The organism is Hymenobacter sp. DG01, assembly GCF_006352025.1.
In the GTDB taxonomy this organism is placed as follows: Bacteria; Bacteroidota; Bacteroidia; order Cytophagales; family Hymenobacteraceae; genus Hymenobacter.
Map to the genome: position 1 here is coordinate 513,911 of NZ_CP040936.1, position 56,968 is coordinate 570,878.

Consider the following 56,968-nt stretch of genomic DNA (forward strand, 5'->3'; position numbering starts at 1 on the left):
GCTACTTCGCAGCCGCCGGTGCCTTCCAGCTTCAGGCGGTCGGCGCTGCCCTGCAGAGCAGCCTGGCAGCCGCCGGCTAGCTCCAGCCGCAACGCCTGCAGGTTGCCCTGGAAGCGGAGCTGGGTACCCCCGGCCTGCTGTACGCGCAAGTCGCCGGAGTTGAAGCCGTTGATCTGGGCCCGGGTGCCGCCTACCAGCTCCAGCTCATTCAGCTCGGGAGTTTCAATGATGAGCAGCACGTCGTCGGAAGAGCCACGGCGGGAGTCGAACAGGTCACGGTTACGGGGCTGAATGGTCAGCTGCTCCCCTTCGCGCTCAATCTTGATGTCGCGCAGGGCGCGGCCGTTGCCGGCGGCCCGCACGCTGTAGCTGCCACCCTGGCGCAGTACTACCCGGTAGGGGCCTACAATGCTCACGTGATTGAAGTCGGTTTCATCGAAGCGCTGACGCTCTGAGCCGTAGCTGCTCTCGTCTGTGCTGAAGGGCTCTACCTCGCTAAAGTTCAGGCTGATGCTGTCGGTGTCATCCGAGTCGTTGCGACCCTCGTTGTAGTCGTTGCCCTCGTCGCTTTCATCGTTGGGGCCGCCGCGCAGGTCGTTTTCCTTGCAGTTCACGCACTCCACCAGGCTGCCTTTCATGCGGAACAGGAACTTCTCGGGGTGGTAGGGGGCCCGCTCATTCACGAAGTCCTCCGAGTTCAGCCAGTCGGCAAAGGCCTCGCTCATGCGGAAGGTACGGCCTTGGGGCATGAGCAGACGCAGGCGCATTTCCTGGTCGCGGTAGCGGGCTTTGGGCTGGTAAGTGAAGTGGTCGTCCACGCTCAGGGTCGAGTCGTTGAGCACCCGCAGCGTGTGCAGGGTGGACGTGGCAGCCGTGCGGCGGGCCAGCGAATCGGTAGAGCCTTTGGCCGAGATAATGCGCTCCAGGCGGGGCACCTGTCCGCTGTCGATACCTACAATATCCAGATCCACCCACTGGTCGTTGTCGAGCTGGCGGCGCTCCAGCACGAGGCTGGGCTTGGTCAGGCCCGGTAGCGGGGTAGTTTGCGTTACTTCTTCTTCGCGCTGAAACTCGCGGGCCAGGCGGGTGCCGGCCACCGAGCTGCCTACCACACCCAGCAGCCACAGCCCCAGCAGGCTCAGCGTAGCCGTACGGTTCAGGATGGTGCGGCGCAGCAGCAGGCCCAGGCCCGAAAGCAGCAGGGCAAGCGCCGGAATGGCCGTGAGCAGGTAGAAGCTCAGCACCGCCAGTGGCGAAATATCATTGAAGAGCACAAAGGGCTGCAGGGGGCCGAAGTCGAGGTTGTCGGAGGCCGAAATCACGCCCAGGCCTACCCCCAGCATAATCGTAATGGCGAGCAGCAGCGAGAAGCCCGTGAGTACCAGTACGCCCCCGGCTACTACCCGGATGGCTGAGCCCAGAAAGTTGATAAGCGGCCGGATGTTCTGAAAGAAGTTTTCCAGAAACGTGCCTACCGGGCGGTTGTTAGCCGGGGCATATTCGGAGCCGGCGGCGTAAGGGTTGTTGCGCAGATTTTCATCCAGGGCGGAAAGCGTAACGGCGTCGCCGCGCATGCGGAGCTTGTCGGAGGCGGTTTTCGCCTCCGGCAAGAGAATCCACAGAATAATATAGAGCGGGAAGGCAAAGCCCCCGGCAAACAGCCCCACGATGAACAGAATCCGGATCAGGACCACATCTACCCGGAAGTAGGCGGCCAAGCCCGAGGATACACCCCCGATTTTACCGGTGTCGGTGTCGCGGTAGAGCTTCTTGAACACCGGGTCGTCCTCGGTAGGAGTGCCGTCGTAGCGCGTAGGGAGCACGGCCCACAGGATGGCGTAGGTAAGCAGGGATACCACGGGCAGCTTTTCGCTGAAGTTGTCCAGCGGGGTGTCGTCCAGCAGGATGGGTAGTACAATCAGCAGAACCAGGAAGCCCAGCCGCACCCAGAGCGGGTTAACGGCGAAGTAGTGACCCAATCCGGCGGCTACCCCCGCAATTTTGCGGTTGGCCATGTCGCGGTAGAGGCGCTTGGAGCCATCCTCAGCGGCATTGGGGGTAGCGGCGGAAGCCGTGCTGCCGCTGCCGGCAGAGTAACCACTGCCCGTGCGCGCCCCGGTGTAGGTGCCCTGAGCCGAGCCCGTGGCCACCGCTTCGGCCAGAATCTCTTCGTCGTCCTCGGCCTCATCGGCCGTCTGGAAGTCGCGCACCCGGCCCATTTTGGCCGTCATGGCTTCCACGTCTTCCAGCGTAATGACTTGCTTGAGGCCCGAGAGACGAGCGGCGAACAGCTCGGCAATACGGCTTTCGATATCGGCGACGATTTCTTCGTGGCCGCGGTAGCCGCTGAAGTGGGCCTTCACTTCCGCCAGGTAGCGGCCGAGCACGTCGTAGCCATCTTCCTCAATGTGGAAGATCATGCCCTGAAGGTTGATGCTGATGTTCTTTTTCATCTCAGTGCTGCAACAATTCAAGAATAACTGGAAAGGTGAGGGGCGGCTCTTAGAGCAGCGGTTCCGCAGGGAGGCTGCCAGCGGCGTGAGGCTTCTGGCGGATAATGCGGATGGAATCCTGGACTTCTTCCCAGGTCAGGCGCAGCTGGTGCAGAAACTCCAGGCCGGCGGCGGTGAGGGTGTAGTACTTGCGGGGAGGGCCACTGGTCGATTCTTTCCAGGTGTAGTCCAGCAGGCCCGCGTTCTTGAGGCGCGTCAGCAGCGGGTAGAGCGTCCCTTCCACCACAATCATGCGGGCTGAGGTGAGCTCTTCGAGCATATCCGAGGCATAAACCTCTCCGCGGGCAATGATTTCCAGAATGCAGAACTCCAGGATGCCCTTCCGCATCTGCACTTGGGTGTTCTCGACTTTCATGGGCTGAGGCAGATATCGGTGAAGAATGAGTCAAAGATAACTAAAGGTACTATGTAACACAAGGTACTAGTGAAAATAATTTTTGGTTGCGTTTCCGGGCGAATATTTCAGCGTGAGCCTGCGGTACAGCGGCCCAAGCTGCCGTGGCTTGCAAGGAAGAAGAGGGGTAGGGGTGGACAGCCTGGAGCAGCTTTGGGACGGTAGGCGGGGGTAGGGCCAGCTTTTGAGAGGGAGCAGAAAAGCGCAAGCCAAGAAAGCAGCGGCGCTTTTTAGCGGCTGAAAGTCAGGGTTAACCGAGAAGTCCAAATAGGCGCGCACTATTAATGAGTATCTTGCGTTGCAGCCGCGTCAACTTTTCATCTGTTCCTATCTGGTTTACTTTTCTATGCCGCACTTTTTCCGCTGTACTACCTTATTAGCGGCCTTTGGCCTGAGCATAGGGGCCCTGGCCCCGGCGCTGGCACAGACCAAGACGCCCAAATACAGCAATGAATTTCTGAACATAGGGGTGGGCGGCCGAGCCCTGGGCATGGGCAAAGTGCAAGTGAGCCTGGCCGATGATGCCACGGCCGGCTACTGGAATCCGGCCGGTCTGGTCAGTCAGAAAACCAAGTACGATGCCGTGCTCATGCACTCCGAGCTGTTCTCAGGCATCGTTAAAAACGACTACGCCGCCTTCTCCATGCCCCTCGACGATAAGAGCGCCATTGGGGCCAGCTTTATCCGGCTGGGGGTTGATGACATTGCCGATACCCGGGCCCTGGTGAACGAGTACGGCTACATTAACTACGACAATATTCGTTACTTCTCCGTGGCCGATTACGCCGTGCTGCTGTCTTACTCCCGCAAAATTGGGTCGGTAGAGGGGCTGCAGGTGGGCGCCAATGCCAAGGTGGTGTACCGCAACATCGGCGACTTCGCCAATGCCCTCGGGTTTGGCATTGATGCCGGCGCCCAGTACCAGCGCAACAACTGGCGTCTGGCCCTGATGGCCCGCGACATTACCACCACCTACAACGCTTGGTCCATCAACTCCAAGCAGTACGAGGGCTACGCCGTAGATACGGACTCTATTCCGAAGAACAGCACCGAAATCACGCTGCCCACCTTCGTGTTCGGACTCGGGCGCACCCTGAAGCTGCCCGGCGAGTTTACTGCCACTGCCGCCGTGGATCTGGAACTGACCACCGACGGGCAGCGCAACACGCTGGTATCGTCGAAGGCCGTCAGCATTGACCCGCGCGTGGGTCTGGAAGTAGGGTACAAGCAGTTGGTGTACCTGCGCGGTGGCGTAGGCAACATTCAGCAGGTGCAGTCCTTCACAGGGCAGGAAGAGTGGAAGGTGCAGCCCAGCCTGGGCGTAGGGTTGGCCCTGAGCGGCCTGCGCCTAGACATGGCCCTCTCGCGGCTGGCCGTGGAGAAGCTGGGGCAACAGTCGCAGCCTACCTCCATCATCGTGTCGCTGGGCTACGGCTTCAAGTAGGCCGGCGTCCCGCGCCGCCGGCCTACCCTGGCGGCGTTAGTCAACTACCCGGAAATTATTAAGTAGATTTTGTATGAAACAGGCTTACCAGAAACAGGGGTGGCTGTTGTTACTGCTCCTGCTGGTGCTCCGAATTCCGGCCGTGCTGGCTCAATCCGGGCCGTACGGCAACGAATGGATTGTGCCCGGCCAGCAGTATTATAAAGTGAAAGTGGCCCGCGACGGTCTTTACCGCCTCGATTACCAGTACCTGCAGCAGGCCGGCATCAGTGGTGTGAGCCCCCAGCAGCTGCAGCTCTGGCGGCGGGGTAAGCAGGTAGCCATTCACGTAGGCGGCAACCAGTCGGCGCTTGACGCCAGCACATTTATCGAGTTTTTCGGGCAGAGGAATGACGGCACTCTGGACCGGGGCATGTTCGTGAATGCCGACGATAACCCCCAGCCTTCCTACAGCCTCTTTACCGATACCGCCGCGTATTTTCTCACCTGGTCAACGGCCACGCAGGGCCGGCGCATGACGCAGACGAACCTGGCCGCAACCGGAGCTCCGCACACCCGGCGGCTGCGTCAGCCTTTGCGCGTCTATACCGATTCCTACAACGTCATCAACGACGAAACCAACTCCTACCAGCCCTGGTCAGAGCGGGGGGAACATTTCCTGAGCGGTGATTTCGGCAGCAATACCTTTACAATAACCCTTGACTCGGTGTGGGCTTTTGCCAGCAACGGTCCGGCTCCCCGGGTAGTGGTGCAGGTAGTGGGTAAAACGGTTGGAGCCCACCGGTCGCAGATAAGTGTGGTGGGCGCGGGCGGCACGGTCCGCACATTGGGCACGCTCGAATACTCCAACTTCGACTACGCCCGCGGAACCTACACCCTGCTACCCTCCGACAGGTCGGCTGACGGACGCGTGAGTTTGCAGGTAACGCAGTTGCTGGGCACCAGCAGCAACACCCGGGTTGGTGACCGGGCCCGGGTAGCCTTCGCCCAACTTACCTACGGGCAATCAGTCCGCTGGCCCCAGCGCCAAAGTCAGCTGTTTTTCAGCAACGACTCCACCCTAAGCGGCCCCGCCTATTACCTCCTCGACTCCATTCCGGCTACGGTGCGGGGCTACGATATTACCAACCCTTATGCCGTGCAGCGCGTGGAAGGCCAGACGGCCGGTGCCAGCCAACGCGGCTTTGTGTTTGCGGATGCTACCGCTCGTACCCGGCGGCTGCTGTTGGCCGATGCCAGCCGCGCCCTGGTGCCGGTGCCTGCCAAGCGAGTGTATTTCCGGTCTATTTCGCCGGCCGCGCACAATTTCATCATCGTAACCAGTCGGGTGCTTATGCATGCGGCTGGTAGCACTGCTAATCCAGTACGGGCCTATGCCAACTACCGGGCTAGTACCGGCTGGGATACATTGGTGGTAACCTCCGAGCAGCTCTACGACCAGTTTCATTACGGGGAGCAATCGGCGTTGGCCGTGCGACAATTTGCCCAGTGGATGCTGGCAAATAGTTCCCGGCCCAAGTCGTTGCTGCTGCTGGGCAAGGGAATTGGGGTAAGCGAGTTCTGTGGCGTTTCCTTCCGCAAAGACCCTGAGAATTACCGGGACTGTTTGGGCAACACGGGCAGCTCGGCAGTAGTGCGCAATCTGGTGCCAGCCAGCACGCGCGGCATCTCCGACATCTTTTTCACCGCCGATTGGCAGAACGGCCAGTACTGGCCGCGCATGAGTACCGGGCGGGTACCAGCCCAGACGCCTCAGCAGGTGCTGAATTATTTAAACAAGCTGAAGGAGCACGAGGCGCTGGGATACGAGCCCTGGCGGCGCAACGTGCTGCACATGGTGGGCAGCCAGAGCCCGCTTGATGCTACTATATTCGGAGGATACCTCGATAAGTACACCTCCTACGTACAGCGGCCTCCATTCGCCGGTACTGTGGTAAAGACCTATCGCCGTGCCGACTACCCAAACAACATTCCGGGCACTACTCCGCTGAACCTGGCTCAGGATTTTAACGCCGGTCTGTCGTTTATTTCCTACTTCGGTCATGGCGGCCCCAACGTGTTGGCCTGGCCTATTGCGGATATCAGAAACCCTGCCTTTGGGTTTGCCAACCAAGGCAAATATCCGGTGTGGTACATAAGCGGCTGCTCGGCCGGTAATGCCTTTACTTCTTACGGCTCTTTTGGAGAAAACTATGTGCTGGCCGAAGCCAAGGGCGTAATTGGCTTCCTGAGCGAATCGGATCTTGGCTTTCCGGAACCGTTGGATGAGCTGCACACCGAGATTGTAAAGTTGCTTTTCTCTGATCCGGTGTGGTACGGCAAGCCCGTGGCAGAAGTGCAGCAGGAGGCGAACCGTCGGTTGCAGAGTAATACCGCGCCTTCCAGCATCAGCTCCCTGATGAACACCATCTGGCAGGGCGACCCGGCCCTGCGCCTGTTCTCGCCCCTTAAGCCCGACTTCCAGACGGCCAGCAGCCAGGTGCAGTTTTCGCCCGCCGTAATTCCCATCACGGCGCCCAGCTTCAACCTTAAAGTGACCGTCAACAACCCCGGCCGCAGCTTGGCCGGCAGCCCCCTGGATATTCGGGTGACGCGCAGCTACAACAACGGCCGGCCCAACGAGGTACTCCTGTTCGAGAACCTGCGGCAGGCTCGCCACGATACTACCTACACCCTGACTATCACGAACCCCGGCACGGGCAGCATTGCGGGCCTCAACACCTTCCTGGTAGAGGTGGACCCGGCTAACAAGATTGACGAGCTAGATGAAACGAACAACCAGGCTACCGTTACCTATACCTTCCTGACCGGGGGCGTCACGGCCCTGAGTCCGCCGGAGTTCGGCATTGTAGGCAGCACGGCCGTGCGCCTGGTAGGCCAGGACAATGCCCTTGCCCTCACGAGCCGGGAGTATGATATGGAGCTGGATACGGTGCAGACCTTTAACAGCGCCCAGCTTAAGAAAACCACCGTGGCCGCAGTAATGGTCCCCGAATGGAACCTGACCCTGCCAACCTTTGCCGGGCGCGACAGTGTGGTATGGTACTGGCGCCTGCGTCTGCGTGCTCCCCAAGGCGACGAAAGCCCCGAGTGGGCCGTTAGCTCGTTCCGGGTTATCAGCGGCCGGAACGGGGGCTGGTCGCAGAGCCACCCCGGCCAGTTCCGCCGCGACGAGCGCACCGGCATTGAAGTAGCCGTGCCCGGCGGGCAATGGAGCTTCGCGGCCGGTACCCAGGAAGCAACCGTTACCTCTACCCGCATTGGTCCGGCCCAGGAGTGGCAGTCTTTGCACCACACCATCCGGACCAGCCCCACCGGCAACTACACGCTGCGTCTGCTGGGTATTGACTCCCTGGGCACCGTGAAAGAGCTGATGGCTAATGTGGGCAGCCGCCTGCAGTCGTTGGCGGGCATATCGGCCAAAGAGTACCCCTATCTGCAGCTGCAGGCCGTACTGCGCGAAACTGGCTCGGGCCCAGCGCCCCAGCTGGAGCAGTGGTTGGTAACCTACCAGGGCGTACCCGAAGGGGTAGTGCGCCGCGACGTGGTGCTGGCCTCCAACCCCACATCCTACGATGCGGCTACCCTGGCCCGCCAGGCCCGCACCGGTACGCTCACCATTCCGGTTACCTTCCAGAACGTGGCCGATTTCGATTTCACCGACCCGCTGGTGGCTCACATTCTGGTGCGCGACAACGCCAACCGAGTGGTGCAGAAAAACGTGGTATTCCGGGGTAGTCCGCTGCTGGCTCATTCCCAGCGCACCTACGAGGTAAAGCTGAACATTGTGGGCCTGAACGGCACGCTCAGCGGTCAGATTACGATGAACCCGCGCCGCCAGCCGGAGCAGTTCTACTTCAATAATGAGTTGGCCCTTCCCTCCTTCGAGGTAGAAAACCGCGACACGGCTCCGGTACTCGACGTGGCCTTTGACGGTCGCCACTTGCTCAACGGCGACATCGTTTCGGCTCAGCCCATCGTCAGCATTCAGCTCCGCGACGCGGATCGGCTGCGACCCATGAAGGACCGCTCGGCCTTCATCGTGACCCTGACCCAGCCCAACGCTACGTCTTCCATCCCGGTGGACTTGAACGCCGCCGGCATCACCTTCGTGGCCGACTCAGCTCAGGGCACGGCGCGCCTGGAGTACCAGCCGGGTAAGGCCAAGCCGCTGGCTGATGGGGTGTACACCCTGGAAGTACAGGGCCGCGACGGCTCCGGTAATCTGGCTGGCTCCGAGCCCTACCGTATTACCTTCGAGGTTATCAGCAATTCCTCTATCACCAACGTTTTTCCGTACCCCAACCCGGTTATCAGCAAAACGAAGTTTGTGTTCACGCTTACAGGTAGCACGGTGCCGCGCAACATGAAAATCCAGATTGTGAGCCTGACCGGGCGGGTAGTCAAGGAAATCATGATGGCGGACCTCGGGCCCCTGCGCATTGGCAACAACATCTCGGAGTATGCCTGGGATGGCACCGATGACTACGGCGACCGGCTGGCCAACGGTACCTACCTCTACCGGGTAGTACTGGACGACCCGAGCAGCAAATTCGAGCACCGCGCCACCAGCGCCGACAAAGCCTTCAAGAAGGGCTGGGGCAAGCTGGTACTGCTGCGCTAGTGGTGAAATAGTGAGTTTTCTAGGCTAGAAAATCCAGTCGCTCGACTTCTCTTTTCGGTATTATATGCTAAAAGGCCCCGACAGAAAATCTGTCGGGGCCTTTTGTTCGATGGTGGCAGCTAGCTTCAAAAAAAGCAAACAAGTATACCGCTACACTATCTCGCCACTAGCGCCGGCGCCGGAGCGTAACGAAGCTGAAGGGGTAGGCGTGCTTTTCGTCGGGTTCGTGCCGCTCCCGGGATTCCTCGCGCCATTCGGCCGGGTTCAGCTCCGGGAAAGTTACGTCGCCCTCGAAGGCGTGGTGCACTTCCGTCAGATACACCACATCAGCGGCGGGCAGGGCCTGGCGGTAGATTTCGCCACCCCCAATCACGAATACTTCCTCCTTATAGGTACGGGCCAGTTCCAGGGCCTGGGGCACAGCATACGCCGTTTCGCAACCCTCGGCCTGCCAATCCAGCTGGCGGGTTACCACGATGTTGGTCCGGTTGGGCAAGGGCCGCCCGATGCTCTCAAACGTACGCCGTCCCATGATAATGGGGTGGCCTTGAGTGAGCTGTTTGAAGTGCTTCAAGTCGAGGGGCAGGTGCCAGAGCAGCCGGTTCTCGCCACCGATTATGCCGTTCTCGGCCACGGCTACCACAAGTGAGGTCATAGAAAAAGAGCTGGTTGTGGGTGATATTAAATAAGCCGCCGGACCGGGGCTACGTCAGATCAGCTGGCCAAAGAAGCCGCGTTGAAGCCGCGCAGGAACTCGACTACCGGCATGCGCTTTTTGCCTTCCAGCTGCACATCCTGCAGATCCAGCAGGCCGTTGGCGGTTTGTACGCGCAGGTAGGTGCGTCCATCGGTAAACCAACGGCCGGGAGTGCTGGTATCAGGGCCGCTGGCTTCCTCGTCGTCGAGGGGTAGGGCCTTGAATACTTTCAGCGTGCGCCCATCGGGGAGTTGGGTGAAGGCCGTGGGGATGGGCGAGAGGCCCCGCACCAGGTTCGCCAGGGCCGGCGCCGACTGCTGGAAATTGAGGCGGCCGGTTTCCTTTTGCAGCTTGGGGGCCGGGCGTAGCTCGGGCAGTTCTTGTTGGGGGGTGCTGGGGGCCGTGCCGGCGGCAATGGCCTGCACGGAGCGCAAAGCCAGTTGGGCGCCGGCCACTTTCAGCTTTTCGTACAGAGAGCCGAAGTCATCTTCCGGCGCAATGTCCACAGCATCCTGGTAAATCAGGTTGCCGGTGTCAATTTCATGGCGCAGGAAAAAGCTGGTGACGCCTGTGCGCGTATCACCATGAATAAGAGCCCAGTTGATGGGCGCCGCGCCCCGGTACTGAGGCAGCAAAGAAGCATGGATGTTGATGGAGCCTAGCCGCGGCATGTTCCAGACAGCCTCAGGCAGCATCCGGAAGGCCACCACCACCTGCAGATCAGCGGCATAGCTGCGCAGCTCCTCCTGAAACTCCGGGGCCTTCAGGTTGGTGGGCTGCAGCACCGGCACCTGGTGGCGCTCGGCGGCCTGCTTCACCGCGGAAGCCTGCAGCTGCCGGCCCCGGCCCGCAGGCTTGTCGGGGGCGGTTATCACGGCTACTACCTGGCAACCATCCCAGCCAAGCAGGGCTTCGAGAGTAGGCACCGCAAATTCCGGGGTGCCCATGAAAATGATACGCAGCATGGTTGGTCAATGAGTAAGGGAGGGAATGAGTAAGTGAGTGAAGCAAGGAAGCGGCCTAAAACTACTTCGCTCATTCACTCAGTTACTTATTCACTTGAAATCGGGATAGAGTAGGTACTTCTTGCGCAGGGTCTTGTACTGGCTCAGTGCCGGCTCCCAGGACTGCCGGATTTCTTGCTCCGACTTGCCGGCTATGATCTGCTGCCGGAGGGCAGCGGTGCCCGCCAGCCGCTCGAAGCCTTTGTTGAAGAAGTTGGCCTTGTCGGTGCTTTGATGGTAGAAGTCCAGCAGGTACTTCAGCGAGAAGCCCACGTCGTTGCCGGTCTGGCGCAAATCGAGGCCGTAGCAGAGCTTGCCGTTCTGGGGTGGGGAGGTGGAGCCAGGGTTGGGGGTAGGCGTGAAGCTGAACGGACGGGTTTTGGGCTGGGTGGGGGCCCCGATTACCTCGAAGGGCATGGCCGTGCCCCGGCCCACGCTCACGTCGGTGCCCTCAAACATACAGAGGCTGGCGTACAGCGCCACCGAGTGGGTAGTGGGCAAGTTGGGAGAGGGGCGCACCGGCAGCTCGTAGCGCGTGTTGTGGGTGTAGCCCTGCATCGGAATCACCGTCAGGTGGCACTGCCGCTTGCCTTCCAGCCACTTTTCGCCGTTTATCATCTGGGCCAGCTCGCCTACCGTCAGGCCGTGCACTACCGGAATGGGGTGCATGCCCACAAAAGTTTTGAACTGCGGCTCCAGCACCGGGCCATCCACGTACCAGCCGTTCGGATTGGGCCGGTCCAGAATAATCACCTCTTTGTTTTGCTCCGCGGCCGCCTCCATTACGTAGTGCATGGTGCTGATAAACGTATAGAAGCGCGTGCCCACATCCTGAATGTCGAAAACCAACACATCCACATTGCGCAGCATCTCCGGAGTAGGCTTTTTGGTCGCCCCGTACAAGCTCAGGGCCGGCAGGCCGCTGCGGGCGTCTTTGCCATCTTTGATAGTGGCCCCGTCGGCGGCCTCGCCCCGGAAGCCGTGCTCCGGCCCGAAAATCACCCGCACGTTCACGCCCCGCGCCAGCAGCGTATCTACCAGAAACGCCCGGCCTACCTTCGCCGACTGGTTTACTACCACACCTACCCGCTTTCCTTTTAGTAAGGGCACGTACCGCTCGAACTGCTCGGCGCCCACGCGCAGGGGCTCGGCGGCCGGCAATATTACCTGGGGCGGCGAGGCCACCGTTCGGCGCAGAGGTGCGGCAGCCGTATCGGGCGCCACGGCGGGGGTAGTAGCCGTAGCGGTTTGGGGTGGCCGGGTGCAGTCGGAAAGCAGCAGGGAAAGGCTAAGCAGGCCGGTGGGAAGTAGGGAAGGCATGGGCGGGGCGCAGGAATGGAAAACTGCCGGGATTCGTCTAGCTTTACGCCAGTGAACGTCTCGCAGTATATATCGAGTAAGATTGATGGGGCCGATGCAGGTTCGTTTACCTCGTCGGTGACAAAGATAGCCATCATCAGCATTGCCATGGGACTGGCCGTGATGGTGGTGTCGTTTGCTATTCTGGAGGGTTTCCGCAACGAAATCCAGAACAAGATCTTCTCGTTCGGCTCCCACCTGCAAATCAGCAAGTACGATACCAACAACTCTCTGGAGGTGGAGCCCATCAGCGGGCCGCGCTTGGTAAAGGAGCTCCAGCACAATCCGCAGGTAGCTTCCATCCAGCCTTTTGCCCGCAAAACGGCCATTATCAAAACCAAGGAAGAAGTGCTGGGCGTGGTGCTGAAAGGCATTGATGAGAAAAGCGGCCGCTCGCCGATGCGCCAGAATATGGTGGCCGGCAACTTCCTCACGTTCTCCGACACGGCCGCCAGCAACGACGTGCTGCTCTCGCGCAAAGTAGCCGACAAGCTCCGCCTCAAGCCCGGCGACAAGGCCCTGTTCTACTTTATTCAGAACCCACCCCGGGTGCGCCAATTTACGGTGCGCGGCATTTACCAGACCGGCCTCGATGAGTTCGACGAAGCCTACGTTATCGGCGACATTCAGCAGGTGCGCGACCTGACCAGCTGGCCCGATTCGCTGGTAGGTGGTCTGGAAATCACCCTGAAGGACTTCAACCGCCTCGACCCCGTAGCTGATAACCTCTACGAGAACCTGCGTTACGACCTCAAGCTGGACAAGATTACCGACCAGTATGCCCAGCTTTTTGACTGGCTAAAGCTGCTGAACCGCAACGTGGTCATCTTCCTGGTGCTCATCATCTTTGTGGCCACCTTTAACATGGTGGCGACCATTTTCATCATGATTCTGGAGCGCACCAATATGATTGGGGTGCTGAAGGCCATTGGGGCAACGGATAACCAGATCCGGAGCATGTTCTTTTTCCGGGGCCTTAGCCTGACGGTGCGGGGCATGGTGTACGGCAACCTGATCGGGCTGGGCTTCTGCGCCATTCAGTACTTCTTCCATCCTATTCCGCTGGACCCCGAGAATTACTACATGGACCGCGTGCCGATTCACTGGGACCCCTTCATGATTGTGGTGCTGAATGCGGCCACCTTCCTGACCTCCCTGCTGGCCGTCCTGATTCCGACCTACCTTATTTCACGCATCAAGCCGGTGGTGGCCATCAAGTTCGATTAAGTAAGGGTGCAGCCCGCAGAGGGCGCCGAGTTTAGCGCAGAAGGCGCAGAGTCTGTTGAACGACTCTGCGCCTTCTGCGCTAAACTCGGCGCCCTCTGCGGGCTAATTATCAAGTAACCTTACGCCAACCATCGGCTCTGCAGTATCAGATTAGGATCGGGGCACAAGGCGGCCCACTTCTCGCGCTCCTCCAGCAGCCCTACCCCCGGAAAATCGCCGGAACGGCCTTCCAGATCGGCAATAACCTGGAAGTGTAGGTGGGGCGGCCAGTCGCCGTTTTCAGGGGCGGGGCCTACCTCTGTGAAGGTTTCGCCCTTTTCGATGCGCATGCCCGGGCGCAGCAGCAGGGTTTCGCGGCGGCTGAGGTGGCCGTAGAGGGTATAGAAAACGGTATCTTCCAGTTGATGCTGCAGAATAACGGTAGGGCCGTAGTCGCCGAAGTGGTCGTTGTCCTGCACGCTGTGCACCAGCGCGTCCAGCGGGGCCAGCACGGGTGTACCGGCGCGCAGCCATACATCCACGCCCAGGTGCAGGGAGCGCGCCGGCACGGCCGGGTCGCCGAACAAGCCGGGGCTGCGCCGGTAGATAACCCGGTTTTCGAGGTAGCCGCCTACCCCGATGTGAGCGTTTTGCGCTTCCAGTAGCTGGGCCACCAATTCCTCAAAAGCGGCTGTATCGCGCAGGTCAGCATTTTCGAGCAGGGGGTTGGCGGCTGTAAAATCGAGGCGGGCCACGTCGGGGGCGTTCAGGTCAACGGGCAGCACCGGGTTGAATTCGTGCTGATGAACTTCGAGCAGGGAAGCAAGCATGGAAAAAGGATAACAAAGCGAAAGTGTAGTCGGGGCAGTTGTAAGCCGCGCCCGCGGGCCTTATAGTGCTCAAGGCCTTGGGTAATTTCTGCGCTACGGCCCAAGCCACGGCCTGGCTCCACCAGCGCAATATTTTGTACGTAAGCTCAACGCGGCGCAAGCTACGGCGTACGCCACATTATCCTGTATTTTTGCCCCTCTTTCCCTGAATCTTCAGGTTTCTACCTCCCCCGAAGTCCCTTAGTAATGAGCAGTGCCTACCTTACCCTGAACGTCGTTGAGCTAACCCAGGAAACGCCCGACGCCGTCACCATTCACTTCGAGCATCCGGAGCGCCAGGCCGTGGCCTGCCAGCCCGGCCAGTTCCTGACGTTGATTTTACCCTGCGGCCCCGGCGGCAAGAAAGAGCGCCGGGCGTACTCGCTCAGCAGCACCCCCGCCGAGGCCCCGCGTCTGGCCGTGACGGTGAAACGCGTATCGGGCGGGCTGGTCAGCAACTACCTGCTTGATACCGTGCGGGTAGGGCAGCAGGTGGAGGTGATGGCCCCGCTCGGCAACTTCACTCTCACACCCCAACCTAACTCGGCCCGCTCTATTGTACTGGTGGGCGCGGGCTCCGGCATCACGCCCCTGATGAGCATGCTCAAAGCCGTGCTGCGCGAGGAGCCCCAGAGCCGGGTACTGCTGGTGTACGGCAACCGCAACGAGCAGTCGGTGATTTTTGCCGAGCAGCTACGCCGCCTGGAGCAGCAGTACGCCGGCCGCCTGCAGGTAGAGCACGTGTACAGCCAGCCCATCAACCCCACCTCGGGGCACCAGCATACCGGCCGCCTCAACCGCACCATGCTCCTGCGTATTCTGGAGCAGCGCCACCAATTTCCGGCGGCCCAGGCCGAGTACTACCTCTGTGGCCCCGAGGGCCTGATGACGGAAGCCTATGCTGCCCTGGAGCTGCTGGGCGTGCCGGCCAGCCGCATCCGGCGCGAGAGTTTCGTGGCTGCCGCCGATGCCTCGGAAACGGCCGCCGCCCAGCCCAGCGGGCACGGCGACGTATCGACGGCCGCCGACGACACGCCGGGCGCCTACACCGTGACCATTAACTACGAAGGCTCGGAGTACCAGGTAGCCGTTGGCCCCAACCAAACCATTCTGGAAGCGGCCCTCGACCAGGACATCGACCTGCCCTATTCCTGCCAGGCGGGCCTGTGCACGGCCTGCCGGGGCAAGTGCCTCTCGGGCAAGGTGCACCTCGATGAGCGCGAAGGCCTCTCCGACTCAGAAATAAAACAAGGCTATGTGCTGACTTGCGTAGGCCATCCGCTCACGGCCGACGTAGTAATCGAAATAGACTAGTGCTGCTGTAAGGTTGGGGCGGAAAGCAGGGGTAGGCGACGAGCCGGTGCTTTCCGCCTCAGCCTATTTTGCCTGCCCGCCGCCGAACAACCGGCCCTGGAACGCGGTTATTTATGTTCAGGTTAACCCGTAGTGATAATGTTGCTACATTGTTTGAACCTGACAGGCATGTTCGAAGTACAATCCCTTTGCAGCGTGCCTCGCGGTCTGCCTTTTTTACGTAAGTTATGACATACTCTGCCCCCGCGGCCGACCTGGCTACCGAAACCCAGCGTCCGCCCCGACAATACCTTCCTGAGTCGTTTACGGTTACGGAATGGGCTGCCATTGAACCGTACTTTATTGAGTTGCGCGACCGGGCCATTCACTCGGCTGCTGAGCTGGAGCAGTGGCTGCTGAATCGTTCGGAGCTGGAATCGGTGCTGAGCGAGGACTTGGCCTGGCGCTACATCCGCATGACCTGCGACACTCAGGACCAGGCCCAGGCCGAAGCGTTTCAGTATTTCGTGAGCGAGATTGAGCCCAACGTGGCTCCCTACGACCACGCCCTGAACGAGAAGATGATGGCCTCGGAGTTTCTGGATGAGCTGGACCCGGCCCGTTACCGCATCTTCGTGCGCTCCGTGCGCCAGGCCCTGGAAATCTACCGGGCCGAGAACATTCCGCTGAAAACCGAAATCAGCACCAAGCAGCAGCAATACGCCGCCATTGCCGGGGCCATGACGGTGACCCTGGATGGCGAAGAGTTAACCCTGCCCCGCGCCGCCGACCGCCTCAAAAGCCCCGACCGCGCGGTGCGCGAGCAGGCTTGGCGGGCTATTCAGGAGCGGCGGCTGCAGGATGCCCAGCCCCTTGATGTCCTGTACACCGAGCTGATCAGCCTGCGCCACCAGGTGGCCCAGAATGCAGGCTTCGCCAACTTCCGCGACTATATGTTCGCGGCTCTGGGGCGCTTCGATTATACCCCGCAGGATACGTTCGACTTTCACCGCGCCATTCGGGAAACCGTGGTGCCCCTGATTGATAATCTGGACCTGGAGCGCCGCCAGGACTTGGCGCTGCCGGAGCTGCGCCCCTGGGACTTGGACGTGGACGTTTCGGGCAAGGCTCCGCTGCGGCCCTTTGAAACCGGCGAGGAGCTGCTGGAGAAAACCGTTACCGTCTTCGACCGCCTCGACCCCTTCCTGGGCCAGTGTCTGCGCACCATGCGCGAAATGGGCAACCTCGATTTGGAGTCGCGAAAGGGCAAAGCTCCCGGCGGCTACAACTACCCCCTCGACGAAACTGGGGTGCCGTTCATCTTTATGAACGCCACCTCTTCCTTGCGCGACGTGGTAACCATGCTGCACGAAGGCGGCCACGCCGTGCACTCCTTCCTGACCCGCCGCCTACCCCTGAGCGCCGACAAACATCCGCCATCAGAGGTAGCGGAGCTGGCTTCCATGAGCATGGAGCTCATCAGCATGGACCACTGGAACGTGTTCTTTACGGATGAGGACGAGCTGCGCCGAGCCAAGAAAACCCACTTGGAATCGGTGCTGGAAACCTTCCCCTGGGTTGCCACTATCGACAAGTTTCAGCACTGGGTGTATGAGAATCCCGAGCACACGGTAGAAGCCCGCCACCAGCGCTGGACCCAGATTTTCGACGAGTTCAACCAGCGCACCGTGAGCTGGCAGGGGCTGGAGCATGCCAAGCCCTACCTCTGGCAGAAGCAGCTGCACCTCTACGAAGTGCCGTTCTACTACATCGAGTATGCTATGGCCCAGCTCGGGGCTATTGCCGTATGGCGCAACTTCCGCCAAGATCCGCAGGCGGCCCTGCAGGGCTACCAGCGTGCCCTGGCTCTGGGATACACCGCGCCCATTGGCGAAATCTACGCCGCCGCCGGCATCCGCTTCGATTTCAGCACGGAGTACCTGCGGACCCTCGCCGATTTTGTGCGCGACGAAATGGCTAAGCTATAGGGCTCATATAAATATGAAAGTCAACAATAGAAAAGGCCAGCTTCACGCTGGCCTTTTCTATTGTTGACTGATTAAGGAATCCGAACGGTATCCCGTGGGGGTGGAACTGGCACCGGCGTACGGGTGGTATCTCGGGGTGGGGAAGTTCGGGTAGTATCACGGGGTGGCGGCCCGGGAGGTAAAGTACGAACCGTGTCGCGAGTAGGGGGTAGGGTGGCTGGCACTGGTGGCTGGCGTGTACTATCGCGCCGCGTAACAGCGGCACCAGCGTCGTCTATGGGCTCGGGAGAAGGGTCCGCAGTTGATGAACAGGCTTGTATACTCCCCCCTGCTCCGATAAGAAAGCAGCACATAAGCATAATTCGAGGAAGCGGGTGCATTGCTTTCATAAGAATCAATGATTTGGATATATGTATAACTAATTTTTGTTGAAAATGTTGCGTTAGTAGGGGCGGTAGGTAGATATGTACTGATTGACTTACTCTTGCAGGGTAAAGAGGGGTAGGGGCCGGAGCTTGCTGTACTTACCGCCCAACTGCTCCAGCTCAGCGGTGTGCACCTGCAGGTAATTGTTGAAACGGCTGGCCGCCTGATCGTAGCGGATGCGGAAATTCACCAGCTCCGCGTCAGCCGATTGAATCTGGTTGGTGAGGGTTTTGATGGGGGCCGCGGGCTCTTGATCGGGGGGCAGGGCTACGGCATACACAACCCGGAGCAGCGAGTCCTGGGCCGTGTCATAAGCATCAATTAGCGCCGACTCAGCCATGGTTTGCTGGGTGTAGCGGCGGTGGGCCAACCGGTCGTTGGCGTATTGGAGCTGCGCCAATCGGGTGCGGTCGATGCCGGGCTGGGTAGTCAGCTCCCGGAGCAGCTGCCGGGTAGCGTGCAGCTTGGCATCGTCGGAGGTCTGCATCTCCTGCCAGCGGGCATCCACCGTGTCCTGCAGAATATCCAGCTGCACCTTCACGGCCTGTACCGAGGCGGGGTCGATGCCTTTGGGAGTACGGTTGCAGCTAAAAGTAGTAAGGGTGACCAAGGTCAGAAACAGCGAGGTGAGGCGCTTCATAAAGCAAGCAATAAGAGTAGCAGTAAGCCAACGAATATCCGGTGAAAAACGCTCATTAAACAAACAGAAACAACCCGTGTTCAGCCCTGGCTTCCGCGTGCGGCCTCACCAGGGTTTGGCCGCGCGAAAGGGAGTAGGGACGGGGTCCGCCGGCCAACGGCACACGGCGGGCATCCGTACTACCATCCGGCCGCGTACCTTTGCGCCCTGATTTCCGGAACCGGTGGAGGCCAGCTCCGGAAATCAGCTTCCTCCGCGAAACTCTGTGATACTATGACGCCCCTTGACCAAGTAGGCGAATTTGGCCTGATCCGCCGGATTCAGGAAACCGTGCAGCTGCGCCAACCCAGCACCATCCTCGGCATCGGCGACGATGCGGCTATTCTGGCTCCGCCGGCCGGACACGAAGTAGTCGTCAGCACTGATCTGCTGGTGGAAGGCGTGCACTTCGACCTCACTTTCTGTCCCCTTAAGCACCTGGGCTACAAAGCTGTAGCTGTGAACGTATCGGACGTAGCCGCCATGAATGCGCTACCCACCCAACTGGTGGTAGCCCTGAGCGTGCCTGGCCGCTTCACGGTAGAAGCCATTGAGGAGCTGTACGAGGGCATGCGCCTGGCCTGCGAGGCCTACAACGTGGACCTGGTAGGCGGCGACACCACCGCCAGCCGCTCGGGCCTGACCATCGGCATTACGGCCCTGGGGCAGGTAGCAGCCGGGGAAGCCGTGCGCCGCGGCGGGGCTGGCCCCAACGACCTCATCTGCGTAACCGGCGACCTGGGCGGCGCATTTTTGGGCCTGCAGGTGCTGGAACGCGAAAAGCAAGCCTGGCAAGCCGACCCTGAAACCCAGCCCGAGCTGAGCAAATACCCCTACGTGCTCCAGCGCCAGCTGCGCCCCGAGGCCCGTATGGACGTAATCCACGAGTTGCGCGACCTGGGCGTAACGCCCACCAGCATGATTGACGTGTCGGACGGGCTGGCCTCCGAGGTGCTCCACCTGTGTCAGGCCAGCGGCACCGGAGCCCGCATCTTCTCCGAAAACCTGCCCATTGCCAACCCTACCCTGGAAGTAGCCGAGGAGTTCAACCTCGACCCCATTATGTGCATGCTTAACGGCGGCGAGGACTACGAACTGCTCTTCACCGTCCCGCTCTCCGCTCACGATAAGCTCAAAAACCACCCCGATATCACCATCATCGGCCACATGGTGGACCGCAGCGAAGGTGCTAACCTCATTACCAAAGCCGGCCAGCCCGTGCCACTGCGCGCTCAGGGCTTCCAGCATTTCGGATAACACACCCGTCATTGCGAGCAAGAGGCGAAGCAATCCGTCCTGTACAAAGTGCTACCCCTGAAAACGTGACAAGCCCTTGCATCCACCACGGACGCAAGGGCTTGTCACTTTATCATGTGTCCGGCAAAAGGTAGGAAGGATGGCTTCGGTGCCCTCGCCATGACAAACGTTTCTGCTAATCTTCGGGGTAGGGGATGTACACGAAGTTGGTAAACTCCTCGTCCAGCACGAACAGACAGCAGTACTCGTCGGCGTCTTTATAGGTTTGCTGGAAATCCTCGATTTTATCAATGCCGATAACGTGCTGCTGCACCAGCATCTCGGCGTAGCTGGCAAAAACGTGCCACTCCAGGTTCAGCTCATCGGCATTCACTAGCAGGCCGCCCAGCGGCACCTCCTGGCGGGCAAAGATGAAGATGGGATACTTAGAAATCTCACGCTTGCGAATTTGATAGGAAGCTTCCTTCAGCGTATCAGAAACGGTAGCAAAATCCTTGGTAATGGTACCGAGGTATTTGCCGTTCAGTTCGGGGTCGTTGGTGTAGTCCATAGTTAGGTTGTACAATTGTTACCTGGCAATCGTGTGCTTGTGCCAAGCATCAGGTAAAAAATAGGTGTTAATACCTGCGTACTTTGTTTTGCCTGCAGAATGCCGCTTGATCCAATTAGCAACTTGCTTATAAAATTTTTCGAACTCCTGCAAATCGTACTCCATAGAATTAGATAATAAGTTTTTCGACCAATAAATTCTACCAAATTTATTTGTTAATAAGTTGCTTTTGCTGAATTGAATTAGTGGTGCGTTAGCCATATTAGCTATATAGTATTGATTGGTTTGCTTTATTTGAGCAAACTCAGGCTGCCAATCAAAAAAACTATTCCAGATATAGAACGTGTTAATTGGTTCAGTAGGAGCGGTTTTTACAAATAAACCTTCTTGCTCCGTAGCATATTCAATTATAAACACACAGTTAGCTATGCTGTTAAGGAAACACTCGAACGCTTTGTTGTCTAGTTCAGTAGTCGCTATTTGAAGCTGAAAACTCATAGATCTCACTTCAGCTCTAGCAGTACCACATTCTCTACATGGTGGGTGTGGGGGAACATATCTACGGGCTGCACTTTCACCACTTGGTAGGCAGCGTCGAGTAGCTCTAAGTCGCGGGCTTGGGTGGCGGGGTTGCAGCTCACGTACACGATGCGCGGGGCGCGCATTTCCAGCAGGCGGGCTACTACGTCCTCGTGCATGCCGGCGCGGGGTGGGTCGGTGATAACCACGTCGGGGCGGCCGTGTTTCTCGATGAACTCGGCGTTGAGCACGTCCTTCATGTCGCCGGCGTAGAACTCGGTGTTCGTGGTGCCATTGATTTCGGAGTTGACGTGGGCATCAGCCACGGCTTGCTCCACGTACTCCACCCCGATTACGTGCTTGGCCTGACGGGCCACGAAGTTGGCGATGGTGCCGGCCCCGGTGTAGAGGTCGTACACCAGCTCGGTGCCGGTGAGCTGGGCGAAGTCGCGGGTAATTTTGTAGAGGTTATAGGCGCCCTCCGAGTTGGTCTGATAGAACGACTTCGGCCCCACCCGGAAGCGCAGACCTTCCATTTCCTCCTCGATGTACGGCTTGCCCTTGTAGCACACCACCTCCAGGTCGTGGAAGGTTTCGTTGCCCTTGTCGTTAAGCACGTAGTTGAGGGAGGTAATCTGCGGGAACCGCTCGTAGATGTAGTCGAGCAGGGGCTCAATGGCCTGGTGTTGGCGGTAGCACTGCAGAATCACCATCAGCTCGCCGGTGCTGGCCGCCGTGCGGATAATCAGGTTGCGCAGCAGGCCCGTCTGCTTAATGATATTGCCGAAGCGCAGCTGGTTTTCCCGGGCGTAGTCGCGGATGGCCAGACGAATCTGGTTGCTGGGGTCGGGCTGCAGCCAGCAGTGGTTTACGTCGATGATCTTATCGAAGCGGGCGGGCGTATGGAAGCCCAGCACGCGCCGGTCGTACTGGGTGGTTTCGTCTTTAATCTGGTCTTCCGTCAGCCAGCCCATGAAGCTGAAGGTGTACTCCAGCTTGTTGCGGTAGTAGGTCTGGGAGGGGGAGCCCTGAATGGGCAGCACCGCCGGAATCTCCACCTTGCCAATGCGCTGCAGGGTGTCTTCTACCTGTTGCTGCTTGAAGCGGAGCTGGGTATCGTAGCCGATGTGCTGCCACTTGCAGCCCCCGCACACCCCAAAATGCTCGCAGAAAGGTGTCACGCGCAGCTCTGAGTACTTATGGAAGTGCGTGGGGACGGCCTCCAGGAAGTTCTTTTTACTACGGGTCACGCGCAGGTCCACCACGTCGCCGGGGGCTACCTGGGTCACGAAAATGACGAGGTTATCGTGGCGGACAATGCACTTGCCCTCGGCCACCATGTCCTGAATCTCAATGTTGCGGAGCGCCTCCGCCGGGATTTTTTTAGCTGCTTTACTCACGTCGGCAAAGGTAATCACGGATTCAGACGGATTCAGCGGCTTGCCTGGATTTCGTGGGGTAGGGGTGGATAGTCAGGCGGGGCAGCCGCGTTTGGGCTGCCGGAAATTGCCGTAGTTTTGCCGCCTCCCAACCAGGAGCACAAGCCTTACTTTCCCCTCATGAAAAATAAAGTTGTACTGATTACGGGCGGCACTTCCGGCATTGGCCGGGCCACCGCTCTGGCGTTCGGGCGGGCCGGGGCCCGCGTAGCCATTACTGGCCGCGACGAAGCGCGCCTGCAGGATACCGCCCGCGAGTTGGCGGGCCTGGGCGTGGAGCATCTGGCTATCCGGGCCGATGTGGGGGTAGAGGCCGACTCAGAGCGGGCTGTGCAGGAAGTGGTAGCCGCTTTCGGCCGGTTGGATATCCTGATTAACAACGCCGGCATCAGCATGCGGGCCCTGTTCCGCGACGCCGACCTGGACGTAATCCGGCGGCTGATGCAAACCAACTTCTTCGGTACGGTGTACACCACCAAGTTCGCCTTACCCCACATTACGCAGGCAAAGGGTTCCATTGTAGGTATTAGCAGCATAGCCGGTTACCGGGGCCTGCCCGGCCGCACGGGCTACTCAGCTTCCAAGTTTGCCATGCACGGTTTTCTGGAGGCCCTGCGTACCGAGCTGCTCCCCCAGGGCGTACACGTACTGCTGGCCTGCCCCGGCTTCACGGCTTCTAACATCCGCAATGTGGCTCTGGCCGCTGATGGCTCGGCCCAGGGCGAATCGCCGCGCAACGAGCAACAGATGATGAGCAGCGAAGAAGTGGCCGACCACTTAGTACAAGCCGTGCAGCAGCGCCGCCGCGACCTGGTGCTGACCGGGCAGGGCAAGCTGACCGTGTTCCTAAACAAGTGGCTGCCCGGCCTGGCTGATAAGCTGGTGCTGAATCACTTCCGCAAGGAAGAGCCAGACTTCACGCTGTAGCGCAACCCATTTAAGTAAAAAGCCCGCGCCAGAATGGCGCGGGCTTTTTACTTATTCTACCAGCAGCAAATCGGGGCGCCGGATGTAGGCGTCGCGGCCCTGCCACTGCACCCGGTACCAGATATCCTGGCGGCCGCGCACTTCAAACCGGTCGCCGGCGGCGGCGGTAGTAAGCCAGGCCGCGCCCGCGCTTGGCCCGGCCATAAGCGGGGCCCGCGGCCGGGCTACCAACCCCACCCGCGCCGGGCCAAACAGATTCAGATACAAGCCCACTACTACCAGGTAAATGGCGTAGGTAGCCCACCAGGCCCGGTCGGCGGTGCGGCGGCGCACCAGTAGCAGGGTGCCGCCTGCCACGGCCAGTACCAGCAGCCCCTGAAGCAGGCGGTAGTAGTAGCGCTGCACCGTAATGGCCAGGTTCTGCCGCCAGGTGTTGGGGTAGCCCGTCAGCCGATGCTCCTGGGCCAGCTCCACCATTTTCGCCCAGGTAGCGTGGCGCGGTTGCCAGGCCTGGGCCAGACTCAGGTAGTACAGAGCAGCCGGGTAGTGGCCCAGGCCTTCCTGCACGTAAGCCATGCGCAGCAACTGCCGCGCCGATTGCAGCCCCTCCTGGTGCCGGGTCCGGCGGTATAACGGGTAAGCCTGCTCCACATTACCCGCTTCAAACAAAGAATCGGCGTGCAGAAGCTCTGAAGTAACTTTTTGGGCCTGAGCAGCTTGAAATAAAGGTGACAGGAAAAGGAAAAAAAGAAGGACTTTTTTCAGCAAAACAGTTGCACGATTAAATTTAGGCCTCTACTTTTGTGCCACAATCAGCGAAAAACGTTCGCCGTTTGCAAAGAAAACAAATGATTCTGTAGCTCAGCTGGTAGAGCAATACACTTTTAATGTATGGGTCCTGGGTTCGAATCCCAGCGGAATCACCACAAAGCCCCGTCGGCACCTAGCCGACGGGGCTTTTTTGTATGCGCTTCTGCTAAGGCAACTATTGTCGCAGGCTATCGAAGCTTGATTATGAATTCTTTATAGACAAGCTTAAAGCGCCTGCCCCATTATTGCCCTCTGATGCTAGAGTAGCAGGTGCAGATGGCCGGTCGGAAAATAATAGGCTGGTAACTCTGTTTTAAGCTGGGCTGCTGGCAGGTCGATGGGTAGTAGAAAGTACCCAGCCAGTTGAAAACACGGGTTTTTGCTCCGTATAAATCTCCCGGGTAATCTCATATGGCCTACAAAAGCCCATCTGCGCGGGCCACGCCCTGAAACTGCCGCGCCCGGAGTTGCCCTGAACATGTAGCTCGACTTTAACACAGGGCTCGGCTTGGTCGTATGGATAGGGCATCAGTCCACGGGGCTGAATTTTTGTTCCCTTATCCTACCACTATGTTCGACAAACTTGAAACCCTCGATGACTTGCTGGAAATGCAGCTCAAAGACCTATACAGCGCCGAAAGCCAGTTGGTGAAAGCCCTGCCCAAAATGGCCAGCAAAGCCAAGGACGGCCGCCTGCGCCAAGGATTCGAAACCCACTTGCGCGAAACCGAAAAGCAGGTGGACCGGCTCGAGCAAATCGGGCAGACGCTGGGCCTGGACCTGGGAGGGCATACCTGCAAAGCCATGGAAGGGCTGATTGCCGAAGGCCAGGAAACCATGTCGGAGCGGGCTACCGATGAGGTAATGGATGCCGCCCTGATTGCCGCCGCTCAGCGCATCGAGCACTATGAAATCTCGGGCTACGGCACGGCTGCCCACTACGCCGAGCGCCTGGGGCACCAGGAAATAGCCCGGTTGCTGCAGCAAACCCTCAGCGAGGAGCAGCACACGGATACCAAGCTCAATGAGCTGGCTAAAAACTACATCAACGCCAAGGCTGAATAAGCCCGTTGCGACTACGCAGTAACCTGGAGCCCCAGGAAACGCCTGCTAAGCCGGTGTTTTCTGGGGCGTATTACTCACTTGTCTTCTGATTCATGGCCACAAAAAAACGCACTTCCACTACTTCCTGCCCCGTCCCGAAAGGTAAGCTCCTGCTCATTGGAGGCCACGAGCACAAGGGAGATGCCCCTGACGAGGATGAGCAGGCCGCCAAGAATATAAACTTCGCACCTGAGACTATTCTGCGCCGCCTGGCCGACGAGATTGGCAGTCGCGGACCGCTGATTGTAATTCCGACGGCTTCGGAAGTGCCCGAAGAAGCCGCTCAGGACTATGTGCGGGCCTTCAAGCGGTTGGATGGGCCGCCAATTGAAGTATTGAACATTAAAACCCGCCAGGATGCCAACGACGAGGACCGGCTGCGCATCCTGGATGAGGCTGGGGGCGTGCTATTTACCGGTGGCGATCAGCTGCGGCTGACGGCGTTGCTGGGCGGCACTTACCTGCAGCACCGGCTACAGGAGCGCCACACCAACGACGAGTTTATTATTGCCGGAACCAGTGCGGGCGCCACGGCCATGAGCACTCCCATGATTTACCAGGGCCGCAACGATGCCGGCATGCTAAAGGGTGAAATCCATATTACCACTGGCCTGGAATTTCTGCACGATGTAGCCGTGGACACCCACTTTGTGGCCCGGAGCCGCATCATCCGGATGGCGCAGATTCTGGCAACCAATCCGGCCTGCGTGGGCATGGGCCTGGAAGAAGATACGGCTGTGCTCGTGACGGAGGGTAGGGAGCTGGAGGTATTGGGCAGTGGCTCGGTCGTGATTCTGGATGCGCGCTCGTGCAGCACAACTAACATCCATGAAATAGCGCCCAACACTCCTTTTACGCTGCGCGGTATGGAAATTCATTTGTTGGCCTCTGGCGAGCAGTACACGCTGCCCATTCAGCCGCGCCTGTATGCCTAGCCTGCGGCTTACATAGCGCTATACCAAGGCACACAGCTGCGCGCGGCCTGATTAGGGGGGGAGTTATGTCCCCCTGATCAGGCCGTTTTCCATGGCATATTTGATCAGAGCGGCCGTGTTCTTGACCTGAGTTTTCTCGATAATGTTCTGGCGGTGAGTTTCGATGGTGCGCTTGCTGGTGAATAGCTTTTCGGCTATTTCGTTGGTAGTCAGGCCTTCGGCGATAAGCTGCAGCACCTCCCGCTCCCGGTTCGATAAGTCGCCCTGCTTTTTCATAGAGGGCTCGTCGCCGTTGCCGCCCGTCTGGTTCAATACTTTGCGCAGCATAGCAAGGCCTAACTCACTGCACAGGTAAGACCTGCCGGCGGCCACCGATTGGATGGCGAGGACAATTTCGGCCTTATCGACGCTTTTGAGTACGAAGCCACTGGCACCGGCATCCAGCACCTGCGCGATGTTGCGTTCGTGGCTCACCATCGACAAAATAAGAACCCGCACGTCCGGGAACTCCTCCCGCAGGCGGCGGGTAGTGGCCAGCCCATCCAGCACCGGCATATTCATATCCAGCACTACCACATCGGCAGGGGTAGCGGGCAGCATATCCAGCAGTTCCTGCCCATTACTGGCTACGCCTACTACCGTTAGGTCAGGCTCCGGTGCCAGTGCTGCCCGCAGGCCTTCGCGCAGAATGGTGTGGTCATCGACCAAAATAACTTGTGTCATAACGGCGCAAATTAAACCAGATGAGCAAAAGCTGCCGGCGCGGAGGCTGCCCGCCGAACCTGCTGCTAGTAGCGCCAGCGGCGGAACTGACGACCCAGGGGCCAAAGCCAGCCCGGCTACTACGCTGGCCAGTGCAAACCAGTGCTTTTACATACGCAGGTTGCCGGCTCAAGGTAAGGCCGTTCGGAGCGTATCGGTAACGCTGGCAGAGTTTTTCATTTGGATTATAGCCGGCCACCGGTGCGGCTCCGTATTAGTTACATCCGTGTTTTTTCCGGTAAAACCCGTATTAATTCTTTCCAGGATCTTCACTTGCCGGGAAAGTTTGTCCGTATAGCCAAGGGAAAATGCGTGGCGCCTGTCGCTGCGCTGTTTTCTGGCGAAAGACGGTCAGACTCCTGATCTGCTTTTTCTTACTTCTGACTACATTCTATGTTTAAAGCACGCACATCCTGGCTGGCCGCTATCCTGATTGGCGCCGGCCTCAGCCTGACGGGCTGCAACGGCGATAAAGGCCGTGATGCCAACACCGAAGCCAGCACGGAAGCCAGTGGCGACGTGGACAGCAACGGCAGCGCCGATATCAACGGTTACCCCGACGCTACCTCCGATTCGCTGACGGCCGGCACCCAGGCTGGTGAAAACAACGCCCAGTCGCGGCCCGATGAAACCAAAGGGGCCGGCTCGCCCGAAACCACGGTTCCGGTGGGTACCACCAGCGGCAGCGCGGGCACTACCTCTGGTTCCGGGGGCAGTACGGGCTCCACTACCGGTGGCCAGTAACTGGCTGCCAACCATTCAACCAGCACTTTTCTTTTCCCAACCATCCACTCTTTCTGCGCTATGAAAAAAGTAACTGTTTTCCTCGGCACCGCCCTTATGGCCGCCTTTGTTGCTACGGCTGGCATTGAAGCAACCTCGACCGCCAACACTATTGACCAGGGTACCACTAGTGGCACGGGCGGTGGCAGCACCAGCGGCACTACCACAAGCGGCAGCACCTCAGGTAGCACCAGTGGCTCTATGACCTCAGGAGGCACCACCAGCGGTTCTACCTCAGGCACCATGACCTCGGGCAGCACAACCGGCACCATGACGTCGGGCGGCTCTACTTCAGGCTCCATGACCTCGGGCAGCATGTCGGGCTCCGGCTCTACCTCCGGCACCATGACGTCGGGCTCCACTACCTCGGCTTCCGGCCGTTCTACTTCGGGCTCCGGCCGCATGACCAACAAGAAAAAGTCGTCCTCTACCCGCACCACTTCCGGTTCGGGCCGTACTACCAGCGGCGGCACCACCTCGGGTAGCACCAGCGGCAGCACTACCCGCTAAGCAGCCTGAGCGTTAGTTATTTCCGAGCCTGATAGGAGGCCTGAAGCCCTGGCCCTGTGCTGGAGGTAGTTTTTCAGGCCCCTATCAGGCTCGGTATGATTATGCTGGGGAGCGCCGTGGTGCTCCGCCAGTTCATCGTAATTCTTTGACCCTTTCCTTCCTCTGTCCGGATACGGCATGCCAGCTTTGTACTCGGTGTTGCGGCGCCCCTTTGAAGTAGATTTGCGTGCCCTGGCCCTATTGCGGGCCGCAGTAGCCTGTGTTCTGCTCCTGGATATCGGTATCCGAAGCACTGATCTGGAGGCCCACTATGCCAACATGGGCGTGCTGCCGCTGCCCGTGCTGCTCCAGTACAACTGGACGCCCTACCAGTTTTCTCTGCATGCCAGCAGTGGCCTCTGGCAGGTGCAGGCCGTATTATTTTGTCTGGCCGCCGCCGCCGCCATAGCGCTGCTTCTAGGCTACCGGACCCGGCTGATGACCTTGGTTTCCTGGGTACTGCTGGTGTCGGTGCAAAACCGGAACCCGCTGATTCTGCAGGGTGGCGACGACCTACTCCGGATGCTCTTGTTCTGGGGCTTTTTCCTGCCCTGGGGCCGGGTGTACTCCCTGGATTCCCGCCGCAAGCCCCTGCCCGAAACCATGGTGTACGCCAGTGCTGCCACGCTGGCGTATGTGGTGCAGCTGGCGCTGGTGTACTGGTGCACGGCCCTGCTCAAGAACAGCCCCGAGTGGCGCGAGCAGGGCACCGCCCTGTACTATGCCCTGAGCCTCGACCAGGTGCTGATGCCCGGCGGCCGGCTGCTGTACCCGCATCCGAACCTGATGCGGGTGCTGACCTGGGTTACCTTCTATACTGAGCTACTGCTGCCCTTCGTGCTGTTCATTCCGTGGCGGGTGCCGGTGTGGCGCCTGCTGTTTGTGGGGGTGATGTACGGGTTTCATCTAGGCATAAGCCTGACCTTATTCGTGGGGCTGTTTTTCCTGATCAACATGGCCTCCGTGCTGGGTCTGCTGCCCGGCAATGCCATGGATTGGCTGGAGCGGCGGCTGGTGCCTGCCTACCAGCGCCTCGGCCCCCGAGTAGCGGTGCGCCTGCGCCAGCCCTGGGGTGGGCGCCTGGCGGGGCTGGGCAGTGCCGTAAGGCTGCGCATAGAAACGTCTGTCGAGCTTTCGGCCGGCGCCCGTACGCTGCTCCGCTCCACCCGCGAAGGATTGGTGCTGGGGCTGCTGGCCTACGTGTGCTGGTGGAACCTCGACAGCATAGTGCGCCCCGAGTGGGCCATGCGACCCTCCATGCGGTGGCTGGGGTACCTGATTCGGACCGACCAGCACTGGGGAATGTTTGCTCCCTCCGTGTTCAAGGATGACGGCTGGTACATTCTGGATGGGACTACCACCACCGGCCAGCACGTGGACCTGAATCAGCAGGGCCGACCCACCACCTACCGCAAGCCAGCCTCTGTGGTGTCCCTGTTCCGCAACGACCGGTGGCGCAAGTACTCCGAGAATTATCTGTTCGTGGATAACTCCTATATGCGGCCCTACTACTGTAACTACCTGCTGCGCATCTGGCACGAAGACCCCACGCATCCGCCGCTGCGTCAGCTAGAGGTTATTTATATGAAGGAAGTGTCGTTGCCTGATTACAAAGTGGCGGGGCCTACCCGCGAGGTGCTGTGCGGCTGCGCGCCGGCCGCTTCCCCGGCTTCCCAATGAGGGTGCTTGCCTTGCAGCTCTGATTTGTCTCACCCTTAATTTCTCTCCCGCTCATGACGGAATCATCAGAAGAAAAAACCACTGTAAACCGCGCCAGCACACCGGCCCTGTTCCCGGTAGTACCCGGCATCTGGGGGCGGCGTGACGTATTCACCAACCTCTACTACGTGCGGGCTCAGGAGCAGCCTACCACTTCCTGGGTGTTGGTAGATGCCGGCCTGCCCGGCTCGGGCACCAAGGCCCAGCACGCCGCCGAATACCTGTTCGGGGCCGGCAACCCACCCGCGGCCATCCTGCTCACCCACGGGCACTTCGACCACGTAGGGGCCTTGCCCCACCTGCTCAAGCTCTGGCCCAATGTAACCGTGTACGCCCACTCGCTGGAGCTGCCTTACCTCACCGGCCTTTCTGCCTACCCCCCGCCCGACCCCACGGTGGGCGGCGGAGCCATGGCGGCCATGTCGTTTCTGTACCCGAAAGCGCCCCTGAACCTGGGCAGCCGGGTGCAGCCCCTGCCTGCCGACGGCACGGTACCCCACCTGCCGGGCTGGCGCTGGCTATTTACCCCGGGCCATACACCTGGTCACGTATCCTTTTACCGTGAGCAGGACCGCCTGCTGCTGGCCGGCGATGCCTTCGTGACAACCAAGCAGGAATCGGCTATTGCCGTGTGGCAGCAGCGGCAGGAGGTAAACGGTCCGCCCGCTTACTTCACCCCCGACTGGCCCGCAGCGCACCAGTCAGTAACCATGCTAGCCGAGCTACAGCCCATGATAGCCGCCACGGGCCATGGGATTCCGATGCAGGGCGAGGTGCTGCAGCGCGAGCTGAGCCGCCTGGCCCAGGAGTTTGAAGAGCTGGCCGTGCCCGCCCAGGGCCGCTACGTAGGTCGCCCGGCCACCGCCGATGCTACCGGCGTGGTGTACCTACCGCCAGCCCCCGAGCGCCAGGTACCGCTGTGGGCTATAGGGGCCGGGGTAGCCCTGCTAGGGGGGCTGTACTGGCTGCGGGCCCGCCGCTCCGTCCCTCCCGAAACCGCGTACGAGGCCTCTCCCCGGGCGTACCGCCGCCCCGAGGCCCGGTAACTCGTTTGGTGGGTGAGCCGGAACGCAGAACCCTCTTGCGAGGGTAGGCCGCGCTATTCCGGTGCTCACCCGCCGCCACCTGATTTCATCTGCCAGCAGCCCCGCTCTCCGCCGCCTTCCCGCGGGGTAGGGCGGGGCTATACAGGTTATACGTTCCCCACCCATGACTTTCTCCCTGCTTCGTGATGTAACCAACGTGCGCCGACAGCTGATGGCGTTGCGACACCTGTGTTTACGGCGGCACTCCATTTCGGAGCTGACCGGGCGCGTCCGTCGGCTGCTTACCGACCACCCCGTGCGGTGCCTGGAGCTTCCGGCCGGAATCCTGTTGTATCGGGGGGTAGTGCGCCAGGAGCCGCCCGTGTACTGGTCGGAGGTTTCCTACCCGCCGGCCGAGCGGGTGCAGTATGACCAGCGGGCCAACCGGGCGGGACAGCCCATGTTTTATGCCAGTGCCACCTGGCACCCGCCTTTTTTCGAGGCAGGCGTGCAGCCCGATGACCTGATTGTTATCAGCCGCTGGATCAGTCGGCAGCCCCTGCGGCTGGTGAGCTTCCACGAGCCCGACCAGTGCGCCGACGACCCGCACTCCGACCGGAACCAGGTGCTGGGGCAGGCCCGTGCGTCCCTGCCCGAACCAGCCCGCCTAGTAGCGGCTTTCCTGACGCGCGTGTTTACCAAGCCGGTTTCAGAGCACAACAGCCACCACTACCGGCTTTCAGTGGCCGTAGCGGAGGCCTGTGAATTGGGAACTGCCTTTGATGGGCTGCTGTATCCGTCGGCGGCCATGACCTCGCCGGCCCACAACCTGGCCCTGCACCCCAGCTGCCTGGATACGGGAAAGCTGACGCTGCAGTACGTGGAGCATTTGCGGGTGAATCAGGTTGGGGTCGAAACCCTGGATGTCTGCTCCCTCGACTTTGCCAACCGTTTTGATGAGGCTGGCCGCCTGCTCTGGCTGGGCCAGCTCGGAAACTGGGTTCTACGCGAAGCCGGCCGCAGTTCCATCTACTACCTGGGGGGCAACGGGGAGTGGAATCCTGCTGAGTAATCTGCAGAACAAGGTAGGCGCCTGACTCAAGGATGAACCAGGCTGTCAGATGATTAGAACAATAGGTAAATGCTAATATTTTTTTATCTATTTCTACGTATTAATACGTGTTTACTTGAAACAAACACGTATTTTGATTGAATAGGAGGGTAATTTCTGGGGTAGTGGCGTACAACGGGGCGTGTTTCACTCTGTTACCCGCTTCTTACTATGATGACAAATTCCCCTTCCCAGACTCCTGAGTCGGCCTCCACTCCGGCGGGGGTACCGCGCCGTGCTTTCCTTCGCTATACGGGTGCCAGCCTCGCCCTGGGCGGACTGCTGTTGACCAGCTGCGACGACGACTCCGACAATGTCAATGATAACCTGCTCGATGTAGGCTCCGGCGACACCGGCATTCTGAACTACGCCTACGCCCTGGAACAGCTGGAGGCCGCCTTCTATGCCCAGATTAAAAACGGCGACTATTACAAAGGCTTGGGTGCTAACAGCGCCGAGAAACAGATTCTGGATGATCTGGCCCTGCACGAGAAGGCCCACGCCGATTTCTTCCGCGCAGCCCTTAACACCAATGCTATTAAGGCTCTGGAGCCTGAGTTTGGTGGCATCAACTTCAATGACCGCAACAGCGTGCTCACGAATGCCCAGGCATTTGAGGATCTGGGGGTAGCCGCCTACAACGGCGCTGGTCGCTTTATCACGTCGGCCGCCAACCTGGTGCTGGCTGGCAAAATTGTATCGGTTGAAGCCCGCCACGCTGCCCTTATCCGCGACCTGCGCCAGTACAACAGCTTCGTGGCCGGCGATGTAGTGGATCTGTTCACGCCCACCTCCGATACCTCGGCTCCGGGTGCGGGCACGGGCACGGGCAGAGAAAAGTCGCTGCGGCCGCAGCAAGTGCTTAGCGTTGCCAACCAGTTCCTGAAAGCTGGCTCCAAGCTGAGCGCCAACAGCTTCAGCTAGGCCACGGCTTCCGCGATTTGCACTACTGTTTTCCTACCCCCCCTTTAGACATTCACTCCATCATGGATTTACTGAAACTGATTTCTGACATTGAAAAAGTTGACCCGGAAGTTTACGAACGGCTGGACCCCCGCCGCCGCGTCTTCCGTCACTTTGGTATGGCCGGCAAGGCCGTAACGGCGGCTGTGCTGCCAGGCCTGCTGAGCGGCATTTTCCAGCGTGCTTATGGGCAGACCTCGGCCCTCACGCCCGAAATTATTCAGGTGCTCAACTTGGCACTCAGCCTGGAATATCTGGAATTCTATTTCTACGACAGTGGCCTGAAGGCTGGTAACCTGATTCCCAGCGCCGACCGTCCTGCTTTCACCACCATCCGCAACGATGAGTCGGGCCACATTAAGGTGCTGCGCGAAGTACTGGGCTCGAATGCCATTCCTGACCCCACGCGCGCTGCCTTCGACTACTCCGGGGGCCGGGGCACCAATCTGGGCCCGTTCGCGGCTGTCTTCACCGACTACAAGCTGTTCCTGGGCGTAGCACAGTCCTTCGTGGATACCGGCGTGCGGGCCTACAAAGGCGGCGCCCCAGTGCTGATGCCCAATAAGGATATTCTGGAGTCGGCTCTAAATATTCACTCCGTTGAGGCCCGCCACTCCTCCCACGTACGCACCGTGCGCCGTGGGGTAGAAACCGGCAACGCCAATGCTACCAGCGTACCCGGTGACCTGAATAACCTCAACCGCATTCCGAAAAGCTGGATTTCAGGTACCGACAACGGTGGCCCCTCGCCGAACACCAATCCCTCTACGGCCCTGGTGTACGGCCCTGGCAACCCGCCCGCCGACTACCCTAGCGAGGCAAACACCACCCAGGCTACGCTGGCCATCGTGAATACCACGGGGGGCATAACGGCTGCCGCTGCCTCCGAGGCCTTCGATGAACCCCTGGACCCCACCACGGTGAAAAGCATTGCCCGCAACTTCGTGAACAACGCAACCACTTTGTTCGTGTAGATCTGCGTTCAGCAAACTATGCTAAGCACAGTGCCCCTTTGCCGGTCAAGGCCGGGAAAGGGGCACTTCTGCTGTGTTTCTTTGGGTATGCCGCCACGTCAGAGCGTGGAGCCTCTACCTAAAGAAAGGTAGATTGAAATTTTTTGACCTGTCTGTAAGCGGGTTAGCCTCTTAGAAAAGATTCTTAGCGTAAAAAATACTCAGTAGGCTTGCAGGAACGACTGTTGGCATCTACTTTTGCACTCCCTTCCAGAAAGCACCACGCTTCGGAAAGGAAATGATTCTGTAGCTCAGCTGGTAGAGCAATACACTTTTAATGTATGGGTCCTGGGTTCGAATCCCAGCGGAATCACCACAAAAAGCCCCCGGTTGCAACCTGCAGCCGGGGGCTTTTGCTTTGAGGCAGGGGTAGGGCTTCAATGCGAGCCGACGCCAGCGCCGGCCCGCACCGGGTATACTTAGATTATTTGCTCTTGAATTTCTGGATGGCCTGCCGGGTGAAGTCGGACAGCACCAGTCGGCCACTAATGCCGGCGCGCTCCACCAGCAGCTGGTCCCAGTGCTCCGTACCGGCCCAGATAACTCGCTTCAGGTCCGTAAGAGCCTCTGGGTTGTAGGCAGCGAGCTTGGTAGCAAAGGCCAGCACAGCCGCATCGAGGGCTTCTTCGGTTTCCAGCACCTGGGCATATAGGCCTTTTTCCTGGGCCCATTCGGCCGAGCGGAATTCGGCCGCGTCCAGGGCCAGTTGGGCAAAGGCCGCGTTGCCAATCTTGCGCTCCACGGCGGGCCCTACCACAAACGGCCCGATGCCGACCACCAGCTCGCTAAGCTTGACCGAGGCCTGGGAAGTAGCAAAGCAGTAGTCGGTAGCGGCGGCTACGCCTACACCGCCGCCAATGGCCTTGCCCTGTACCCGGCCGATGATGATTTTGGGCGAGGTACGGCAGGCGTTAATCACCTTCGCGAAGCCCGAGAAGAATTCCAGTCCCTGGGCTTCGTTTTCAATGGCCATCAGCTCATCAAAGGAAGCGCCAGCGCAGAAGGTTTTGGCCCCCTCGCTTTTCAGGATGATGACTTTGGTGCCTTCCTGCCGGCCTACCCGCGTAATGGTGTCGGCCAGCTGGGTCAGCAGCGCGCCGGGCAGGGAGTTGTGGCTGGGGTGGAAGAAGCTGATGGTGGCAATGCCTTCCGGAGAAGTATGGGTAGTAACGGTTCCTGTTTGCATGTAGTAGCGATAATTGTCATCCTGAGCAGAGCGAAGGACCCTATCCCGTCTGAACGGTGCTCGTTCTCACAGCTTGTTCAAACGGGACAAGGTCTTTCGCTCCGCTCAGGATGACAGAAGGTTTATTTACTCTTGATTTCTCTTTTTCACCATCGTCAGGATGGTGGCTACGGCTACAGTTTCGCCGGTTTCGTCCGACACGTCCACCAGCCAGCGCACAATGCCTTTGGCTACGTCCTCGGCGTCGCGCTTTTCCTGGCCGATTTTCTCCTTTACCGTGAGCTTCACCCCGATGGTCATGCCGGGATACACGGGCTTGGTGAAGCGGCATTCATCGAGGCCGTAGTTGAGCAGCACTGGACCCTTGCGCGGGTCCACGAACATGCCGGCGGCCTTGCTCAGGATGTAGTAGCCGTGGGCCACGCGGCCCGTGAACAGCGTGCCCTCCAGAGAAGTAGCATCGACGTGGGCGTAGAAATTGTCGCCGGAAACTTGGGCGAAGTTGGTAATGTCGGACTCCGTGACGGTATGGCGGTGCGTAGTGTAGGTCTGCCCGATTTCCAACTCCTCGAAGTAGTGCTGGAAGGGGTGCTTGTCGCGCTCCGTTTGCCGGGCTTTGGGCTGATACACCTCCGTAATGGCGGTAATCATGGTGGGGGAACCCTGAATGGCTACGCGCTGCATGAAGTGCTCTACGCCGCGCATGCCACCCATTTCCTGCCCGCCACCGGCGCGGCCGGGGCCTCCGTGAATGAGCAGGGGTAGGGGCGAACCGTGGCCGGTGCTTTCCTTGGCTACCTCCCCGTTCAGCACCAGAATGCGTCCGTGGTGCGTAGCCGCGCCGAGCACAAATTCCTGAGCCGTGCGCGGGTCGTTGGTAGCCACGGAGCACACCAGGGAGCCTTTGCCCATGTTGGCCAGGGTAATGGCCTCGTCGAGGTTTTTGTAAGGCATTAGGGTAGCAACCGGCCCGAAGGCTTCTACCTCGTGGGAATCGGTGAACTTGAAAGGCTCGGGATTCAGCAGCACAATCGGCGACATAAAGGAGCCGGTTTTGCAGTCGCCGCCAATCACCTGCACGTTGTCCAGGTCGCCGTACACGATGGGGGTGTTCTTGGCCAGCTCCCGCACCTGCTCCCGCACGCGGTTGGCCTGGGTCATGTTCACGAGGGCCCCCATGCGCACGCCTTCCGCTTGAGGGTGACCCACGGTAGTTTGGCCCAGTGCCTTGCCCAGCGCAATCTGTACATCTTCCAGCAGGTTTTCCGGCACGATGGCCCGGCGGATGGCCGTGCACTTCTGCCCGGCTTTGGCCGTCATCTCCTTACGGATTTCCTTGATAAACAAGTCGAACTCCACGGTGCCCGGCACGGCATCCGGCCCCAGCACGGCCGCGTTCAGCGAGTCGGCCTCCATGGTGAAGGGCACGGCTTCAGCAATGATACGCGGGTGGGCCCGCAGCTTGCGGCCGGTTTCCGCCGAGCCGGTGAAGGTCACCACATCTTGGTAGGTGACGTGGTCCAGGATGCCCTGGCCGGTGCCGCACACCAGCTGCAAAGCGCCTTCGGGCAGAATTTTGGAGGCAATGATTTCGCGTACCACGGCCTCGGTGAGGTAGGCAGTAGGCACGGCCGGCTTGATGATGGCGGGCATCCCGGCCAGCAAATTCACGGCAATCTTCTCCAGCATGCCCCAGATGGGGAAGTTGTAGGCGTTGATGTGCACGGCCACGCCTTCCTTGGGCACCATGATGTGGTGGCCCATGAAGTTGCCGGCTTTCGACAGCGCAATCGGGTCCGACTCCACGTAGAACGGCTTATCGGGGAATTTGCGGCGCAAAGAGGCGTTGGCAAACAGGTTACCGATACCGCCCTCAATGTCAATCCAAGAGTCGGCGCGGGTGGCGCCGCTGCGATAGCTGAGGGTGTAAAAGTCTTCCTTTTTGCTGTCGAGGTGCAGGGCCAGGGCCTTAATCATGCGGCCCCGCTCGTGGAAGGTCATTTTGCGCAGGGCTGGGTTGCCGGTGCGGCGGGCGTACTCGAGCATGGCGGCAAAGTCCAGGCCTTCGCCGTTGGCAATGGCAATGACCTCGCCGGTGGAAGCGTCGTGCAGCTCGTGCTGCTCGCCCGTGCCGGGCATCCAGCGGCCCAGCGCGTAGTTTTCGAGGATGGGAGTCATATGGGGGGTAGGAAGGTAGGAGGTTTGAAAGGAGGGAAGGGGTAGGAGGCGGGGCAAGTGGTGGCTACGGAACTGGCGTATCTCTATCTCCTCGTTGGGGGACTAGGCTTGTTCTCTTTGGTAGCCTGATATGGTATCTGCATGTATCCAAGTTGCCGTTGCTCGAAAAACTACTCCTTTCGGCTGGGTGCTAAACGTTATCTGAAAGCGTGTTCCATCATGGATGATACTAAAGTCGCCAATGCCACCTCCGCTGGGAATAGTGCACTTGATCAACTCGGCTTGGATCAGGTTTAGAGACAACTGAACTGTATTGCATTTCCGTTGCACCCATTTGGTTGGGGCGTCAGCTGGAAAGTCCTTCAAATCGAAACGGAGCCTACATTGTAAGTCACTGCCACAGATAATAGCTACCTCATGTAATTGCACTTGCGCCAAAGATGGGGGTTCCGACGAGTAGATACTCGTTATAGTTTTAGGATTTATAATGTGCTCAATCCACATCAGAATAGTGCTTGTAAAAGTCTAGTGTTTGCGGGTAGCAATTCTAACTGAATCTATTCACCGAATCGGTAGAGATGCTTCGACAAGCTCAGCATGACGTGCTTCTAATCAATTTTGGTTGCTACTCGCCTACTTTCCGTTCGGCCCAGGTTTGGTAGCTGCCTTGCTGCACCGCGCGGTCGGCCGGAACCTCGCGGAGGGGCTCGCAGGGTTGCAAGGTGGCGTGGAGGTCAGCGGGCAGTTGCATGTAGATGTGGGTGCCTTCCGTTTTCCAGGCCAGCATCTCGTCACTCACCTGCCGGATGATTTTGTGCGGATTGCCTACCACCAGGCTACGCGGTGGAATCACTTCGTCGGCCTTAATGAAGCTGAGGGCTCCGATGATGCTTTCGTCGCCGATTTCCACCCGGTCCATGAGCACGGCGTTCATGCCCACCAGCACGTTGCGGCCCACGGTGGCCCCGTGAATAATGGCGCCGTGGCCGATGTGGGCCATTTCCTTGAGCCGGGTGGTAGTGCCGGGGAACATGTGCACGGTGCAGTTTTCCTGCACGTTGCAATTATCCTCAATGATGATCTGGCCCCAGTCGCCGCGAATGGCCGCGCCCGGCCCGATGTACACGTTGCGGCCGATGATGACGTTGCCCGTCACTGTGGCCTGCGGGTGCACAAACGCCGACTCGTGCACTACCGGAACAATACCATTAAACGAGTAAATCATACCTTCTCGATGATGGCCGCGTAGCCCTGGCCTACCCCCACGCACATCGTGATAAGGGCGTAGCGCTTGTTTTGCTTGTGCAGCTCCAGGGCGGCCGTGTTCAGGATGCGGGCCCCGCTCATGCCCAGCGGGTGGCCCAGAGCAATGGCCCCGCCGTTGGGGTTGATGCGCGGGTCGGAGCCTTCCAGGCCGAGGCCGCGCACGCAGGCCAGGGTTTGGGCGGCAAAGGCTTCGTTGAACTCAATCAGGTCGATTTGGTCGAGGGTGAGGCCAGCCTTTTTCAGGGCCTGCTGCGAGGCAGGCACCGGCCCGATGCCCATGGTGCGCGGCTCTACGCCCGCTACCCCCATGCTCACGATGCGGGCCCGGGGCGTGAGGTTGTGCTGTTTGATGCCGTCTTCTGAAGCCAGCAACAAGGCTGCCGCACCATCGTTCAGACCCGAGGAGTTACCAGCCGTAACGGAGCCGTTCTTGCGGAAGGCTGGGCGGAGCTTGGCCAACCCGTCGAGGGTAGTGTTCGACTTGATGAACTCATCCTCGGAAAACAGCACCGGCTCGCCCTTGCGCTGCGGAATAGCCACGGGCACGATTTCCTCGGCGAAGCGGCCGGAGTCGCGGGCCCGGCCGGCGCGCTGGTGCGATTCGTAGGCAAACTGGTCCTGGTCTTCGCGGCTGATATGGTACTGATCCACCAAGTTTTCGGCCGTTTCGCCCATGGCATCGGTGCCGTACATGTCTTCTAGTTTATCGTTGACAAAGCGCCAACCGAAGCTAGAATCGTACATTTTGGAATCGGTACCGAAGGCCTTGCTGGGCTTCGACATGACATAGGGCGCGCGGGTCATGCTCTCTACACCCCCGGAGATGAACAAGTCACCGTCGCCGCTCTGGATGGCGCGGGCGGCAGCAATGCTGGCCGAAAGGCCCGAGGCACAGAGGCGGTTTACGGTTTCGCCGGGTACGGAGGTAGGCAAGCCGGCCAGCAGCAGCGCCATGCGGGCCACGTTGCGGTTGTCTTCGCCGGCCTGGTTGGCGCAGCCCAGAATCACGTCGGCAATGGCAGCCGGGTCGGCGGAAGTGTTGCGCTGCAGCAGCTCCCGGATAACCAAAGCCGCCATGTCATCGGGGCGGACAGCGGCCAAAGTACCCCCAAAATTGCCAATGGGCGTCCGAATGCCGTCGATGATATATGCTTGGTTCATGTCAGTTATCAGTTTGTGAGTTGTCAGCCCGCTTGTCATCCTAAGCCCTGCGAAGGACCTCTACAGAGGGTAACTTCTTTAATTAGCCGGCGGGAGAGGTCCTTCGTCCCTGGCTTGATTCGCCACATGCTCAGTATGACAAGACTATTATAAAGGCGGCTACTCTTACACTATCTCGTTGCTGGTGCGGTATGCCGTGCCTTTGAATAGAGCGAGCAGCACGCCGTGTTGGTTGGTGGCGCGAATCTGGTACACGCCTACTTTGTGCTTGAGGCCTTCTTCCCGGGCTTCCACGGTAATCACGTCGCCGAGCTTGCCGGCTTCCAAGTAGTCGATGGTGACGGTAAGGCCGACGCTTTGGCGGCCGTGGCTATTGCAGGCAAAGGCAAACGCCGAGTCGGCCGCTGAAAACGTAACGCCCCCGTGCAGGGCCGCAAAGCCGTTGAGCATGTCGGGGCGCACGGTGAAATGCAGGCGGCAGTAGCCGGGGGCCACTTCATCTATTTCCAACCCGAGCAGTTTGCTGAACGCATCATGCTGCAGCATGCGGTCTTTTACGGCCTCGGCTTTGCTACTCGTGCTGGTCGCTTCCGATGGGCTCATGCTGGAAAAAGGTTTGGCCGGCCCGCACCATGCGACGCAGGAGCGGGCTGGCGCGGTAGCGGTCCTCGTGGTATTCTTCGTAAAGACTATCGAGGGTGGTCAGGACTGTATCTAGGCCCAACTCGTCGGCCCAGGCCAGGAGGCCTTTAGGATAGTTGACGCCTTTGGTCATAGCCAGTTCCAGGTCGGTGGGAGAGGCTACGTTCAGGGCCAGCGCATCCACGGCTTCGTTAATGAGCATAGCCAGAATGCGGTTCAAAATCAGGCGACCCAGCTGCTCGTCGGGGGTAGGGGCAGGCGGCACAGCTCCTTCGCGGTAGTCATAAAAGCCGCGGCCTGACTTGCGGCCGTAATAGCCGGCCTCGAACAAGCGCTTCTGGGTGAAGCTGGGCTTGTAGCGCGGATCGAAGAAAAACGACGTGAACACCGACTCCGTGACGCGGTAATTCACATCGTGCCCAATGAAGTCCATGAGGGCAAACGGACCCATGCGGAAGCCGCCCAGCTCGGTCATGGCCCAGTCGATGGTCGCCATATCGGCAATGCCTTCCTCCAGAATCCGGATAGCCTCGCCGTAGAAGGGCCGCGCCACACGGTTCACGATGAAGCCCGGCGTATCCTTAGCCAGCACCGGCAGCTTGCCCCAGCTCTGCACCAGGTCGCGCACCTGCTCGGCCAGGCCCGCCCGCGTCTGCACCGCTGGAATCACCTCCACTAGCTGCATAATAGGGGCCGGGTTGAAGAAGTGAATCCCGATGAAGCGCTCCGGTTTCTGGCAAGCGGAGGCGATGGAGGCAATGGACAGGGACGAGGTGTTGCTGGCCAGAATGCAGTCTTCGGACACCAGCATTTCTGCTTCCCGAAACAGCTGTTGCTTCACGCCCAAATCCTCCACAATGGCCTCCAGCACTAGGCCGCAGTCGTTGAACGTGCCAATGTCTTCAGTGAGGTGCAGACGGTTGAATACCTCTGCAGCAGCTTCAACCGTCAGCTTGCCTTTCTCGGCCAGTTTGTTCAGGCTGCTCTGAATAGACTGCCCGGCGCGCTGCAGGGCCTGAGTGTTCTGGTCGAGGAGGCGGACGGTGTGGCCTGCGGTGGCTACTACCTGGGCAATGCCGGCGCCCATGGCTCCGCTGCCGATGATACCGATAATCATTGGCCCGTGAAGCTAGGTTGACGTTTTTCCATGAAAGCTGCTACCCCCTCGCGGTAGTCAGACGTGTTACCGGCTCGCAGCTGGAAGTCAGCCTCGTAGCGCAACTGCTGGGTCAGGTCGTTGCTGAACGATACGTTCAGGAGCTGCTTGGTATAGGCCAGACCTTTGGTGGGCATGGCCGCCAGCTTCTTCACCAGAGCTAAGGCATCTTGCTCAAAGGTCTCGTCGGGGAAGGCTTTGTAAATCATGCCCATCTGCACGGCCTCGGCGGCCGATACCTTGTCGCCGGTCATCATCAGGGCCGAAGCGCGCTGCATGCCAACGAGGCGGGGCAGGAAGAAGGTACCGGCGCTGTCCGGAATCAGGCCAATCTTGCTGAACGCCTGAATAAACGAAGCCGATTCCTTGGCTACCACAATATCGCAGGCCAGGGCCAGGTTGGCACCCGCGCCGGCCGCTACCCCGTTCACGGCCGCTACCACCGGCTTTTCCAAGCCCCGAATCAGCTCCACAATGGGATTGTACAGCTTCTCCACAATCTCCGCTACTTCCGGGCTGTCGGGGCCCGTGATTTCCGCCAGATCCTGGCCGGCGCAGAACGCTTTGCCGATGCCCGTGAGCAGCACTGCGCGCACCTCCGGGTTTTGCTGGCACTCGCGCAGGTGCTGCTGCAGAGCCAGCGCTACCTCTTTGTTAATGCTGTTAAAAACCTGGGGCCGGTTGAAGCAGATAGTGGCTACGCCGCCATCAATGGAGAAAAGCAGGGAAGGAGAGTCGGACATGTAGGGCGGATTTTTTAGGACTGGTTCCCCTCCTCAGATGAGGAGGGGGTAGGGAGTGGTTTATGCTGGAGAAACAGTTTCTAAAGCTAGCATAGGAGGATGTTCAACGATTGATCAACCACCCCTAGCCCCTAGCCCCTCGCCGCTTGATGCGCGGAATCATCTGAGGAGGGGAACTAGCTTTTAGCTTTAATCAGGCGTGGCATTTGAAGTAGTCGAAGGGCTCCAGGCAGTCGTCGCACTGATAGTGAGCTTTGCAGGCGGTGGAGCCGAACTGGCTAACCAGGTGCGTGTGCTCCGACTTACAGAGCGGACAGCGCACGGCCGTATCGGCCCCGAACAGGTTGAGCATGTGGCCGGTAGCCGTGCCATCTACGGGGGGCGCAATGCCATAAGCTTCCAGCTTCTCGCGGCCCGCCTGCGACATCCAATCTGTAGTCCAGGCCGGGCTAAGCTGGTTGTGAATGTGCAGCTTGGTGATGCCCTCCGAAAGCAGCCGCAGCCGGATTTCGGTGGCAATGGTGTTCATGGCCGGGCAGCCGGAGTAGGTAGGCGTGATGGTGACGTGGACTTCCTCGCCCTCCACCCGCACCGCGCGCACAATGCCCAGGTCCAGGATGCTGAGCACGGGCACTTCCGGGTCGGAAACCTCTTCCAGCAGCTGCCAGATGTGCTCCTCAGTCGGTGCCGCTAGGTGCTCTACCATTGCAAGCCGGGGTAGGTACGTTGGAGATATTGCAGCTCGGCCAGCAGGTAGCCCAGGTGCTCGGAGTGGCGGCCGTCTTTGCCGCCCTTCTGCATAAACACGCCTTGCGGCACGGGCAGGGTAGCTTCCTCTAACACGCGGGCTACGTGGGCATCAATCTGCTGCTGAATGGCCGCGTAGTCGGGTAGGAAGCCAGCGGCTTGTAAGGCTTTTTCGGAGGCGGAGGGGGTAGTCAGCTCACCGCTGTAGCGCCAGAGGTTGTCCAGGGCTTTTTCCACGCGGCGGCGGCTTTCCTCGGTACCATCACCCAGGCGAATCACCCACTCGGCGCTCCACTTGATGTGGTAGGCGGCTTCCTTCACTGATTTCTCGGCAATAGCGGCCAAGTGCGCATCCGGGCCCGACTTCAACTGCTGCAGCAGGTGGTAGTGGAAGCAGTCGTAGATGAACTGCCGCACGATGGTGCCAGCGAAGTCGCCGTTGGGCTGCTCCACTAGCAGCGGATTCCGGTACTCCACGGCGCTGCGCAAATAGGCCAGATCATCTTCCGTGCGGCCTTTGCCTTCCAGCTCGGCGGCGTACTGGTAGTAGCTGCGGGCCTCACCTAGCAAGTCCAGGGCAATGTTGGCCATGGCCAGGTCCTGCTCCAGAATGGGGCCGTGTCCGCACCACTCTGAGAGGCGGTGAGCCAGAATCAGGCTAGTATCGGCCAGCTGCAGCACGAAAGCAAACAGGTTGGCCTGAGTTTCAGGGGTAAGGGCCGGGGTGGCCTGCGCGGGCATCGGGGAGTCCGTCATCGGTTACATGTGCTTGATGGAATCCGGCACCTGATAGAAGGTCGGATGGCGGTAGATTTTGTCGTTGGCCGGCTCGTAGAAAGCGGCCGCGTCATCGGGGTTAGAAGCGTGCACGTGCTTGCTCTCCACTACCCAGATGCTTACGCCTTCGAGGCGGCGCGTGTACACGTCGCGGGCGTTCTGGATGGCCATTTCGGCGTCGGCGGCGTGGAGGCTACCGACGTGCTTGTGGTCGAGGCCCTGCTTGCTGCGGATGAAAACTTCCCAGAGCGGCCATTCTTTCTGCGACATGTAAAAGGTAGGGTGAGAGGGTAGGCGGGTAAGGATTTAGGAGGGGTGAGGGGGTAGGAAGTGGATGCCCTCAAAGAAATTATCCGTCCTGCTGAGCTTAGCGGAAGCATCTCGCGAGCCAGAGGTGGGTGGGAACTTCAGCGTTTCAAGCCAAATGCCCCAGCTAGCTCAGCAGAACGGGTATCAATAAAAGTTAGGCGGCTACGGTAGCCGCTTCGCGCTGCTTGCGTTTTTCGGCGTGGGCCAGGGCGGCTTCGCGTACCCAGGCTCCTTCCTCGTGAGCTTGCACACGGGCCTGCAGGCGCTCCTTGTTGCACATGCCGTTGCCCTTCACCACGTTCCAGAATTCCTCCCAGTCCACGTCGCCGAAGTCGTAGCCCTGTTTGGCTTCATTCCACTTCAGGTTGGGGTCGGGCACCGTGAGGCCCAGGAATTCGGCCTGGGGTACCATCATATCCACGAATTTCTGGCGCAGCTCGTCGTTGGTGAAACGCTTGATGCGCCAGTTCATCGACTGAGCCGTGTTCGGCGACTCGGAGTCTTTGGGGCCAAACATCATTAGCGTGGGCCACCACCAGCGGTTCAGGCCTTCCTGAGCCATAGCCTTCTGCTCCGGCGAACCTTCGCAGAGAGTCTGCATGATTTCGAATCCCTGACGCTGGTGGAAGCTTTCTTCCTTGCACACGCGCACCATGGCCCGGGCGTAGGGACCGTACGAGGTGCGGCAGAGCGGCACCTGATTCAGGATGGCGGCGCCATCTACCAGCCAGCCCACACAGCCCATATCAGCCCAGCTAAGGGTAGGATAGTTAAAAATGCTCGAATACTTGGCTTTGCCCGAGTGCAGGTCGGCCAGCATTTGGTCGCGGGAAGCACCCAGGGTTTCGGCGGCGGAGTAAAGGTAGAGGCCGTGACCAGCTTCGTCCTGCACCTTGGCCAGTAGAATGGATTTGCGCTTGAGTGAAGGAGCGCGCGTAATCCAGTTGCCTTCCGGCAGCATGCCCACAAGCTCGGAGTGCGCGTGCTGCGAAATCTGCCGGATCAGGGTTTTGCGATAGGCATCGGGCATCCAATCCTTGGGCTCAATGCGCACATCGGCGTCAATGCGGGCCTGAAACTGTTCTTCCTGGGTGAGTTCTAGCGTTTCCATGCCTCTTTAACAAAGCTTAACTAACATTCGTTAGTTAAATGTAGAGAAAAGTTTGGTTTGTCAGTGTAGCCTTATGGTCTAATTAACTGATATTCCCCATTCCAACTGACCGGACTATGGCTACCATAATCGGTATCGTTGTAGAATAAACGTACTTTCAGGATACCGCTATCCAGTGTAATTTCGCCTTTATAGCCATAGTCTCCTCGTTTATGGAGAATAAGATGACCTGGCAGAGTTCCTCTGTCTGTTTGTGGCAATGGCAGTAGAATGCTATCCTTAAAGGTTTTGTTGAAAAGAGCAGACAGCGGGTCATGCACCATTCGGCGTCGTTGGCCGGTAAGTAACACAAACGGTTTGCCCGCTACTATCCTTAGCTCGGCTTTCGGATTGTTTCCAACCTTAGCGCAACTACTGACTAGTAGGATTCCTGAAAGAAACAGGTAGAGATGCTTCGGCAAGCTTAGCATGACATTCTAGTAGTGAATTCTACTGGTCGAAATCCACTGACACCTTCTCCGAGGTAGGGCGGGCCTGGCAGGAGAGGACGTAGCCTTTGGCCACTTCGGTGTCGGAAAGGGAGTAGTTCACGTCCATTTCTACGGTGCCCTCCGTTACGCGGCAGCGGCAGGTGCTGCACATACCGTTTTTGCAGGAGTAGGGGGCATCGGCGCCGGTTTCCAGCAGGGCATCCAGAATGGTGTCGCCGTAGTACGACATTTCCAGGATGCGCTTGGTGCCTTCCAGCTGCACGGTTACCTGGCTGTGCTTGTCATCCTCACCAACAGGGCGTTGGGCTTGACGGGCGGCAGCCCGCTGGGCGCTGCCGGCGGAGCCAAACATCTCGAAGTGAATTTTCTCGGGGGCTACCCCAGCCTCGGCCAGCACATCCTTCACGTCGTTGATCATCTCCTCCGGGCCGCAGATGAAGGCCTCGTCGATTTCGTGGGCAGGCACAATCTTCAGCAGGAACAAGCGGGCTTTTTCGGCGTTGATGCGGCCGAACAGCAGGTCGGTGTCGCCCTGCTCGCGGCTGAGGATGTGGTACACGCTGAGGCGGTCCACGAACCGGTTTTTCAAGGCTTCAATTTCCTCCTTGAAGATGATAGAGTTGCGCCCCCGGTTACCATAGATCAGGTACACCCGGCTGTGGGGCTCGGTCAGGAGCACCGTTTTGATGATGGACATAACCGGCGTGATACCCGAACCCGCCGCGAACATCACGTAGAGCTTCTGCTGCTCAGGGTGGAGCTCGGTGTAGAAGTGGCCCATGGGCGGCATCACCTCCAACTCTTCGCCTACCCGCAGCTTTTCCACGGCCAGGGAAGAGAAACGGCCTTCCGGGACCTTTTTGATGGCTACGCGCCACTCATTGTCCAGGGGGCTGCTGCAGATGGAGTAGCTCCGGCGCAGCTCCTCGCCCTCATGCTCGCGGCGGAAGGTGAGGTACTGGCCCTGGGTGAACTTGAACGTCTCGCGCAGGTCAGCGGGCACATCCAGGGACACGCTCACGCAGTCCGGGGTTTCCCGGACGATACTCTTGATTTTTACTTTATGAAAACGGCTCATGATATGTAGCTATTAGCTGTTGGCTGCTGGCTGTTAGCTTTCGTCGGCCGGGTAGGCTAATAGCTGACAGCTAACAGCTTTATTTTTTCTCCAGCCCGGTGAGGAGCATGGTGATGATGTTGGCTTCCAGCTCTTCGGCCGACAGCTCGCGGCCGGGGCGGTACCAGAGCTCCACCCAGCGCACGGCAGAAAGGATGGTAAACAAGGCCACCGATACGTTCACGGGCTGAAACTCACCGGCAGCAATGCCCTGCTCAATCAGGGCCGCGAAGCCTTTTTCGTACTGCTTGCGGGCATCCTTGAACTCCGTCAGGGCGGGTTCGCGCAGGTACTTCCAGTCGTGGTTGGCTACGGATACGGCCGCGCCATCCTCAATCATGAGGCGGATGTGCAGGCTAATCAGGGCCTTGATTTTCTCGACGTACGGTGCGTCGGTGGCTTCTATTTCGGCGAGCTGGGAAATGTAGGTACTCGATACGCGGAAGCAGATCAGCTCCAGAATCTCGTCCTTGGACTTGATGTGGTTGTACATGCTGGCCGCTTCAATGCCTACTTCGCCGGCTAGGTCGCGCATGGATGTGCCACCGAAGCCTTTCTGCTTAAACAGCTTGGCGGCTTCTTCCAGGATAAGCTGGCGCTTGTTGGTTTTGCGGGTTGTAAGCATGGGTGGGGGGTAGGAGGTCAGAAGCCGTACGCCAACGGCTGGCTAAAGATTGCGCAAATCTTTGACCCGACTCAACTTGCCGCCTTCGCTGCGCGGCAGCTGCCCAAAGCCCATCAGCGTGACCTTCATACTGAGCCCAATGTTGTCCTTGATTTTCTTGGCAAACGCGCCCTTCAGCGTCCGGAGGCAGTCGTGCTGTTGCACCACCTCATCGGTCAGGGCCTCCAGGCCTAGCTCCCGCATCAGCACCTCGTCTATTTCCACGTTCACTTCCACCTCATCGAGGCTACCCCGGCGCGAGGCTACAACCTGGTAATAGGGGCTCACCTGCTCCATACTGCTGATGATGTCCTCGACCTGGGTTGGGAAGAAGTTGACACCCCGAATGATGAGCATATCGTCGGCGCGGCCACGGATGGGGCCCATTTTTACGTGAGTGCGCTTGTGGGAATGTTCGTAGGTGAGGTTGGTAATGTCGCCGGTCCAGTAGCGCAGAATGGGCATGGCCTTCTTGGTGAGGGTAGTCAGCACCAGCACCCCGTACTCGCCCTCGGCCACCGGCTCGCCGGTTTCCTGGCAGACGATTTCGGGGTAGAAGTGGTCTTCCCAGATGTAGCTGCCCGTGCCGCGCTCGTCGGCATCTTCCTGCGACACGCCGGGGCCCATAATCTCGCTGAGGCCGTAGATGTTGGTGGCCCGCACGCCCAGACCCTGCTGCACCTGCCCCCGAATGGCCTCGCTCCAGGGCTCGGCGCCCAGCACGGCGTACTGCAGGTTGAGGGCGGTCAGCGGAATGTTGCGCCGCTTCAGCTCCTCGGCCAGTACCTGGGCGTAGGAGGGGGTAGCGCACAGCACTTCCGGCTGGAAATCCTGCAGGAGCTGCAGCTGCCGGTCGGTGCTACCCCCCGAAACCGGGATAACCGTCAGGCCCAGCTTTTCGGCTCCGTAGTGAATGCCCAGGCCGCCCGTGAATAGGCCGTAGCCGTAGGCGTTCTGGAGTTTCATGCCCGGCCGGCAGCCCGCCGCAGCCAGGGAGCGGGCCACCAGCTCCGCGAAAGTGTTCAAGTCCTCAGCCATGTAGCCCACCACGGTGGCCTTGCCCGTGGTGCCGCTGGAGCAGTGCAGGCGCGCTACCTCAGGCTGGGGCACCGCAAACAGCCCGAAAGGGTAGTTGTCGCGGAAGTCTGCCTTCTTGGTGAAGCCCAGCTTGCCCAGGTCTTCCAAGCCTTTGAAGGTACTCGGGTTGATGCCTAAGTCGTCGAACTTCTGCCGGTAAAACGGAACGCGCTGGTACACATACTGCACCTGCTCCTTCAGGCGGGCGTTTTGGAGAGCCCGCAGCTGCGGCAACGGCAGGCGCTCCATTTCAGGGTTGAACAGCATGGGCGGGAGGCTTGGGTGGGTGGCGGAAGTGCCAAGATAACACTTTAACCAACGCAAACGAATGTTTGTTAGTATAATCTAAAGCTGAGAAAAGGTCTGTTACATAAGGAAGAACGGTCAGTCAAGCTTGTCGAGACATCTTGCGGGCTGAGGTTGTGATAGTAACTCAGGCAGCAGCCCGCGAGATGCTTCGGCTGCGCTTAGCATCACACGTTCCTTTTGCTGGCAGCCACCCTACCCCCCGGAACATTCGTGTAACTAAAGAGGCCGTTTGCCAGTCTAAAAAGCAGATGTTTCACTGACCTTCTCCTTTGAGCTATATGGCAAACACTCCCACTTCGCAGCGTCTTCAAAATCAGGTAGCCCTTGTTACGGGGGGCAGCTCCGGCATCGGAACGGGGGTAGCCAAAGCTATGGCGGCCGAAGGTGCCACGGTCATCGTCAACTACGCGCACGGTGCCGACGACGCCAAGGCCGTGGTGGCTGACATTGAAAAGGCCGGCGGCAAGGCCGTGGCTATCAAGGCCGACGTTAGCAAGGAAGATGAAGTGCAGGCTATGTTCAACCAGATTCGGGAGCAGTTTCAGACCCTGCACATCCTGGTCAACAACTCCGGCATTCAGCAGGATGCCACCTTCCTGGAAATGACCCTGGAGCAGTGGCAAAAGGTGATTGATGTAAACCTGACCGGGCAGTTTCTGTGCGCCCGAGAGGCCGCCCGCGAGTTTGTGCGCCGGGGCCCGCAGCCGGAAATATCGAAGGCCACTGGCAAAATCATCTGCATGAGCTCCGTGCACGAGGTAATTCCGTGGGCCGGTCACGTCAACTACGCCACCAGCAAAGGCGGCATCATGCAGTTGATGAAAAGCATGGCCCAGGAGTTGGCTCCGCACAAAATCCGGGTGAACAGCATCGGGCCCGGTGCCATTAAAACCCCCATCAATAACGAAGCCTGGGAAACCCCCGAAGCGGCCGAGAAGCTGCTGACTCTGATTCCGTACGGCCGCATCGGCGAAACCGAGGACATCGGGAAGGTGGCTGTGTGGCTGGCTTCTGATGAGGCCGACTACGTGACCGGCACTACTATCTTCGCCGACGGTGGCATGACCCTGTACCCCGGCTTCGCCGACAATGGCTGAGCCGGAAGGCAGCGGTTTTTCCTACCCCCTCGGGGCGGCGTAAACCCTGGCCTAACGGCGGCGCACCTTGTATTTCTACGGTTCCGGCGGGCTGATGTGGGCCGGCCGGCACGCTACCTTACATGACTCAGGAACACCAACGGCAGCAGCAGGCCCGGGAAGGCGAAGCCAACTGGCACCGCTTCGGGCCCTACGTATCGGAGCGGCAGTGGGGCACAGTGCGCGAGGATTATTCAGCTGACAGCCAGCCCTGGACCTACCTCACCCACGACATGGCCCGCAGCAAGGCTTACCGCTGGGGCGAAGATGCCATTGGGGGCGTTTCGGATGAGCAGCAGCAGCTGTGTCTGGCGCCGGCTTTCTGGAACGGGCACGACCCCATCATCAAGGAGCGGCTGTTTGGGCTGAGCGGCCCTGAGGGCAACCACGGCGAGGATGTGAAGGAGCTGTACTACTACCTCGATAATACCCCCACGCACTCCTACATGCGCATGCTGTACAAGTATCCGCAGCATGCCTACCCCTATGCGTGGCTGGTACAGGAGAATGCGCGCCGCAGCCGCCGCCAACCCGAGTTTGAGCTGCTGGATACCTGCATATTCCACGAAAACCGCTACTTCGATATCTTTCTGGAGTACGCCAAGGCCAGCCCCGACGATGTGCTGCTGCAGATAACCGTGCACAACCGCGGGCCGCAGCCGGCTCCGTTGCACGTGCTACCCCACCTCTGGTTCCGCAACACCTGGGCCTGGGGCTACGATGCCTACAAGCCGGGGCTCCGGGCCACCGAAGCGGGGCACATTCAGGTAGAGCACCAGCACCTGCCGCCCCTGCAGCTGTACTGCGACCAGGCGGAAGGCCACAGCCCCGACCTGCTTTTCTGCGACAACGAAACCAACACCCAGCGCCTGTACGGCACCCCTAACGCCAGCCCCTACTGCAAAGACGGCATCAACGACTACCTGGTGCACGGCCACCAGGCAGCCCTCAATCCGGCCCGCCAGGGCACCCGTGCCGCCGCCCACTACCAGCTGACTATTCCGGCCCAGCAGAGCCGGGTGCTGCGCCTGCGCCTGGCCGCGCCCGGTCTGCCTACCCCTTTTGCCGATTTTGCCAGCTTGCTTCAGCTGCGTAAAAAAGAGGCCGATGAGTTCTATGAACACCTGCAGGCCGACCTGACCAACCCCGATGCCCGTAGCGTGCAGCGCCAGGCCCTGGCCGGCATGCTCTGGAGCAAGCAGTTCTACTATTATGATGTGGCTGAGTGGCTGAAAGGCGACCCGGCTTCGGTGCGCCCACCGGTCGCCCGCCGGCACAACCGCAACCACGCCTGGAGCCACCTCAACAACGCCGACATCATCTCCATGCCCGACAAGTGGGAGTACCCCTGGTACGCGGCCTGGGACCTGGCCTTCCACTGCATTCCGCTGGCGCTGGTAGATGGGCACTTCGCCAAAAAGCAGCTGCAGCTGCTGTGCCAGGATTGGTACATGCACCCCAACGGACAGCTGCCGGCCTACGAGTGGAACTTCTCCGACGTAAACCCGCCCGTGCACGCCTGGGCCACCTGGCGCGTGTATAAACTGGACCGCAAGCAGCACAACGGCCAGGGCGACACGGCCTTTCTGGAAAGCGTGTTTCACCGCCTGCTGCTCAATTTTACCTGGTGGGTAAACCGCAAGGACCGCAATAACCGCAACATCTTCGAGGGGGGCTTTCTGGGGCTCGATAACATTGGTATGTTCGATAGAAGCGCCCCGCTGCCCGATGGGGCCTACATTGAACAGGCCGACGGCACGGCCTGGATGGCCATGTTTGCCCTGAACATGATGCGTATAGCCCTGGAACTGGCCAAAACCAACCCTGTGTACCAGGATATGGCCAGTAAGTTCTTCGAGCACTTCCTCTACATCGCCCAGGCCATGACCAATCTGGCCGACGAGCAGATAGATATGTGGGACGAGCACGACGGCTTTTACTACGACGTGCTGAACACCCCGGAGCACGGCCGCCTACCCCTGCGCGTCCGCTCAATGGTAGGGCTGATTCCATTGTTTGCCGTAGAGGTGCTCGACGAGGATACGCTCCAGCAGATGCCCCGCTTTGTGTACCGCCTGAACTGGTTTCTGGACCACCGCCCCGAGCTGGCCGCCATGGTTTCGCGGTGGCAGGAGCCGGGCCGGGGCCAGAGCCACCTGCTGTCCTTGCTGCGCGGGCACCGCATGAAGCTGCTGCTGGGCCGCGCCCTCAACGAAGCCGAGTTTCTCTCCGACTACGGGGTGCGGGCATTGTCGCGGTATCACCTAGCGCATCCTTATGTGTTCGAGCACGCCGATGGCAGCAAGGAAGTGGTTGATTACCAGCCTGCCGAATCGACAACCTCCCTGTTTGGGGGCAACAGCAACTGGCGCGGCCCCGTCTGGATGCCCATGAACTTTCTGCTGGTGGAGGCGCTGCAGCGTTTCTACCATTACTACGGCCCCGAATTCAAGGTGGAATACCCCACCGGCTCCGGCCAATACAGCACGCTACTGGAAATATCCCAGGCCCTGACTGAGCGCCTTACCCGGCTGTTTCTGCGCGATGAAAACGGCCGCCGCCCCTGCTTCGGCCTGAACCAGCAGCTCCAGACCGACCCCCATTTTCGGGACTATCTGCTCTTTCATGAGTATTTCCACGGCGACACCGGGCAGGGCCTGGGCGCCAGCCACCAAACCGGCTGGACCGGTCTCATTGCCAAGCTGCTCCAGCCCCGCCCAAACGGGTAAAAAGCTATTCGGAAGTTTTAGTTGACGCCTAATACACAAGCGTCGCCGGAGCATTTTGCGTAGGGTTGTTGTGGTAGTAATGATGATACGGAAATGACCGTCATGTCGAGCTTGCCGAGACATCTCGCGTGCTGACGTTGTAATGGTAATTCAGCGTCAGCACGCGAGATGTCTCGGCAAGCTCGACATGACGTTCTAGGAAGGTCTATTCTTCAGCCTTTTGCTTGAGGTGGAAGAGGCTCGGCATGACGGCCAGGTGTATATGATTCTTATCTCCGGCCTTCCTACCCCTTGCTTCGGGCTGAAGGGTAGGAAGGCCTCCGGAGGCGGGTCTGGCAAAAAATGCCTATACTCCCTTCTCAAATCTTGCTTTGTTCTTTTTCGGAGCCTTTTTGCGGGCTCCGCTGTTCTTTTTGCGTGACTGATTCCTCTACCACCCCGCCCGCCCGCCCTGATCTGCTGCGCATCCCCTACGATGACTACCGCGCCCTGCCGGCCATTGCCAACTCCGACCTCTCGCGCCTGCGCGACGCGCTTAATGGCCGCGCCCCTCGCCCGCATACCAGCGTAGGTGGCGCCCTGGGCCTGGGCACAGCCTTCCATACGGCCCTGCTGGAGCCCAACCTCTACGAGCCCGGCCAGCCCGGCATCAACGACACCCTGATCTGGTGGATGGTGGATGGCGTAAAGCTCAACCCTGAAGTAAATGACCTGCTGGAGGTAGGCATTCCTGAGCCCAGCTGCATCTTCACCGAGCCCGTTACGAACACCCTCTGCAAGCTCCGCGCCGACCTGGTGGTGGATCAGCCCGGGCAGCCCTACACCATCGTGGACTTCAAAACCACCATGGCCCGCGACCATAACCATTTCGTGGAGCAGTGCACTCAGTACGACTACGACCGGCAGGCCGCGTTCTATGCCGATGCCCTGCACGCCGACCGTTTCCTGCTGATTGGAGTGCAGAAGGTGGAACCCTTCAAAGTATTTGTGTACGAGGTGCCGCCCCTGCTGCGCAACGAGGGCCGCGCCAAATACCTGCGCCTGCTCAAGCTGCTACAGCCCGAAACACCGGTACCCCTCTCGGTGGTGCAAGCCGTGCGCGAAGTCCGCGACGCCCTGAACGGCGTAGAGTAGAAACAGTCCGTTGCGGCTTCCGCAGCCCCCACCGAAACGCCGTGCCGTGTTTCGGTGGGGGCTGCCGTTTTCGCGCCGCTCTCGTTAGGAAGGCTTGCCCATATAGTAGGATGCGAAACGGGGTAGGGTATAGCGGACTCCTGAACGGTGTAAAGACACATAGTTGCGTCTCATCGTCCGCGCCGCGCTGGCATCGTTGTTCAATGGTAAGACGCAACTATGCGTCTCTACAGGTCCGCTATCCTGTTTTATATGCTCTGATAAATTAATTATTGAATTAATTAGGATAAATACCTGAGCTCGGTTATACTTGTACTATAGCTGACGAAAAACTGACCTATTACATGCGTCATTTCCGCAATAATCTCCAGAATAATAGCTCGAATAATAATCTTATTCGAGACTGGAAGGCTATTGCTCCATTGGAGAGATGAAAAATCAATAACTGATTTTTTTCAAAGCCTTCCGCTACAACGGAAGGCTTTTTTTGTGCCTGCGGTTTGGTGCTGCTTCTGAAGCAGCCCGAATAAAGCCGGTTTTCCGAGCACAAATAATTTCTGGATTTCCGAAAAAAACTTCCCGGCGGGAGAAGGGAATTCGTGTGCCTTTACAAAACAAAAATTCACTTCATAAACTCCTAAAATTAATTGCCATGACCGCGCAGGAATTACTGAAAACGGAGGAAGCTATCAGCTTCGTAAAAGAAACCTTTGCCAAAGAGCTCAGCACCCGGCTGCAGCTTAGCAAGGTGTCGTCGCCGATTGCGGTGCTGGACGGCACGGGCATCAACGATGACCTGAACGGCATTGAGCGCCCGGTTGGCTTCCCGGTTAAGGCCCTGGACGAGCGCCGCGCGGTGGTGGTGCACTCCCTGGCTAAATGGAAGCGGGTGCGCCTGCAGGAGCTGGGCATTGAGGCCGGCCGCGGGCTGCTGACCGACATGCGCGCCCTGCGCCCCGACGAAGACTATTCGCCCATTCACTCTATCTACGTGGACCAGTGGGACTGGGAAAAGCACATCACCCCCGAGCAGCGCACTCCCGCGTTTCTGAAAGCCACCGTAGAGCGCATTTACGAAGCCCTGAAAACCACCGAGGCCCGCGTCAGTGCCGAGTACCCGGAAATTACGCCTGTGCTGCCCGGAAAAATCACCTTCCTGCACGCCGAGGACCTGCTGCGGCAGTACCCAACCCTCACGCCGAAGGAGCGCGAGCATGAGGTGACCAGACAGTACGGCGCCGTGTTCCTGATGGGCATCGGCCACGAGCTCAGCCACGGCGAGCCCCACGACGGCCGCGCCCCCGACTACGACGACTGGAGCACCGAAACGGAGGACGGGTACCGCGGCCTCAACGGTGATATTCTGCTCTGGCACCCGGTGCTGGAAACTTCCTTCGAGGTGTCATCAATGGGTATTCGGGTGGATAAGCAGGCCCTGGTGCGCCAGCTGGCCCTGCGCGGTTGCCAGGACCGGCAGGAGCTGTCGTTCCATGCGCGCCTGCTCAAGGATGAGCTGCCCCAGAGCATTGGCGGCGGCATTGGCCAGAGCCGGGTATGCATGTTTATGCTGCGCAAAGCACACATTGGGCAGGTGCAGGTGAGCATCTGGCCGGAAGCCGTGCGGGCCGAGCTGGCGGGCACGGGCGTGGGCCTGCTGTAAGCGGGACTATAGTTTGCGTTGCCGCCGGAGGCAACCCAGGCGGGGAAGCAGGTTTGGCGGCCGTAGCTTCTCCGCGTGCTTTTTTAGCGGTATAGTCGGTGCCCGATGCGCTAGCGCGTGGCCGCGCGACTGGCAGGTTCTTAACCGGTAACCGGAGGGCGTGGGGTAGGCTCGTGCAGGAGCTGCCGCGCCGCCGTGGCCCCACTAACCAGGGCCGCTTCTACCGTGCCAATGTACGGCCCCTGATACACCCCTTCGCCGGCTATAAAAAGGGTGCCGGCCACGGGCGTAGCCAAGGCCGCGCGGTGAGCCGTGGCGTGCAGAGCCGAGTAGGAGTAGGCCCCGCGCGCCAGCGGATCGGCAGCCCAGTTCACGATGCGGTGGGCCCGCAGGTGCTCCCGCAGGAATTCGGGGGTAGTGTCCAGCAGGTAGGCCACGGAGTCCAGGGCCTCGGCCAGCAGCTCCGCGTCGGGGGCGTGGCGGCGCCGGTGGGCCGCCGGGCCCGCCAGCCACCCCGTCAGGATAGGGCGCGGGTCCGGGAACTGGCTCCACCAGGTAGGGATGGCCGCATCAGAGAACAGAAAGTCCAGGTTGGGTAGGGGTTGGGCAAGCTGCGGAGCCGCCTGCTCCCAGATGGGGGCATCAAACTCCAGCAAAACCTTAATAACGGGGCCGAAGCCCAGGGCCCGGGCCGCCTCCCGGTGCTGGGGTAGGTCGGGTTTCAGGTGGAGGTACCCTGCCTCTCCGGGCTGGGCCTGCAGCACGCCCAGCGGCACGGTCAGTAGCACCTGCGAAGCCTGCAGCACCTGCCCATCGGCGCACCGCACGCGCACCTGACCCGGCTGCCAGTGAAGCTCGGTTACCTGGGTGTTCAGCTGCACGGTAACCCCGGCGGCTTGCGCATCCTGAGCCAGCCACTCCACCAGGCGGCCGTAGCCGCCCTCAGGGCGCGGCGAGTCCTCGGCTCCGTTGCCGCTCCACTCGTCGCGCAGGGCAAATGTGCTGGCCCGGCTTGCATCGGCCGCGTCGTAACCCTCGGCGAAGCGCCGTACCTGCTCGCGCATGGTGCGATGCTCCGGCTCGGGGAAGTAGCGGGCCAGAAAGGAGTTCAGAACCACATCGTGCGGAAGCTCGCGCAGCTTCTCCAGCAGCAGGGGCATGTCGTCGAAGAAGGATTCGGCTGGCCGGGCGCGGCCCGCTTCCACCTCGTAGGTAGTGCCGGCCGTATCGTGGCAGACAATGCCGGCTTCCGCCAGCAGCTGGCGGGTGAGTGGTACGTCGCCGTGCAGGAACTCGGCTCCGCCTTCCACCGGCTGCGAAAAACCACCCTCCGGGGAGGTGTCAATGCGACCACCGAGGCGGTTGCGAGCCTCCAGCAGCAGCACGCGGCGCCCGGCGCGGGCCAGGGTGCGG

Annotated in this window: 48 protein-coding genes and 2 tRNA genes (2 of these 50 cut by a window edge); 22 read left to right on the forward strand and 28 right to left on the reverse strand. The window is 59.8% G+C overall.

What is annotated here, in order from left to right:
* On the reverse strand, window positions 1-2,453 hold the 5' portion of the coding sequence (locus FGZ14_RS02160) for a PspC domain-containing protein (protein ID WP_139920744.1). It extends 184 nt beyond the left edge of the window; only the first 2,453 of its 2,637 coding nucleotides appear in the window; it begins with the start codon at window positions 2,451-2,453; its stop codon lies beyond the left edge, outside the window.
* A 49-nt stretch (window positions 2,454-2,502) separates the two neighbouring features.
* A complete protein-coding gene (locus FGZ14_RS02165) occupies window positions 2,503-2,868 on the reverse strand; it encodes a PadR family transcriptional regulator (RefSeq protein WP_139920746.1) in 366 nt (121 codons plus the stop codon).
* A gap of 385 nt (window positions 2,869-3,253) precedes the next feature.
* On the opposite strand from FGZ14_RS02165, the gene FGZ14_RS02170 reads away from it, so the two are divergent.
* Both FGZ14_RS02170 and FGZ14_RS02175 read left to right on the forward strand, forming a co-directional pair.
* A complete protein-coding gene (locus tag FGZ14_RS02170; protein ID WP_139920748.1) occupies window positions 3,254-4,351 on the forward strand; it encodes a PorV/PorQ family protein in 1,098 nt (365 codons plus the stop codon).
* A 73-nt stretch (window positions 4,352-4,424) separates the two neighbouring features.
* On the forward strand, window positions 4,425-8,975 hold the full coding sequence (locus FGZ14_RS02175) for a C25 family cysteine peptidase (RefSeq protein ID WP_139920750.1): 4,551 nt from the start codon (window positions 4,425-4,427) through the stop codon (window positions 8,973-8,975).
* A gap of 166 nt (window positions 8,976-9,141) precedes the next feature.
* On the opposite strand, the gene FGZ14_RS02180 is transcribed toward FGZ14_RS02175, so the two are convergent.
* The 3 genes from FGZ14_RS02180 to FGZ14_RS02190 all read right to left on the reverse strand — a co-directional run bounded on the left by FGZ14_RS02180 (window position 9,142) and on the right by FGZ14_RS02190 (window position 11,996).
* Complete coding sequence (locus FGZ14_RS02180) at window positions 9,142-9,630, reverse strand: dihydrofolate reductase (RefSeq protein WP_139920752.1); 489 nt, start codon at window positions 9,628-9,630, stop codon at window positions 9,142-9,144.
* 59 nt (window positions 9,631-9,689) lie between these two features.
* Window positions 9,690-10,637, reverse strand: a complete 948-nt coding sequence (gene fmt, locus FGZ14_RS02185) for a methionyl-tRNA formyltransferase (protein ID WP_139920754.1) — start codon at window positions 10,635-10,637, stop codon at window positions 9,690-9,692.
* A 90-nt stretch (window positions 10,638-10,727) separates the two neighbouring features.
* Window positions 10,728-11,996, reverse strand: a complete 1,269-nt coding sequence (locus tag FGZ14_RS02190; protein ID WP_139920755.1) for an exo-beta-N-acetylmuramidase NamZ domain-containing protein — start codon at window positions 11,994-11,996, stop codon at window positions 10,728-10,730.
* Between the two features lie 51 nt (window positions 11,997-12,047).
* Here FGZ14_RS02190 and FGZ14_RS02195 point away from each other — a divergent pair, with 51 nt between their 5' ends.
* The gene (locus FGZ14_RS02195; protein ID WP_257883320.1) at window positions 12,048-13,262 is read left to right on the forward strand and encodes an FtsX-like permease family protein; all 1,215 of its coding nucleotides are present in this window, start codon (window positions 12,048-12,050) and stop codon (window positions 13,260-13,262) included.
* A gap of 119 nt (window positions 13,263-13,381) precedes the next feature.
* Here the strand turns inward: FGZ14_RS02195 and FGZ14_RS02200 are convergent, their stop codons facing one another.
* Window positions 13,382-14,071, reverse strand: coding sequence for a peptidoglycan DD-metalloendopeptidase family protein (locus tag FGZ14_RS02200; protein ID WP_139920759.1), 690 nt, complete (start codon window positions 14,069-14,071; stop codon window positions 13,382-13,384).
* Between the two features lie 246 nt (window positions 14,072-14,317).
* On the opposite strand from FGZ14_RS02200, the gene FGZ14_RS02205 reads away from it, so the two are divergent.
* Window positions 14,318-15,424, forward strand: a complete 1,107-nt coding sequence (locus FGZ14_RS02205; protein WP_139920761.1) for a ferredoxin--NADP reductase — start codon at window positions 14,318-14,320, stop codon at window positions 15,422-15,424.
* Window positions 15,425-15,651: 227 nt separating this feature from the next.
* Entirely contained in the window at window positions 15,652-17,391 is a 1,740-nt protein-coding gene (locus tag FGZ14_RS02210) for a M3 family oligoendopeptidase (protein ID WP_139920763.1), read from the forward strand.
* A 478-nt stretch (window positions 17,392-17,869) separates the two neighbouring features.
* On the opposite strand, the gene FGZ14_RS02215 is transcribed toward FGZ14_RS02210, so the two are convergent.
* Entirely contained in the window at window positions 17,870-18,457 is a 588-nt protein-coding gene (locus tag FGZ14_RS02215; RefSeq protein WP_139920765.1) for a hypothetical protein, read from the reverse strand.
* A 273-nt stretch (window positions 18,458-18,730) separates the two neighbouring features.
* Between FGZ14_RS02215 and thiL the strand changes: the two genes are divergently transcribed.
* Window positions 18,731-19,753 (forward strand): thiamine-phosphate kinase, encoded by a 1,023-nt coding sequence (gene thiL / locus FGZ14_RS02220; protein WP_139920767.1) that lies wholly within the window; start codon window positions 18,731-18,733, stop codon window positions 19,751-19,753.
* A 175-nt stretch (window positions 19,754-19,928) separates the two neighbouring features.
* On the opposite strand, the gene FGZ14_RS02225 is transcribed toward thiL, so the two are convergent.
* From FGZ14_RS02225 to rlmD, 3 genes are all read right to left on the reverse strand, one after another.
* Window positions 19,929-20,303, reverse strand: coding sequence for a hypothetical protein (locus FGZ14_RS02225; protein ID WP_139920769.1), 375 nt, complete (start codon window positions 20,301-20,303; stop codon window positions 19,929-19,931).
* An 18-nt stretch (window positions 20,304-20,321) separates the two neighbouring features.
* The gene (locus FGZ14_RS02230) at window positions 20,322-20,720 is read right to left on the reverse strand and encodes a hypothetical protein (protein WP_139920771.1); all 399 of its coding nucleotides are present in this window, start codon (window positions 20,718-20,720) and stop codon (window positions 20,322-20,324) included.
* An 86-nt stretch (window positions 20,721-20,806) separates the two neighbouring features.
* Window positions 20,807-22,162, reverse strand: a complete 1,356-nt coding sequence (gene rlmD / locus FGZ14_RS02235) for a 23S rRNA (uracil(1939)-C(5))-methyltransferase RlmD (RefSeq protein WP_139925987.1) — start codon at window positions 22,160-22,162, stop codon at window positions 20,807-20,809.
* A 219-nt stretch (window positions 22,163-22,381) separates the two neighbouring features.
* On the opposite strand from rlmD, the gene FGZ14_RS02240 reads away from it, so the two are divergent.
* Window positions 22,382-23,188: an SDR family oxidoreductase gene (locus FGZ14_RS02240; protein WP_139920773.1), complete on the forward strand. Its 807-nt coding sequence runs from the start codon at window positions 22,382-22,384 to the stop codon at window positions 23,186-23,188.
* Window positions 23,189-23,239: 51 nt separating this feature from the next.
* Here the strand turns inward: FGZ14_RS02240 and FGZ14_RS02245 are convergent, their stop codons facing one another.
* Complete coding sequence (locus tag FGZ14_RS02245) at window positions 23,240-23,839, reverse strand: hypothetical protein (RefSeq protein WP_139920776.1); 600 nt, start codon at window positions 23,837-23,839, stop codon at window positions 23,240-23,242.
* A gap of 199 nt (window positions 23,840-24,038) precedes the next feature.
* Here FGZ14_RS02245 and FGZ14_RS02250 point away from each other — a divergent pair.
* The 3 genes from FGZ14_RS02250 (at window position 24,039) to FGZ14_RS02260 (ending at window position 26,037) form a co-directional block, all read left to right on the forward strand.
* A tRNA-Lys gene (locus FGZ14_RS02250) sits at window positions 24,039-24,114 on the forward strand.
* 454 nt (window positions 24,115-24,568) lie between these two features.
* Window positions 24,569-25,063 carry a ferritin-like domain-containing protein gene (locus FGZ14_RS02255; RefSeq protein ID WP_139920778.1) on the forward strand — a complete coding sequence of 165 codons (495 nt, stop codon included), beginning with the start codon at window positions 24,569-24,571 and terminating at the stop codon, window positions 25,061-25,063.
* Window positions 25,064-25,155: 92 nt separating this feature from the next.
* Entirely contained in the window at window positions 25,156-26,037 is an 882-nt protein-coding gene (locus FGZ14_RS02260) for a cyanophycinase (protein WP_139920780.1), read from the forward strand.
* A 63-nt stretch (window positions 26,038-26,100) separates the two neighbouring features.
* Here FGZ14_RS02260 and FGZ14_RS02265 read toward each other — a convergent pair whose 3' ends face one another.
* A complete protein-coding gene (locus FGZ14_RS02265; RefSeq protein WP_139920782.1) occupies window positions 26,101-26,760 on the reverse strand; it encodes a response regulator transcription factor in 660 nt (219 codons plus the stop codon).
* 432 nt (window positions 26,761-27,192) lie between these two features.
* Here FGZ14_RS02265 and FGZ14_RS02270 point away from each other — a divergent pair, with 432 nt between their 5' ends.
* The 8 genes from FGZ14_RS02270 (at window position 27,193) to FGZ14_RS02305 (ending at window position 34,278) form a co-directional block, all read left to right on the forward strand.
* Window positions 27,193-27,543, forward strand: a complete 351-nt coding sequence (locus FGZ14_RS02270) for a hypothetical protein (protein ID WP_139920784.1) — start codon at window positions 27,193-27,195, stop codon at window positions 27,541-27,543.
* Window positions 27,544-27,603: 60 nt separating this feature from the next.
* Window positions 27,604-28,092, forward strand: coding sequence for a hypothetical protein (locus FGZ14_RS02275; protein ID WP_139920786.1), 489 nt, complete (start codon window positions 27,604-27,606; stop codon window positions 28,090-28,092).
* Window positions 28,093-28,269: 177 nt separating this feature from the next.
* On the forward strand, window positions 28,270-29,811 hold the full coding sequence (locus tag FGZ14_RS02280; RefSeq protein WP_139920788.1) for an HTTM domain-containing protein: 1,542 nt from the start codon (window positions 28,270-28,272) through the stop codon (window positions 29,809-29,811).
* 53 nt (window positions 29,812-29,864) lie between these two features.
* Window positions 29,865-30,896: an MBL fold metallo-hydrolase gene (locus FGZ14_RS02285; RefSeq protein ID WP_139920790.1), complete on the forward strand. Its 1,032-nt coding sequence runs from the start codon at window positions 29,865-29,867 to the stop codon at window positions 30,894-30,896.
* Window positions 30,897-31,059: 163 nt separating this feature from the next.
* A complete protein-coding gene (locus tag FGZ14_RS02290) occupies window positions 31,060-31,947 on the forward strand; it encodes an RES domain-containing protein (RefSeq protein WP_139920792.1) in 888 nt (295 codons plus the stop codon).
* Between the two features lie 210 nt (window positions 31,948-32,157).
* Window positions 32,158-32,910, forward strand: a complete 753-nt coding sequence (locus FGZ14_RS02295) for a ferritin-like domain-containing protein (protein WP_257883321.1) — start codon at window positions 32,158-32,160, stop codon at window positions 32,908-32,910.
* A gap of 62 nt (window positions 32,911-32,972) precedes the next feature.
* Complete coding sequence (locus FGZ14_RS02300) at window positions 32,973-33,923, forward strand: ferritin-like domain-containing protein (RefSeq protein ID WP_139920794.1); 951 nt, start codon at window positions 32,973-32,975, stop codon at window positions 33,921-33,923.
* Window positions 33,924-34,202: 279 nt separating this feature from the next.
* Window positions 34,203-34,278, forward strand: a tRNA-Lys gene (locus FGZ14_RS02305).
* A 108-nt stretch (window positions 34,279-34,386) separates the two neighbouring features.
* Here FGZ14_RS02305 and FGZ14_RS02310 read toward each other — a convergent pair.
* The 15 genes from FGZ14_RS02310 to FGZ14_RS02380 form a co-directional block, all read right to left on the reverse strand.
* Window positions 34,387-35,148 carry an enoyl-CoA hydratase/isomerase family protein gene (locus FGZ14_RS02310; RefSeq protein ID WP_139920797.1) on the reverse strand — a complete coding sequence of 254 codons (762 nt, stop codon included), beginning with the start codon at window positions 35,146-35,148 and terminating at the stop codon, window positions 34,387-34,389.
* A gap of 126 nt (window positions 35,149-35,274) precedes the next feature.
* The gene (gene paaZ / locus FGZ14_RS02315; protein WP_139920799.1) at window positions 35,275-37,326 is read right to left on the reverse strand and encodes a phenylacetic acid degradation bifunctional protein PaaZ; all 2,052 of its coding nucleotides are present in this window, start codon (window positions 37,324-37,326) and stop codon (window positions 35,275-35,277) included.
* Between the two features lie 102 nt (window positions 37,327-37,428).
* Window positions 37,429-37,830, reverse strand: a complete 402-nt coding sequence (locus tag FGZ14_RS22305; RefSeq protein WP_139920801.1) for an Imm50 family immunity protein — start codon at window positions 37,828-37,830, stop codon at window positions 37,429-37,431.
* 121 nt (window positions 37,831-37,951) lie between these two features.
* Window positions 37,952-38,551, reverse strand: coding sequence for a transferase hexapeptide repeat family protein (locus FGZ14_RS02325; protein ID WP_139920803.1), 600 nt, complete (start codon window positions 38,549-38,551; stop codon window positions 37,952-37,954).
* A complete protein-coding gene (gene pcaF, locus FGZ14_RS02330; protein ID WP_139920806.1) occupies window positions 38,548-39,753 on the reverse strand; it encodes a 3-oxoadipyl-CoA thiolase in 1,206 nt (401 codons plus the stop codon). The genes FGZ14_RS02325 and pcaF overlap by 4 nt, the downstream gene beginning before the upstream one ends.
* Before the next feature lie 165 nt (window positions 39,754-39,918).
* On the reverse strand, window positions 39,919-40,356 hold the full coding sequence (gene paaI / locus FGZ14_RS02335; RefSeq protein WP_139920808.1) for a hydroxyphenylacetyl-CoA thioesterase PaaI: 438 nt from the start codon (window positions 40,354-40,356) through the stop codon (window positions 39,919-39,921).
* Window positions 40,325-41,512, reverse strand: coding sequence for a 3-hydroxyacyl-CoA dehydrogenase NAD-binding domain-containing protein (locus FGZ14_RS02340; protein ID WP_139920810.1), 1,188 nt, complete (start codon window positions 41,510-41,512; stop codon window positions 40,325-40,327). The genes paaI and FGZ14_RS02340 overlap by 32 nt, the downstream gene beginning before the upstream one ends.
* Window positions 41,509-42,294 (reverse strand): enoyl-CoA hydratase-related protein, encoded by a 786-nt coding sequence (locus FGZ14_RS02345; RefSeq protein ID WP_139920813.1) that lies wholly within the window; start codon window positions 42,292-42,294, stop codon window positions 41,509-41,511. Before FGZ14_RS02345 ends, FGZ14_RS02340 begins: the two co-directional genes overlap by 4 nt.
* Window positions 42,295-42,487: 193 nt before the next feature.
* Window positions 42,488-43,000, reverse strand: coding sequence for a 1,2-phenylacetyl-CoA epoxidase subunit PaaD (gene paaD / locus FGZ14_RS02350; RefSeq protein ID WP_139920815.1), 513 nt, complete (start codon window positions 42,998-43,000; stop codon window positions 42,488-42,490).
* Entirely contained in the window at window positions 42,994-43,797 is an 804-nt protein-coding gene (paaC, locus tag FGZ14_RS02355; protein WP_219601043.1) for a 1,2-phenylacetyl-CoA epoxidase subunit PaaC, read from the reverse strand. The genes paaD and paaC overlap by 7 nt, the downstream gene beginning before the upstream one ends.
* Window positions 43,798-43,800: 3 nt before the next feature.
* Window positions 43,801-44,088 (reverse strand): 1,2-phenylacetyl-CoA epoxidase subunit PaaB, encoded by a 288-nt coding sequence (gene paaB / locus FGZ14_RS02360; RefSeq protein ID WP_110978045.1) that lies wholly within the window; start codon window positions 44,086-44,088, stop codon window positions 43,801-43,803.
* A gap of 193 nt (window positions 44,089-44,281) precedes the next feature.
* Window positions 44,282-45,238, reverse strand: coding sequence for a 1,2-phenylacetyl-CoA epoxidase subunit PaaA (gene paaA, locus FGZ14_RS02365; protein ID WP_139920817.1), 957 nt, complete (start codon window positions 45,236-45,238; stop codon window positions 44,282-44,284).
* 489 nt (window positions 45,239-45,727) lie between these two features.
* Window positions 45,728-46,807, reverse strand: coding sequence for a 1,2-phenylacetyl-CoA epoxidase subunit PaaE (gene paaE, locus FGZ14_RS02370; RefSeq protein ID WP_139920819.1), 1,080 nt, complete (start codon window positions 46,805-46,807; stop codon window positions 45,728-45,730).
* A 79-nt stretch (window positions 46,808-46,886) separates the two neighbouring features.
* On the reverse strand, window positions 46,887-47,471 hold the full coding sequence (locus FGZ14_RS02375; protein WP_139920822.1) for a TetR/AcrR family transcriptional regulator: 585 nt from the start codon (window positions 47,469-47,471) through the stop codon (window positions 46,887-46,889).
* A gap of 42 nt (window positions 47,472-47,513) precedes the next feature.
* Window positions 47,514-48,854 carry a phenylacetate--CoA ligase gene (locus FGZ14_RS02380; protein WP_139920825.1) on the reverse strand — a complete coding sequence of 447 codons (1,341 nt, stop codon included), beginning with the start codon at window positions 48,852-48,854 and terminating at the stop codon, window positions 47,514-47,516.
* Window positions 48,855-49,174: 320 nt separating this feature from the next.
* On the opposite strand from FGZ14_RS02380, the gene FGZ14_RS02385 reads away from it, so the two are divergent.
* The 4 genes from FGZ14_RS02385 to asnA all read left to right on the forward strand — a co-directional run bounded on the left by FGZ14_RS02385 (window position 49,175) and on the right by asnA (window position 55,555).
* Entirely contained in the window at window positions 49,175-49,993 is an 819-nt protein-coding gene (locus FGZ14_RS02385; RefSeq protein ID WP_139920827.1) for an SDR family oxidoreductase, read from the forward strand.
* 122 nt (window positions 49,994-50,115) lie between these two features.
* Complete coding sequence (locus tag FGZ14_RS02390; RefSeq protein WP_139920830.1) at window positions 50,116-52,761, forward strand: glucosidase; 2,646 nt, start codon at window positions 50,116-50,118, stop codon at window positions 52,759-52,761.
* A 417-nt stretch (window positions 52,762-53,178) separates the two neighbouring features.
* Window positions 53,179-53,895: a PD-(D/E)XK nuclease-like domain-containing protein gene (locus FGZ14_RS02395; protein WP_180754459.1), complete on the forward strand. Its 717-nt coding sequence runs from the start codon at window positions 53,179-53,181 to the stop codon at window positions 53,893-53,895.
* Between the two features lie 652 nt (window positions 53,896-54,547).
* On the forward strand, window positions 54,548-55,555 hold the full coding sequence (gene asnA / locus FGZ14_RS02400; protein ID WP_139920834.1) for an aspartate--ammonia ligase: 1,008 nt from the start codon (window positions 54,548-54,550) through the stop codon (window positions 55,553-55,555).
* A 140-nt stretch (window positions 55,556-55,695) separates the two neighbouring features.
* Here asnA and FGZ14_RS02405 read toward each other — a convergent pair whose 3' ends face one another.
* Window positions 55,696-56,968, reverse strand: the 3' portion of a protein-coding gene (locus tag FGZ14_RS02405) for an NAD(P)/FAD-dependent oxidoreductase (protein WP_139920836.1). The gene runs 56 nt beyond the window's last position; only the last 1,273 of its 1,329 coding nucleotides appear in the window; its start codon lies off the right edge, out of view; it ends in the stop codon at window positions 55,696-55,698.

Coding starts and splice junctions, on each gene's coding strand:
- FGZ14_RS02215 (WP_139920765.1), bottom strand. CDS start 18,457: ATGAAGCGCCTCACCTCGCTGTTTCTGACCTTGGTCACCCTTACTACT.
- FGZ14_RS02190 (WP_139920755.1), bottom strand. CDS start 11,996: ATGCCTTCCCTACTTCCCACCGGCCTGCTTAGCCTTTCCCTGCTGCTT.
- FGZ14_RS02300 (WP_139920794.1), top strand. CDS start 32,973: ATGGATTTACTGAAACTGATTTCTGACATTGAAAAAGTTGACCCGGAA.
- FGZ14_RS02265 (WP_139920782.1), bottom strand. CDS start 26,760: ATGACACAAGTTATTTTGGTCGATGACCACACCATTCTGCGCGAAGGC.
- FGZ14_RS02240 (WP_139920773.1), top strand. CDS start 22,382: ATGAAAAATAAAGTTGTACTGATTACGGGCGGCACTTCCGGCATTGGC.
- FGZ14_RS02210 (WP_139920763.1), top strand. CDS start 15,652: ATGACATACTCTGCCCCCGCGGCCGACCTGGCTACCGAAACCCAGCGT.
- FGZ14_RS02285 (WP_139920790.1), top strand. CDS start 29,865: ATGACGGAATCATCAGAAGAAAAAACCACTGTAAACCGCGCCAGCACA.
- paaA (WP_139920817.1), bottom strand. CDS start 45,238: ATGGAAACGCTAGAACTCACCCAGGAAGAACAGTTTCAGGCCCGCATT.
- FGZ14_RS02280 (WP_139920788.1), top strand. CDS start 28,270: ATGCCAGCTTTGTACTCGGTGTTGCGGCGCCCCTTTGAAGTAGATTTG.
- FGZ14_RS02325 (WP_139920803.1), bottom strand. CDS start 38,551: ATGATTTACTCGTTTAATGGTATTGTTCCGGTAGTGCACGAGTCGGCG.
- FGZ14_RS02205 (WP_139920761.1), top strand. CDS start 14,318: ATGAGCAGTGCCTACCTTACCCTGAACGTCGTTGAGCTAACCCAGGAA.
- FGZ14_RS02375 (WP_139920822.1), bottom strand. CDS start 47,471: ATGCTTACAACCCGCAAAACCAACAAGCGCCAGCTTATCCTGGAAGAA.
- paaD (WP_139920815.1), bottom strand. CDS start 43,000: ATGGTAGAGCACCTAGCGGCACCGACTGAGGAGCACATCTGGCAGCTG.
- FGZ14_RS02275 (WP_139920786.1), top strand. CDS start 27,604: ATGAAAAAAGTAACTGTTTTCCTCGGCACCGCCCTTATGGCCGCCTTT.
- FGZ14_RS02340 (WP_139920810.1), bottom strand. CDS start 41,512: ATGATTATCGGTATCATCGGCAGCGGAGCCATGGGCGCCGGCATTGCC.
- FGZ14_RS02175 (WP_139920750.1), top strand. CDS start 4,425: ATGAAACAGGCTTACCAGAAACAGGGGTGGCTGTTGTTACTGCTCCTG.
- FGZ14_RS02165 (WP_139920746.1), bottom strand. CDS start 2,868: ATGAAAGTCGAGAACACCCAAGTGCAGATGCGGAAGGGCATCCTGGAG.
- FGZ14_RS02345 (WP_139920813.1), bottom strand. CDS start 42,294: ATGTCCGACTCTCCTTCCCTGCTTTTCTCCATTGATGGCGGCGTAGCC.
- paaI (WP_139920808.1), bottom strand. CDS start 40,356: ATGAGCCCATCGGAAGCGACCAGCACGAGTAGCAAAGCCGAGGCCGTA.
- FGZ14_RS02180 (WP_139920752.1), bottom strand. CDS start 9,630: ATGACCTCACTTGTGGTAGCCGTGGCCGAGAACGGCATAATCGGTGGC.
- FGZ14_RS02380 (WP_139920825.1), bottom strand. CDS start 48,854: ATGCTGTTCAACCCTGAAATGGAGCGCCTGCCGTTGCCGCAGCTGCGG.
- FGZ14_RS02290 (WP_139920792.1), top strand. CDS start 31,060: ATGACTTTCTCCCTGCTTCGTGATGTAACCAACGTGCGCCGACAGCTG.
- FGZ14_RS02200 (WP_139920759.1), bottom strand. CDS start 14,071: ATGCTTGCTTCCCTGCTCGAAGTTCATCAGCACGAATTCAACCCGGTG.
- paaC (WP_219601043.1), bottom strand. CDS start 43,797: ATGACGGACTCCCCGATGCCCGCGCAGGCCACCCCGGCCCTTACCCCT.
- FGZ14_RS02390 (WP_139920830.1), top strand. CDS start 50,116: ATGACTCAGGAACACCAACGGCAGCAGCAGGCCCGGGAAGGCGAAGCC.
- FGZ14_RS02255 (WP_139920778.1), top strand. CDS start 24,569: ATGTTCGACAAACTTGAAACCCTCGATGACTTGCTGGAAATGCAGCTC.
- paaZ (WP_139920799.1), bottom strand. CDS start 37,326: ATGACTCCCATCCTCGAAAACTACGCGCTGGGCCGCTGGATGCCCGGC.
- paaE (WP_139920819.1), bottom strand. CDS start 46,807: ATGAGCCGTTTTCATAAAGTAAAAATCAAGAGTATCGTCCGGGAAACC.
- thiL (WP_139920767.1), top strand. CDS start 18,731: ATGACGCCCCTTGACCAAGTAGGCGAATTTGGCCTGATCCGCCGGATT.
- FGZ14_RS02385 (WP_139920827.1), top strand. CDS start 49,175: ATGGCAAACACTCCCACTTCGCAGCGTCTTCAAAATCAGGTAGCCCTT.
- asnA (WP_139920834.1), top strand. CDS start 54,548: ATGACCGCGCAGGAATTACTGAAAACGGAGGAAGCTATCAGCTTCGTA.
- rlmD (WP_139925987.1), bottom strand. CDS start 22,162: ATGGTGGCCGAGGGCAAGTGCATTGTCCGCCACGATAACCTCGTCATT.
- FGZ14_RS22305 (WP_139920801.1), bottom strand. CDS start 37,830: ATGTGGATTGAGCACATTATAAATCCTAAAACTATAACGAGTATCTAC.
- FGZ14_RS02260 (WP_139920780.1), top strand. CDS start 25,156: ATGGCCACAAAAAAACGCACTTCCACTACTTCCTGCCCCGTCCCGAAA.
- FGZ14_RS02270 (WP_139920784.1), top strand. CDS start 27,193: ATGTTTAAAGCACGCACATCCTGGCTGGCCGCTATCCTGATTGGCGCC.
- paaB (WP_110978045.1), bottom strand. CDS start 44,088: ATGTCGCAGAAAGAATGGCCGCTCTGGGAAGTTTTCATCCGCAGCAAG.
- FGZ14_RS02170 (WP_139920748.1), top strand. CDS start 3,254: ATGCCGCACTTTTTCCGCTGTACTACCTTATTAGCGGCCTTTGGCCTG.
- pcaF (WP_139920806.1), bottom strand. CDS start 39,753: ATGAACCAAGCATATATCATCGACGGCATTCGGACGCCCATTGGCAAT.
- FGZ14_RS02310 (WP_139920797.1), bottom strand. CDS start 35,148: ATGCAAACAGGAACCGTTACTACCCATACTTCTCCGGAAGGCATTGCC.
- FGZ14_RS02295 (WP_257883321.1), top strand. CDS start 32,158: ATGATGACAAATTCCCCTTCCCAGACTCCTGAGTCGGCCTCCACTCCG.
- fmt (WP_139920754.1), bottom strand. CDS start 10,637: ATGCTGCGTATCATTTTCATGGGCACCCCGGAATTTGCGGTGCCTACT.
- FGZ14_RS02225 (WP_139920769.1), bottom strand. CDS start 20,303: ATGGACTACACCAACGACCCCGAACTGAACGGCAAATACCTCGGTACC.